General features: G+C 73.0%; 52 protein-coding genes and 1 pseudogene (2 of these 53 running past the window's edge). 22 read left to right on the top strand and 31 right to left on the bottom strand.

Annotation, left to right across the window (positions count from 1 at the left end; genetic code table 11):
- A protein-coding gene (locus ACIBG7_RS15705) for a bifunctional phosphatase PAP2/diacylglycerol kinase family protein (protein WP_397336638.1) crosses the window boundary here: on the top strand, nt 1-65 show its final stretch. The gene continues 1,333 nt to the left of window position 1, outside the view; the window shows 65 of its 1,398 coding nt (coding positions 1,334-1,398); its start codon lies beyond the left edge, outside the window; its stop codon occupies nt 63-65.
- Between the two features lie 120 nt (nt 66-185).
- Here ACIBG7_RS15705 and ACIBG7_RS15700 read toward each other — a convergent pair whose 3' ends face one another.
- Nucleotides 186-1,955, bottom strand: coding sequence for an AMP-dependent synthetase/ligase (locus ACIBG7_RS15700; protein WP_397336637.1), 1,770 nt, complete (start codon nt 1,953-1,955; stop codon nt 186-188).
- A 275-nt stretch (nt 1,956-2,230) separates the two neighbouring features.
- Between ACIBG7_RS15700 and ACIBG7_RS15695 the strand changes: the two genes are divergently transcribed.
- Together ACIBG7_RS15695 and ACIBG7_RS15690 are read left to right on the top strand one after the other, a co-directional pair.
- Nucleotides 2,231-3,934 carry an ABC-F family ATP-binding cassette domain-containing protein gene (locus ACIBG7_RS15695; protein WP_397336636.1) on the top strand — a complete coding sequence of 568 codons (1,704 nt, stop codon included), beginning with the start codon at nt 2,231-2,233 and terminating at the stop codon, nt 3,932-3,934.
- Between the two features lie 116 nt (nt 3,935-4,050).
- Entirely contained in the window at nt 4,051-4,965 is a 915-nt protein-coding gene (locus ACIBG7_RS15690) for a hypothetical protein (RefSeq protein ID WP_357933088.1), read from the top strand.
- A 73-nt stretch (nt 4,966-5,038) separates the two neighbouring features.
- On the opposite strand, the gene ACIBG7_RS15685 is transcribed toward ACIBG7_RS15690, so the two are convergent.
- From ACIBG7_RS15685 to ACIBG7_RS15675, 3 genes and pseudogenes are all read right to left on the bottom strand, one after another.
- Nucleotides 5,039-5,179: a hypothetical protein gene (locus ACIBG7_RS15685; RefSeq protein ID WP_397336705.1), complete on the bottom strand. Its 141-nt coding sequence runs from the start codon at nt 5,177-5,179 to the stop codon at nt 5,039-5,041.
- Between the two features lie 15 nt (nt 5,180-5,194).
- Nucleotides 5,195-5,302 (bottom strand): annotated as a pseudogene (locus ACIBG7_RS15680) (zf-TFIIB domain-containing protein); the annotation flags it as partial.
- Nucleotides 5,303-5,345: 43 nt separating this feature from the next.
- A complete protein-coding gene (locus ACIBG7_RS15675) occupies nt 5,346-6,206 on the bottom strand; it encodes a phosphotransferase family protein (protein ID WP_397336635.1) in 861 nt (286 codons plus the stop codon).
- Between the two features lie 62 nt (nt 6,207-6,268).
- On the opposite strand from ACIBG7_RS15675, the gene ACIBG7_RS15670 reads away from it, so the two are divergent.
- Nucleotides 6,269-7,171 (top strand): TIGR03619 family F420-dependent LLM class oxidoreductase, encoded by a 903-nt coding sequence (locus ACIBG7_RS15670; protein ID WP_397336634.1) that lies wholly within the window; start codon nt 6,269-6,271, stop codon nt 7,169-7,171.
- A 105-nt stretch (nt 7,172-7,276) separates the two neighbouring features.
- On the opposite strand, the gene ACIBG7_RS15665 is transcribed toward ACIBG7_RS15670, so the two are convergent.
- Nucleotides 7,277-8,347 (bottom strand): serine hydrolase domain-containing protein, encoded by a 1,071-nt coding sequence (locus tag ACIBG7_RS15665; RefSeq protein WP_397336633.1) that lies wholly within the window; start codon nt 8,345-8,347, stop codon nt 7,277-7,279.
- 221 nt (nt 8,348-8,568) lie between these two features.
- Nucleotides 8,569-9,480, bottom strand: a complete 912-nt coding sequence (gene murQ, locus ACIBG7_RS15660; RefSeq protein ID WP_397336632.1) for an N-acetylmuramic acid 6-phosphate etherase — start codon at nt 9,478-9,480, stop codon at nt 8,569-8,571.
- 58 nt (nt 9,481-9,538) lie between these two features.
- On the opposite strand from murQ, the gene ACIBG7_RS15655 reads away from it, so the two are divergent.
- Nucleotides 9,539-10,630, top strand: a complete 1,092-nt coding sequence (locus ACIBG7_RS15655; RefSeq protein WP_397336631.1) for an exo-beta-N-acetylmuramidase NamZ domain-containing protein — start codon at nt 9,539-9,541, stop codon at nt 10,628-10,630.
- On the opposite strand, the gene ACIBG7_RS15650 is transcribed toward ACIBG7_RS15655, so the two are convergent.
- The 8 genes from ACIBG7_RS15650 to ACIBG7_RS15615 all read right to left on the bottom strand — a co-directional run bounded on the left by ACIBG7_RS15650 (nt 10,609) and on the right by ACIBG7_RS15615 (nt 19,312).
- Nucleotides 10,609-11,442 carry a GNAT family N-acetyltransferase gene (locus tag ACIBG7_RS15650; protein WP_397336630.1) on the bottom strand — a complete coding sequence of 278 codons (834 nt, stop codon included), beginning with the start codon at nt 11,440-11,442 and terminating at the stop codon, nt 10,609-10,611. The genes ACIBG7_RS15655 and ACIBG7_RS15650 overlap by 22 nt on opposite strands.
- Nucleotides 11,442-12,443 (bottom strand): ABC transporter ATP-binding protein, encoded by a 1,002-nt coding sequence (locus tag ACIBG7_RS15645; protein WP_357933064.1) that lies wholly within the window; start codon nt 12,441-12,443, stop codon nt 11,442-11,444. Before ACIBG7_RS15645 ends, ACIBG7_RS15650 begins: the two co-directional genes overlap by 1 nt.
- The gene (locus tag ACIBG7_RS15640) at nt 12,440-13,414 is read right to left on the bottom strand and encodes an ABC transporter ATP-binding protein (RefSeq protein WP_357933062.1); all 975 of its coding nucleotides are present in this window, start codon (nt 13,412-13,414) and stop codon (nt 12,440-12,442) included. Before ACIBG7_RS15640 ends, ACIBG7_RS15645 begins: the two co-directional genes overlap by 4 nt.
- A gap of 6 nt (nt 13,415-13,420) precedes the next feature.
- Nucleotides 13,421-14,317 (bottom strand): ABC transporter permease, encoded by an 897-nt coding sequence (locus tag ACIBG7_RS15635; RefSeq protein WP_357933060.1) that lies wholly within the window; start codon nt 14,315-14,317, stop codon nt 13,421-13,423.
- On the bottom strand, nt 14,314-15,321 hold the full coding sequence (locus ACIBG7_RS15630) for an ABC transporter permease (protein WP_357933058.1): 1,008 nt from the start codon (nt 15,319-15,321) through the stop codon (nt 14,314-14,316). The genes ACIBG7_RS15635 and ACIBG7_RS15630 overlap by 4 nt, the downstream gene beginning before the upstream one ends.
- The gene (locus ACIBG7_RS15625; protein ID WP_357933055.1) at nt 15,318-17,144 is read right to left on the bottom strand and encodes an ABC transporter substrate-binding protein; all 1,827 of its coding nucleotides are present in this window, start codon (nt 17,142-17,144) and stop codon (nt 15,318-15,320) included. The genes ACIBG7_RS15630 and ACIBG7_RS15625 overlap by 4 nt, the downstream gene beginning before the upstream one ends.
- 136 nt (nt 17,145-17,280) lie before the next feature.
- Nucleotides 17,281-18,021, bottom strand: coding sequence for an aminotransferase class IV (locus tag ACIBG7_RS15620; protein WP_397336629.1), 741 nt, complete (start codon nt 18,019-18,021; stop codon nt 17,281-17,283).
- 82 nt (nt 18,022-18,103) lie between these two features.
- Nucleotides 18,104-19,312, bottom strand: coding sequence for a M20 family metallopeptidase (locus ACIBG7_RS15615; protein WP_357933050.1), 1,209 nt, complete (start codon nt 19,310-19,312; stop codon nt 18,104-18,106).
- A gap of 292 nt (nt 19,313-19,604) precedes the next feature.
- Here ACIBG7_RS15615 and ACIBG7_RS15610 point away from each other — a divergent pair, with 292 nt between their 5' ends.
- Nucleotides 19,605-20,384 carry an HAD-IIA family hydrolase gene (locus ACIBG7_RS15610; protein ID WP_397336628.1) on the top strand — a complete coding sequence of 260 codons (780 nt, stop codon included), beginning with the start codon at nt 19,605-19,607 and terminating at the stop codon, nt 20,382-20,384.
- A gap of 18 nt (nt 20,385-20,402) precedes the next feature.
- Here ACIBG7_RS15610 and ACIBG7_RS15605 read toward each other — a convergent pair whose 3' ends face one another.
- Nucleotides 20,403-20,687, bottom strand: coding sequence for a hypothetical protein (locus ACIBG7_RS15605; protein WP_357933048.1), 285 nt, complete (start codon nt 20,685-20,687; stop codon nt 20,403-20,405).
- A 90-nt stretch (nt 20,688-20,777) separates the two neighbouring features.
- Here ACIBG7_RS15605 and ACIBG7_RS15600 point away from each other — a divergent pair, with 90 nt between their 5' ends.
- Nucleotides 20,778-21,404, top strand: coding sequence for a hypothetical protein (locus ACIBG7_RS15600; RefSeq protein WP_357933046.1), 627 nt, complete (start codon nt 20,778-20,780; stop codon nt 21,402-21,404).
- Here ACIBG7_RS15600 and ACIBG7_RS15595 read toward each other — a convergent pair.
- Nucleotides 21,352-21,834 (bottom strand): NUDIX domain-containing protein, encoded by a 483-nt coding sequence (locus tag ACIBG7_RS15595; RefSeq protein ID WP_397336627.1) that lies wholly within the window; start codon nt 21,832-21,834, stop codon nt 21,352-21,354. The genes ACIBG7_RS15600 and ACIBG7_RS15595 overlap by 53 nt on opposite strands.
- 22 nt (nt 21,835-21,856) lie before the next feature.
- Between ACIBG7_RS15595 and ACIBG7_RS15590 the strand changes: the two genes are divergently transcribed.
- Nucleotides 21,857-23,806: an ABC1 kinase family protein gene (locus ACIBG7_RS15590; RefSeq protein WP_397336626.1), complete on the top strand. Its 1,950-nt coding sequence runs from the start codon at nt 21,857-21,859 to the stop codon at nt 23,804-23,806.
- 59 nt (nt 23,807-23,865) lie between these two features.
- Here ACIBG7_RS15590 and ACIBG7_RS15585 read toward each other — a convergent pair whose 3' ends face one another.
- The 3 genes from ACIBG7_RS15585 to ACIBG7_RS15575 all read right to left on the bottom strand — a co-directional run bounded on the left by ACIBG7_RS15585 (nt 23,866) and on the right by ACIBG7_RS15575 (nt 27,823).
- Nucleotides 23,866-25,683 (bottom strand): M14 family zinc carboxypeptidase, encoded by a 1,818-nt coding sequence (locus tag ACIBG7_RS15585; protein ID WP_357933038.1) that lies wholly within the window; start codon nt 25,681-25,683, stop codon nt 23,866-23,868.
- A gap of 84 nt (nt 25,684-25,767) precedes the next feature.
- Nucleotides 25,768-27,438 (bottom strand): multicopper oxidase family protein, encoded by a 1,671-nt coding sequence (locus ACIBG7_RS15580; protein WP_397336624.1) that lies wholly within the window; start codon nt 27,436-27,438, stop codon nt 25,768-25,770.
- Complete coding sequence (locus ACIBG7_RS15575; protein ID WP_397336623.1) at nt 27,431-27,823, bottom strand: hypothetical protein; 393 nt, start codon at nt 27,821-27,823, stop codon at nt 27,431-27,433. Before ACIBG7_RS15575 ends, ACIBG7_RS15580 begins: the two co-directional genes overlap by 8 nt.
- A 115-nt stretch (nt 27,824-27,938) precedes the next feature.
- Here ACIBG7_RS15575 and ACIBG7_RS15570 point away from each other — a divergent pair, with 115 nt between their 5' ends.
- Together ACIBG7_RS15570 and ACIBG7_RS15565 are read left to right on the top strand one after the other, a co-directional pair.
- On the top strand, nt 27,939-28,607 hold the full coding sequence (locus tag ACIBG7_RS15570) for a TetR/AcrR family transcriptional regulator (RefSeq protein ID WP_397336622.1): 669 nt from the start codon (nt 27,939-27,941) through the stop codon (nt 28,605-28,607).
- A gap of 2 nt (nt 28,608-28,609) precedes the next feature.
- Nucleotides 28,610-29,428, top strand: a complete 819-nt coding sequence (locus ACIBG7_RS15565) for an oxidoreductase (protein WP_357933026.1) — start codon at nt 28,610-28,612, stop codon at nt 29,426-29,428.
- A gap of 32 nt (nt 29,429-29,460) precedes the next feature.
- Here ACIBG7_RS15565 and ACIBG7_RS15560 read toward each other — a convergent pair whose 3' ends face one another.
- Entirely contained in the window at nt 29,461-29,889 is a 429-nt protein-coding gene (locus tag ACIBG7_RS15560; protein WP_397336621.1) for a YybH family protein, read from the bottom strand.
- Nucleotides 29,890-29,978: 89 nt separating this feature from the next.
- Complete coding sequence (locus ACIBG7_RS15555; RefSeq protein WP_357933020.1) at nt 29,979-30,812, bottom strand: NAD(P)H-binding protein; 834 nt, start codon at nt 30,810-30,812, stop codon at nt 29,979-29,981.
- Nucleotides 30,813-30,994: 182 nt separating this feature from the next.
- Between ACIBG7_RS15555 and ACIBG7_RS15550 the strand changes: the two genes are divergently transcribed.
- Nucleotides 30,995-31,360 carry a hypothetical protein gene (locus tag ACIBG7_RS15550; protein ID WP_357933017.1) on the top strand — a complete coding sequence of 122 codons (366 nt, stop codon included), beginning with the start codon at nt 30,995-30,997 and terminating at the stop codon, nt 31,358-31,360.
- Nucleotides 31,361-31,449: 89 nt separating this feature from the next.
- Nucleotides 31,450-31,863 (top strand): hypothetical protein, encoded by a 414-nt coding sequence (locus tag ACIBG7_RS15545; protein WP_357933014.1) that lies wholly within the window; start codon nt 31,450-31,452, stop codon nt 31,861-31,863.
- Between the two features lie 14 nt (nt 31,864-31,877).
- Here the strand turns inward: ACIBG7_RS15545 and ACIBG7_RS15540 are convergent, their stop codons facing one another.
- Genes ACIBG7_RS15540 through ACIBG7_RS15530 form a run of 3 tightly spaced genes read right to left on the bottom strand, consistent with a single transcriptional unit; the run spans nt 31,878 to nt 36,447 of the window.
- Entirely contained in the window at nt 31,878-32,846 is a 969-nt protein-coding gene (locus ACIBG7_RS15540; RefSeq protein ID WP_397336620.1) for a DUF2804 domain-containing protein, read from the bottom strand.
- A 26-nt stretch (nt 32,847-32,872) separates the two neighbouring features.
- Nucleotides 32,873-34,849, bottom strand: a complete 1,977-nt coding sequence (locus tag ACIBG7_RS15535) for an alpha-galactosidase (protein ID WP_397336619.1) — start codon at nt 34,847-34,849, stop codon at nt 32,873-32,875.
- Nucleotides 34,846-36,447 (bottom strand): glycoside hydrolase family 13 protein, encoded by a 1,602-nt coding sequence (locus ACIBG7_RS15530; RefSeq protein WP_397336618.1) that lies wholly within the window; start codon nt 36,445-36,447, stop codon nt 34,846-34,848. The genes ACIBG7_RS15535 and ACIBG7_RS15530 overlap by 4 nt, the downstream gene beginning before the upstream one ends.
- A gap of 74 nt (nt 36,448-36,521) precedes the next feature.
- On the opposite strand from ACIBG7_RS15530, the gene ACIBG7_RS15525 reads away from it, so the two are divergent.
- Nucleotides 36,522-37,148 (top strand): TetR/AcrR family transcriptional regulator, encoded by a 627-nt coding sequence (locus ACIBG7_RS15525; RefSeq protein WP_357933005.1) that lies wholly within the window; start codon nt 36,522-36,524, stop codon nt 37,146-37,148.
- Between the two features lie 4 nt (nt 37,149-37,152).
- On the opposite strand, the gene ACIBG7_RS15520 is transcribed toward ACIBG7_RS15525, so the two are convergent.
- Both ACIBG7_RS15520 and arfB read right to left on the bottom strand, forming a co-directional pair.
- A complete protein-coding gene (locus ACIBG7_RS15520; protein WP_397336617.1) occupies nt 37,153-37,986 on the bottom strand; it encodes a PHP domain-containing protein in 834 nt (277 codons plus the stop codon).
- A 10-nt stretch (nt 37,987-37,996) separates the two neighbouring features.
- Nucleotides 37,997-38,404, bottom strand: coding sequence for an alternative ribosome rescue aminoacyl-tRNA hydrolase ArfB (gene arfB / locus ACIBG7_RS15515; protein ID WP_357933000.1), 408 nt, complete (start codon nt 38,402-38,404; stop codon nt 37,997-37,999).
- Between the two features lie 141 nt (nt 38,405-38,545).
- Between arfB and ACIBG7_RS15510 the strand changes: the two genes are divergently transcribed.
- The 5 genes from ACIBG7_RS15510 to ACIBG7_RS15490 all read left to right on the top strand — a co-directional run bounded on the left by ACIBG7_RS15510 (nt 38,546) and on the right by ACIBG7_RS15490 (nt 46,192).
- On the top strand, nt 38,546-39,376 hold the full coding sequence (locus tag ACIBG7_RS15510; protein WP_397336616.1) for a hypothetical protein: 831 nt from the start codon (nt 38,546-38,548) through the stop codon (nt 39,374-39,376).
- On the top strand, nt 39,373-39,951 hold the full coding sequence (locus tag ACIBG7_RS15505) for an HAD family phosphatase (RefSeq protein WP_357932994.1): 579 nt from the start codon (nt 39,373-39,375) through the stop codon (nt 39,949-39,951). Before ACIBG7_RS15510 ends, ACIBG7_RS15505 begins: the two co-directional genes overlap by 4 nt.
- Before the next feature lie 15 nt (nt 39,952-39,966).
- Nucleotides 39,967-41,712 carry an HSP90 family protein gene (locus ACIBG7_RS15500; RefSeq protein WP_397336615.1) on the top strand — a complete coding sequence of 582 codons (1,746 nt, stop codon included), beginning with the start codon at nt 39,967-39,969 and terminating at the stop codon, nt 41,710-41,712.
- A gap of 2 nt (nt 41,713-41,714) precedes the next feature.
- On the top strand, nt 41,715-44,174 hold the full coding sequence (locus ACIBG7_RS15495) for a hypothetical protein (protein ID WP_397336614.1): 2,460 nt from the start codon (nt 41,715-41,717) through the stop codon (nt 44,172-44,174).
- Between the two features lie 584 nt (nt 44,175-44,758).
- Nucleotides 44,759-46,192: an alkaline phosphatase D family protein gene (locus ACIBG7_RS15490; protein ID WP_397336613.1), complete on the top strand. Its 1,434-nt coding sequence runs from the start codon at nt 44,759-44,761 to the stop codon at nt 46,190-46,192.
- On the opposite strand, the gene ACIBG7_RS15485 is transcribed toward ACIBG7_RS15490, so the two are convergent.
- Both ACIBG7_RS15485 and ACIBG7_RS15480 read right to left on the bottom strand, forming a co-directional pair.
- Complete coding sequence (locus ACIBG7_RS15485) at nt 46,161-46,964, bottom strand: aldo/keto reductase (RefSeq protein WP_397336612.1); 804 nt, start codon at nt 46,962-46,964, stop codon at nt 46,161-46,163. The genes ACIBG7_RS15490 and ACIBG7_RS15485 overlap by 32 nt on opposite strands.
- 44 nt (nt 46,965-47,008) lie before the next feature.
- Nucleotides 47,009-47,836 (bottom strand): NAD-dependent epimerase/dehydratase family protein, encoded by an 828-nt coding sequence (locus ACIBG7_RS15480; protein WP_397336611.1) that lies wholly within the window; start codon nt 47,834-47,836, stop codon nt 47,009-47,011.
- 101 nt (nt 47,837-47,937) lie between these two features.
- Here ACIBG7_RS15480 and ACIBG7_RS15475 point away from each other — a divergent pair, with 101 nt between their 5' ends.
- Nucleotides 47,938-48,393 (top strand): Lrp/AsnC family transcriptional regulator, encoded by a 456-nt coding sequence (locus tag ACIBG7_RS15475; RefSeq protein WP_357936758.1) that lies wholly within the window; start codon nt 47,938-47,940, stop codon nt 48,391-48,393.
- A 3-nt stretch (nt 48,394-48,396) separates the two neighbouring features.
- On the opposite strand, the gene ACIBG7_RS15470 is transcribed toward ACIBG7_RS15475, so the two are convergent.
- The 3 genes from ACIBG7_RS15470 to ACIBG7_RS15460 are packed head-to-tail and all read right to left on the bottom strand — an operon-like array spanning nt 48,397 to nt 51,550.
- Nucleotides 48,397-49,389 carry a HEAT repeat domain-containing protein gene (locus ACIBG7_RS15470; protein WP_397336610.1) on the bottom strand — a complete coding sequence of 331 codons (993 nt, stop codon included), beginning with the start codon at nt 49,387-49,389 and terminating at the stop codon, nt 48,397-48,399.
- A gap of 7 nt (nt 49,390-49,396) precedes the next feature.
- Nucleotides 49,397-50,050, bottom strand: coding sequence for a HEAT repeat domain-containing protein (locus ACIBG7_RS15465; RefSeq protein ID WP_397336609.1), 654 nt, complete (start codon nt 50,048-50,050; stop codon nt 49,397-49,399).
- Nucleotides 50,051-50,104: 54 nt separating this feature from the next.
- Complete coding sequence (locus tag ACIBG7_RS15460; RefSeq protein ID WP_397336607.1) at nt 50,105-51,550, bottom strand: hypothetical protein; 1,446 nt, start codon at nt 51,548-51,550, stop codon at nt 50,105-50,107.
- Between the two features lie 66 nt (nt 51,551-51,616).
- On the opposite strand from ACIBG7_RS15460, the gene ACIBG7_RS15455 reads away from it, so the two are divergent.
- The 3 genes from ACIBG7_RS15455 to ACIBG7_RS15445 all read left to right on the top strand — a co-directional run.
- A complete protein-coding gene (locus ACIBG7_RS15455; RefSeq protein WP_357931253.1) occupies nt 51,617-52,846 on the top strand; it encodes a cytochrome P450 in 1,230 nt (409 codons plus the stop codon).
- Nucleotides 52,847-52,956: 110 nt separating this feature from the next.
- On the top strand, nt 52,957-54,651 hold the full coding sequence (locus ACIBG7_RS15450; RefSeq protein WP_397336606.1) for an ABC transporter substrate-binding protein: 1,695 nt from the start codon (nt 52,957-52,959) through the stop codon (nt 54,649-54,651).
- A 2-nt stretch (nt 54,652-54,653) separates the two neighbouring features.
- Nucleotides 54,654-55,221, top strand: partial view of an ABC transporter permease gene (locus ACIBG7_RS15445; protein WP_357931247.1) — the 5' portion only. Its footprint extends 335 nt past the window's final position; the window shows 568 of its 903 coding nt (coding positions 1-568); its start codon is at nt 54,654-54,656; the stop codon falls past the right edge of the window.

The raw sequence follows: 55,221 nt of genomic DNA, 5'->3' as shown, positions 1-55,221 counted from the left end.
AGTGGCGGGGGGAGGGGCCGTTGGTGGTGGGGAAGCGGGCTCGGGCGTTGCAGGTGTTGCGGTGAGGGTTTGGCCATCGCCGACGTCGGCTGGTCGGTCGGCGGGGGCATGGGCCGTCTTACGAGGGCTCGCCGCATAGATGCAGGAAAGCCCCGCGGGCTGGGGACCCGCGGGGGGTTAGCGCGTCAGCGGGGGTTGGCGTCGGTGTAGAAGTCGTCCAGGGTGTCGCCGTAGTGGGTCTCGACGACCTTGCGCTTGACCTTGAGGGAGGCGGTGAGCTCGCCGGTCTCGACCGAGAAGTCCGCGGGCAGGATGGCGAACTTCTTGATCGTCTCGTAGCTGGCCAGCCCGGCGTTGACCGAGTCGATCGCCTTCTGCACCTCGGCCCGCATCCGCTCGTGGTCGCGCAGCTTCTCCGGCTCCTCGGGCAGCCCCTCGGCCTGCGCCCAGGGCTTGACCACGTCGGGGTCGAGGGTGACCAGCGCGGTGCAGTAGTTGCGCCGGTCGCCGTGCACGAAGACGTGCGACAGGTACGGGCAGGCCGCCTTGATCTTGCCCTCGATGTGCGTTGGCGCGACGTACTTGCCGCCGGAGGTCTTGATGAGCTCCTTCTTGCGGTCGGTGATGCGCAGCCGGCCCTGGTCGTCGAGCTCGCCGATGTCGCCGGTGCGCAGCCAGCCGTCCTCGGTCAGCGCCTCGGCGGTGGCCTCGGGCAGGTTGTGGTAGCCGCGCATGATGCCGGGCCCGCCGATGAGCACCTCGCCGTCCTCGGCGATCTTCACCTCGACGCCGGGCAGCGGCGGCCCGACGGTGCCGAAGGCGTTGGACTCGGGGCGGTTCATGAAGCTGCCCGCCGACGACTCGGTCAGGCCGTAGCCCTCCAGGATGGGCAGCCCGGCGGCGTCGAAGAACTCGGCCATCTCGATGGACAGCGGCGCCGAGCCGGAGATGAAGAAGCGGATCCGGCCGCCGAAGCGCGCCTGGAGCTTGCTGAAGACCAGCTTGGTGGCGATCGCGTGCTCGACCCTGGTGGTCAGCGGAACCGACTGGCCGCGCTGGCGGGCCCGGCTGACCCGCAGGCCGGTCTTCTTGGCCCAGTCGAAGATCTTGGCCTTGGCGCCGCCCTCGCGCGCGGTGGTCGCGGCGACGGTGTTGTGCACCTTCTCGAAGATGCGCGGCGCGGCGGCCATGAAGGTGGGCTTGAGCACGCCGAGGTTCTCGACGATCTTGTCCAGCCGGCCGTCGACCGCGGTCGGGACGCCGCAGGAGATCATCGTGACCTGCAGCAGCTTGCCGAAGGAGTGCGACAGCGGCAGCCACAGGAAGTGCAGGTCGGCGGGGCCGAGCAGGTCGAGCTTGGCCACGCTGTCGCCGGTCGCCAGCCAGTTGGCGTGGGTCAGCTCCACGCCCTTGGGCCGGCCGGTGGTGCCGGAGGTGTAGATCAGCGTGGCGAGGTCCTCGGGGGCGATGGCCTCGACCAGGGCGTCGTAGTCGCCCTCGCCGCTCACCTCGTCGAGCCGCAGCACCCAGCCGTCGTCGCTGGCCGAGCCGTCGATGACCAGGACGTGTGCGACGTCGGGCAGGTCCTTCCGCACCGAGAGCAGCTTGGCCACCTGCTCGTCGTTCTCCGCGATGACCAGCCGGGTGCCCGAGTCGTTGATCACGTACGCGCACTCGTCGGCGGTGTTCGACGGGTAGATCGTGGTGGTCGCCGCCCCGGTCGCCAGGACCGCGAGGTCGGCGATGATCCACTCCACCCGGGTGGAGCACAGCAGCGAGACGCGGTGGTCGCGGTTCGCGCCCAGGGCGGCCAGACCCAGCGCGAGCGGCCGGACCCGGCGGTCCACCTCGCTCCAGGTCAGCGAGGTCCAGCCGGACTCGCCCGGATAACGGTACGCCTCGGCGTCCGGGGTCGACGTGACCCGGTCGCGCAGCAGGGCGGGAATGCTTGACATGGGGGGCCTCCCTCTGGGTGACGCTGTGCCGACTCTAGGCTGCCTACCCGCCGTGAGTCGATCCTGTTGCCTGCCGGATCTTCTTCGCCTATCATGACCAGGTCTTATCGCCTAGCCCTGGAGGGCACGAGTGAGGATCTGAGGTCGCGGGAACCGCGCCTGTCTTCGGCGCACCTGTCACCTCACGTCCGGTCTCGGCCGTTCGGCCTGTTCAGGCGCGCCTGCGGTGTTCCCGCCAAGCATCACTGACCATTCGTGATCTTGGGAGCCGCCTCATGTCATATTCCATCGTCGTGGACCGCGTGTCCTTCGGCTGGCCCGACGGCACCACGGTGCTGCGCAGCCTCGACGCCGCCTTCCCCGCCGGCCGTACCGGCCTAATCGGCCGCAACGGCACCGGGAAGTCCACCCTGCTGAAGATCATCGCCGGTGAGCTGCGCCCCCGGTCGGGCACGGTCGCCGTCGCCGGGGAGATCGGCTATCTCCCGCAACACCTGCCCGCCGCCGGCCGGGACGTCTCCGGACTGCTCGGCCTCACCGAGGTACGGCGGGCGCTGCACGCCATCGAGTCCGGCGACGTCGCCGAGGAGCACTTCGCCGCGGTCGGCGAGAACTGGGACGTCGAGGAGCGCGCCCGCGCCGAACTCGACCGCCTGGGCCTCGCCCACGTCGGCCTCGACCGGCCGGTCGAGACGCTCTCCGGCGGCGAGGCCGTCATGGTCGCGCTGGCCGCGCGGTTCCTGCGCCGGCCGGACGTGCTGCTGCTCGACGAGCCGACCAACAACCTCGACCTCGCGGCCCGCGAGCGGCTGTACGCCGCCGTGGAGTCGTGGCCTGGGGTGCTGGTCGTGATCAGCCACGACCGGCTCCTGCTGGAGCTGGTCGACCAGATCGCTGACCTGCACGAGGGCGGGGTCCGTCTCTACGGCGGCACCCTGTCCGACTACGAGGAGATGCTGGCCGCCGAACGCGAGGCCGCCGAGCGCACCGTGCGCAGCGCGGAGGCCGACGTGCGCCGCGAGCGGCGCGAACTGGTCGAGAACGCGACCAAGCTCGACCGCCGCAAGCGCTTCGGCGACAAGATGCAGGCGCAGAAGCGGGTGCCGAAGATCGTCGCCGGCAGCCGCAAGAGGGCCGCGCAGGTCTCGGCGGGCCGGCTGCGCACGACGCACCGGGAGAAGCTCGAGCAGGCGCGCGAGCGGCTGACCGAGGCCGAGGCGGCGGTCAGGGAGGACGCGGAGATCCGGGTCGACCTGCCCGAGACCGAGGTCCCGGCCGGCCGCACGGTCCTGACCCTCCCGCTCGACCCGGCGCAAGCCGTACCGGCCGGGGAGACCGGGCAGTCCGGGCTGGCAGGGGAGACCAAGCAGACCAAGCAGGCCGGGCAGGCCGGGCAGGCCGGGCAGGCCGGGCAGGCCGTCGGCGAGCCGGGCGAGGAGCCGGCCGAGGCCGTGCGGGTCCTGACCGAGCTGCTCGTGCGCGGTCCCGAGCGGATCGCGGTGCTGGGCGCCAACGGCTCGGGCAAGACGACGCTGCTGCGCCGCATCCTGGAGCACGGCGCGCACGTGCCCGTGCGCTACCTGCCGCAGCGGCTCGACCTGCTCGACGACGAGCTGAGCGTGCTCGACAACGTGCGCGCCCTGGCTCCGACGGCCCCGGTGACCGAGGTGCGCGCCCGCCTGGCGCGCTTCCTGTTCCGCGGGCAGACCGTCATGCGCCGGGCCGGCCTGCTGTCGGGCGGGGAGCGCTTCCGCGCCACCCTGGCCGCGCTGCTGGCCGCCGAGCCGCCGCCGCAACTGCTCCTGCTGGACGAGCCGACCAACAACCTCGACCTGGCCAGCGTGCGGCAGCTCTCGCAGGCGCTCAACGCCTACCGGGGCGCGTTGATCGTGGTCAGCCACGATCTGCCGTTCCTGGAAGGGCTCGGGATCACCCGCTGGCTGGAGCAGGACCGGGAGAGGGGGCTGACCGAGTCCTGAATTGACGGCCAGGGATCAATCGGGCGATAGTGTGGCAGATGGCTGGCCCCCGGTTGAAAACCTCAGCGCTCGTTCTCGCGGCGCTGACCCTGAGCGCATGTACCAGTCCGGTCTTCGTGACCGGCTCCCCGGAGATCAGCGGCGTCGCCGGTCAGGGAGGTGCGCAGGGCGCCCAGCCCTCCTCCTCCCCGGCCGGGCCGCAGTCCTCGGCCCCGCCCAGCGCGGCGGCCCTGGCCCCGGAGGACTACAAGGGCAAGCTGCGCGGCGTGGGCGGCCCGGTCCGCGAGTCGCTGGACGGCATCGCCTCGGCCCGGACCGTCAAGACCCTCGACCAGCGGGTGGAACGTGCAGAGCGCGAGCTGCGCGAGGCCGCCGACGGCCTGGCCGCGCTGGTGCCGCCGGCGGAGGTCGCCGCCCAGCACCAGTCCTACGTGAGCGCGATGCGGGACTTCTCCGCCGCGCTCGGCTCCACGCTGGGCAAGGTCGGCAGCCGCGCGGTGTGCACGCCGTCGGCGGTCTTCACCGACCTCGGCGGCAAGCTGAAGGCCCTCGACAGCGCCGGGCAGGCCCTGCAGAAGGCCGGCGGCTACCCGGCCGACGTCGTCTCGGTGAAGGCGGCCGGCAAGCTCAGCCGCCGCCTGGGCAACGGCTCCTTCGTCCGCTCCGGCACCCTCAACGGCCGCAGCTCCCTGCAGATCCACAACGGCGCGAGCCGGGACGCGGTGGTCACGCTGATGCGCGGCGACAGCCGGGCCTTCAGCATCTACGTGCGCCGCAAGGCCAAGTTCAAGGTCCGCGGTGTGCGGGACGGCACGTACCGCATCTTCTTCACCCACGGCGTCGACTGGGACTCCAAGGCCCGCGCCTTCACCCGCGACTGCAGTTTCGAGCGCTTCCAGGACAAGGTGCGGTTCAAGACGACCTACACCTCCACCCGCATCCTGTGGCACGACTGGCGGATCACCCTGCACGCCATCTCCGGCGGCACCGCCAAGACCTCCACGGTCGACCCCGGCGACTTCCCCGGCTGACCTCGCGCCACCTTCGGGCCCGGACGTGGAGAGGGGCCGCACGGAGTGCTCCGTGCGGCCCCTTTCCGTCAGGTCAGGACGAGAACAGCATGTTCACCCAGCTGCGCTGCCTGTGGTGGCCGTAGTGGCCGCCGCCGTGGTGCGGGGCGCCCCAGCCGGGCGCGCCGTGCGCGGGCGGGGGAGGCGGCGGGGCGGCGTTGTAGCTCGCCTCCATCCGGGTCAGGGTCTCGAGCTCGCCATAGTCGAGGAAGATGCCCCGACAGTTGTCGCACTGCTCGATGTGAACCCCGTTACGCTCATATGTCCGCATATTGCCGCGGCACTTGGGGCACTGCATCTTGCTCTCCTTGCCCGAATAGGGGAACCAACTGCGTGCGCCACTATCTCAGGCTTTCCTGAAGCCCGACAATCCTGCCGCACGCCTCGATCAACGATTGCTCCACCTCGTCGAGTTCCCGGCGCTCGCGCAGAGCCTTGTCCACCGCCACCGCGGCCACTTGCGCGGTCAGCGCCCGCGCCGGGACGTCCAGCCGGGCCCAGGGGTCGCCCGTCCCCAGCGCCGGGCCGCCCGCGGCCAGGTAGGCGCCCAGGAACCGCTCCCAGATCGCCGGCTCCAGCAGGCCCGCCGCGTACCACGCGGCCGGCCGCGCCAGGTCCCAGGCGGGGTCGCCCGCGCCCAGGTCGTCCACGTCGATCAGCAGCCAGCGCTCGCGCAGCACGAGCTGGCCCAGGTGCCAGTCGCCGTGCGTCAGCCGGGCCGGGGCCGGCCCGGACGCCTGATCGGGGTCGGGCAGGCCGGCCAGCGCCTGCCGTACCAGCTTCTCGGCGGGGGAGTCGCCGGTCAGCCGGGCCACCGCGCGGGCCGCTCGCGCGGGCCCGCCCGCCGGCGGCAGCGGCGGCAGCGAGGTGAGGGGTACGGCATGCAGCCGCGCCAGCAGCCGCGCGCCCTCCTCCCACGGCGCGTCGGCCGGATCGTCGTCGGCGGAGATCGGCCGGCCCGCCGGCCACACCGTCACGTTGCGGCCCTGCCGTACCAGCACCTCCTCGCTCAGCGGCGCCAGCATCACCTCGCCCAGCCGGGCCGCCGCGCGCAGCCGCAGCGGCAGCTCGCCGGGGTCCTCGCGCACCGAGTGCGCCTTGGCCACCACCTCGCCGCGCCGGACGACCAGCACGTCGGTGCGGGTGGGGAAGGCGATCGGCTCGCCGGTGCCGCCGTACTCGCCGGCCACCTCGGCCAGCATCCGCCCCACGCTGAGTGTTTCCTGACCCTGTGCTTCCTGACCCACTGGGCAAGACTATGGCCATGAGCAGAACTGGCTTCGCCGTCCCGGTGTCCGGTCCTTGGGCCACGCCGGAGAACCTGCGCCGGGTGGCCCAGCGGGCCGAGGAACTCGGCTACGCGTCGTTGTGGACCTTCCAGCGCCTCCTCTACCCGGTCGGGCACCCGATGGGCCCCACCTACCGCAGCGTCCAGGACCCGGTGGTCACCCTGGCCCACCTGTCGGGGCTGACCTCGCGGGCCGAGCTCGGGGTCGCGGTGGTCAACGCCTTCGTCCAGCCGGTCGTCCTGGCCAAGCAACTGGCCACGTTGCAGACCCTGTCCGGCGGGCGGCTCCTGGCGGGTATCGGGCTCGGCTGGCTGCCCGAGGAGTTCGCCGCGGCCGGCGTCGGCTTCGACGGGCGGGGGCGGCGCGGGGAGGAGTTCGTGCAGGTGCTGCGGGCCTGCTGGGAGCAGGAGGTGGTCGCGCACCAGGGGGAGTTCTACACCGTGCCCGAGTCCTACCTCGATCCCAAGCCGCTGCCCGGGCCGCCGCCCGTGCTGCTCGGCGGCGCGGCCGACCGGGCGCTGCGCCGGGCCGGGCGGATCGCCGACGGCTGGATCAGCTCCAGCCGGGAGGACCTGTCGGGGATCGGGGAAAAAATCTACATTGTAAAGGCGGCGGCCGAGAAGGCCGGGCGTGATCCCGAGGCGCTCCGCATCGTCGTCCGCGGGGTCACCAAGCTCGGCGGGCGCGAGCGCGCGCCTCTCGTGGGTACGGCGGAGCAGATCCGGCAGGACGTGGCCGATCTGTTCGGCCAGGGCGTGACCGACGTCTTCCACGACCTCAACTTCGACGCCGACGTGGTCACCGCCGCGCCGCAGGAGGCCCTGCGCCGCGCCGAGGAGACCCTGGACGCCCTCGCCCCCTCAGGACCCGGATCGTAGCGACCGGAGGCCGGGGGAGGATCGGACGTCGGCGGAGGACCCGACGCCGGGGGCGGGCCGGAGGCCGGGGGTGGGCGGCTTCCACGCCCGCCCCCGGCGCGGCCGTCAGCGGGCCGCCTCCTGCGTCGCGACTGCCGCGACGGCGGCCACGGTGGCGACGGCGTGGCGGAGCTCGCGGATGCCGGGCCGGCCCCGCAACGGGTGCACGGCGTTGGTCAGCACCACCACGGTCAGCCGCAGCGACGGCTCGACCACGAGCGAGGTCCCGGTGAATCCGGAGTGCCCGAACCCCCCGGCCAGCGGCCCCACGATGGCCGGATCGCCGAGCCGCACGCCCAGTCCCTGCCGGAAGGCCGCCCCGGTCGCCCCCTGGTCGCGCACCATCTCGGCCACCGTCTCCGGCTTGAGCACCGGCCCTCCGCCCAGCCGCAGCATCTCGCCGAAGCGGAGCACGTCGTCCGCGGTCGAGAAGAGCCCCGCGTGCCCGGCGACGCCGCCGATCGAGGCGGCGGTCTCGTCGTGCACCACGCCCCGCGTGCAGCCGTGCGGGCGGCACTCGGTGGCCGCCACGCGCGGCAGCAGCTCGAGTCCGGGCCGGTAGCAGGTGTCGGCCAGCCCGAGCGGGCCGGTGACCCGCTCGCTCACCAGCCGGTCGAGCGGCGCCCGCCCGGCCAGTTCGGCGATCCGGCCGGCGGTCACCATGCCCACGTCGGTGTAGAGGTACGGCCCGCCCACCGGCTGGGTGATCGGGGTGGACAGCACCAGCTCCAGCCGCTCGTCGTGACCGCCCTGGGGCAGTTCGAGGTCGGGGCGACGGGTGGGCTGCAGGCCGGCGGTGTGCGACAGCAGGTGGCGAAGGGTGATGTGGCGGCGCTCGGCGTAGTGCTCGGGCAGCCACCGCACGACCGGCTCGTCGAGGTCGAGCCGGCCTTCCTCGGCCAGGGAGAGCAGGGCGGCGGTGGTGAACAGCTTGCTGATGGAGGCCAGGTCGAACAGGGAGTCCCGCTGGGCGGGCGGGCGCTGGGTGGCCAGGGTGCCGTCCTCGTCGGTGTAGCGGACGAGCTCGCCGGCCGCGGCGGCGGCCACGACCGTGCCGTCCACCGCGATCAGCGCCACCGCCGCCGGGCAGACCGCCGGCACGGCCTCCGCCAGCACGTCCTCCAACCGGCCCTGCACCCCGTCCCCGGAGCCCTCGCCGCCCGGCGGGGTGCCCGCCGGGGGGGTTGCGGTCTCCGATGGGAGGCGCGGGAGGCCCGGAGCGGGGCCCTCGCCGTCCGAGGTGCGGGGCGTGGCGTCCGTCGGGTCCGTGGAGGCGGCTTCGGTCAGGCCTGCCCTCGTAAGACCCGCGCCGCCCGCTCCCGCCCCAGGTGCACCGGCCCCGGGAAGGTGGCCGGCCGTCAAGTGCCGTTCACCTTCTCCAGGGCGTCGCCCAGGCGCTCGCCGTGCTCCTCCAGGCGGGCGCGGGCGCCGCCGGCGTCCAGGCCGTGCTGGATCATCACCACGGCCACCTTGGCCTGCCCGCCCGCCTCGTCGAGGGCCTTGCGGGCGGTGTCGAGGTCGGCGCCGGTGATGTCGCCCACCATGCGCGCGGCCCGGTCGGCGAGCTTGGAGTTCATGGCCGACACCTCGATCATCCGGTTGCCGTAGGTGCGGCCGAGCCGGACCATCGAGATGGTCGAGATCATGTTGAGCACGAGCTTCTGCGCCGTGCCGGCCTTGAGCCGGGTGGAGCCGGTGACCACCTCGGCGCCGACGACCACCTCGATCGCGTGCGCGGCGGCCGCCGACAGTGGCGAGTCGCTGTTGCACGACAGGCCGACGGTCAGCGCGCCGCGCCGGCCGGCCTCGGTGACCGCGCCGAGCACGAAGGGGGCCCGGCCGCTGGCCGAGATGCCGACGACGGAGTCGAGCGGGCCGACCTCCAGCTCGGCCATGGTGGCCGCGCCGGCGTCGGCGTCGTCCTCGGCGCCTTCGACCGAGCGGGTCAGGGCGTCGGGACCGCCGGCGATGATCCCCTGCACGAGGGAGGGGTCGGTGCCGAAGGTGGGCGGGCATTCGGAGGCGTCCAGGACGGCCAGCCGCCCTGAGGTGCCCGCGCCTACGTAGAGCAGCCGTCCTCCGGCGGCCATCTGGTTCGCGATCGCGTCGATGGCGGCCGAGATCGCCGGGATCGCCACCGCGACGGCGACGGGCACGGCGGCGTCGGCCGCGTTCATGAGCCTGGCGATCTGCTCGGTCGGCAGCCGATCGATCTGGCTGAAGCGCGGATCGCTCTGCTCCGTGGACATCTCGGGAAGCGGATCAACCATGACGCTAATTTCCACCCTCTGGGTTTGTTTTGGCAATAAGTTTCAGAGAATATTAACCATGCGAATCGGAGCAGAGCGGCTGGCCGCGGATCCCACCCTGGTGCAGGGGGAACGCATCGGCCTCATCACCAACCCCACCGGCGTGTTGCCGGACCTCACCCCGACCGCGCAGGCGCTGACGGCCGCCGGGCTGCCGCTGGCGGTCCTGCTCGGCCCCGAGCACGGCCTGCGCGGCACCGCCCAGGCGGGCTTCACCGAGCAGGACTCCACCGACCCGGTGACCGGCCTGCCGGTGCTGGAGACCTACGAGGCCGACCCGGTGGAGGTGCTGGAGCGCTCCGGGGCCGACACCCTGATCTTCGACATCGCCGACATCGGCACCCGCTTCTACACCTTCATCTGGACCATGTACGACTACCTCGCCGCGGCCCGCAAGCTCGGCGTGCGCTTCGTCGTGCTCGACCGCCCCAACCCACTCGGCGGCGAGATCGCCGAAGGCCCCCTGCTCGACCCGGCCTACGCCAGCCCGGTCGGCAAGGCGCCGATCCCGATCCGGCACGGCCTGACCGCCGGCGAGCTCGCGCTGAGCTTCGACCCGTCGGTCCAGGTGATCGAGATGGACGGCTGGCGCCGCGACATGGACTTCGCCGCGACCGGCCTGCCGTGGATCATGCCCTCGGTGAACATGCCCACTCCCGACACCGCCCTGGTCTATCCGGGCACCGGCCTGCTGGAGGGCACGAACCTGTCGGAGGGCCGCGGCACGACCCGCCCGTTCGAGCTGATCGGCGCGCCGTACCTCGACGAGCGGTTCCTGCCCGCGCTCAGGGAGCTCGAGCTGCCCGGCGTGCGCTTCCGCGAGGCGTGGTTCACCCCGACCTTCCACAAGCACGCCGGGGTGCCGGTGCGCGGCGTCCAGCTCCACGTCACCGACGCCGCCGCCTTCCGCCCCGTGCTCACCGGCGTCTGGGTGCTCCACCTGGCCAGGACCCTGTACCCGGACGACTTCGCCTGGTGGGGTCCCGACCGGTTCGAGGAACACCTGTGGGGCTCGGGCACGCTCACCGGCGCTCCGCGCGACCCGCGAGAGCTGTGCCCCGACCCCTCCCACCCCGTCGGTCACCTGCTCTACCCCAGCTCGCGGCGGTAGAGCCAGAAGACCCGCTCGGCACGGGCGCCGACCGCTCTGGAGTAGAACCGGAGCGGTCCCACCCAGCCGATCTGCGCCTGCGCCTGGCCGCTCGCCCGCTGCTCGGCCAGGCACCGGCGCAGCAGCACGCGGCCCAGGCCGAGGCCCTCGGCGTGCGGCGCGGTGCCCATGGGCCCGAACCAGGACGGCCGGGCGCCCCAGGCGGCGAAGGCGACGACCTCGCCGTCGCGCTCGGCGTAGTGCAGCCCGGCCGCCGAGGCGGCCTCCCACGCCCAGCGCTCGTTCCACTCGCGTTCGACGAAGGCCACGACCGCGTCGGTGACGCCGGAGCGCACCCGCACGCCGGCCCGCGCCAGGCGCTCGACGTCCGCCTCGGTGTCCAGGTCGGCGCGTTCCAGGTCGGCGGTCATGTTCCAGGCGACGTGGAAGCGCTCGTAGCCGAGCCGCTCGGCCAGGCAGGCGGCGGCGGTGTAGCGCACGTCGATGCCGGGCCAGGCGTAGCAGGGCGGGTTGCCGGCGAAGCGCGCCTCGGCGGCGCCCTGGCCGCGCAGCCAGGTCTCCGCCTGCCGTACCAGCTCCTTGCCCAGGCCGCGGCCCCGCTCGTCCGGATGGACGGCGAGCAGGTCGAGATGCCCGATGGACGGGTCCTTGCCGGAGACGGAGGCGAAGACGACACCGCCGTCCAGTTCGACGGAGGTCCAGACCCGCTCCTTGGGCGGGCTGGACAGCCGCCGGACCAGCGCCGCGCCCTCACCGGGGTCGAGCGTCAGCGCCGCCTCGGCGATCTCCTCGGCGTTCTGGCCGGCCGCCATCACACCTCCCGGGCGACGACGCTTCGCCGGCGCGGGTGGATGCAGGCGTGCCGCTGCGGGACGCCCTCGGTGAGCTGCAGCGGCGGCGGCGCGGCGGTGCACGCCTCGGTCGCGAACGGGCAGCGGCGGGCGAACAGGCAGCCGGTGTCCTCCTTCGACTCGTCGAGGCCCGAGGTGGGCACGACCGGCTCCTCGCCGGGCACCTCCAGCCCGTGCAGGACCGGGATGGCCGACAGCAGCGCCTGCGTGTAGGGGTGCACCGGATCGGCGATCACGGTGTCCACCTTGCCCTGCTCGACGACCTGGCCGCGGTAGATCACGTACAGGTCGCCGTCGTCGCCGATGTAGCGGGCGGTGGCCACGTCGTGCGTGATGAACAGCACCGACACGTTCAGCCGCTCGCGCAGGTCCTTCAGCAGGGCGAGGATGCCCAGCCGCAGCGAGACGTCGATCATCGAGGTGGCCTCGTCGGCGACCAGCATCTCCGGGTCGACGGTGAGCGCGCGGGCGATGACCACGCGCTGGCGCATGCCGCCGGACAGCTGGTGCGGGTAGCGGCCGAGCACGGTGCCCGGGTCGAGCCCGACCAGGCTCAGCACCTCGGCGGCGCGCTCCTCGATCCACTTGGCGTCGCGCCCGGTCTGCTTGGCCCGCAGTTGCAGCGGCGCGAAGAGCGTCTGCTGGATGGTGCGGGTGGGGTTGAGCGCCGAGTAGGGGTCCTGGTGGATCATCTGGATCCGGCGGAAGTACGGCTGGCGCGCCTTCGGCTTGAGCCCCGACATCGGCACGCCGTCGATGGTGATCTCGCCGCCGTCGTAGCTCTCCAGCCCGGCCAGGATGCGGCCGAGCGTCGTCTTGCCGCAGCCGGACTCGCCGATGAAGGAGGCCGCGCCGCCGCGGGGGATGCTGAAGTCGACCCCGCGCAGCGCGCGCACCTCGCGCTTGTCCAGCACGTTGCCGCGCTGCTTGAAGGTCTTCGTGATGTTCTCGCCCGTGATCACGCGTGCTCCTTGACCTTGACGGCGTGGCAGGCGACCAGGCGGCCGCCGATCGACTGGGTCTCGGGGTCGACGGTGTCGCAGACCTCCATCCGCAGCGGGCAGCGCTCGCGGAAGACGCAGCCCTCGGCCGGCACGGTGGCCAGCGTGGGCGGGCGGCCGGGCAGCGCGCGGGCCTCGTCGATGTCGCCGGTCAGGCGGGGGATGGCGCGGATCAGGCCGCGCGTGTACGGGTGCTGGGGCGAGGCGAGCACCTCGCGGGTGGGGCCCTGCTCGACCAGGCGCCCGCCGTACATGACGGCCAGCCGGTCGGCGACCTCGGCGACCACGCCGATGTCGTGCGTGATGACCATCGTGGTGAGGCCGCGCTCCTCGTGCACCTCGCGGATGATCTTCAGGATGTTGGCCTGGGTGATCATGTCGAGGGCGGTCGTGGGCTCGTCCAGGACGACCAGGTGGGCGTTGAGCACCAGCGCCAGCATGATGCCGACGCGCTGGCGCATGCCGCCCGACAGCTCGTGCTGGTGCGAGTCGAGCACCCGGTTGCCGTCCAGGCCCATCCGGCCCAGCAACTCCTTGGCGTCGCGCACCAGGCCGCGCAGGTCGTCCACGCCGTGCGAGCGGCCCAGGTCGAGCAACTGCTTGCCGACGGTCTTGAGCGGGTTCAGCGAGTTCTGAGCCGCCTGGAAGACGTACCCGATCTTCGCGCCCCGCGCCTTGCGCAGGTCCTCGCCCCGCAGGGCCACGACGTCGCCCAGGCCGTCGATCTCGACGCTGCCGCCGGCGATCCTGCCCGGCGGCTGGACCGCGTTGAGCAGGCTCAGCGCCAGCGTCGACTTGCCCGATCCGGACTCGCCGACGATGCCGGTGATCGTCCCGGCCGCCAGCTCCAGGCTGACCTGGCGGACGGCGGGCAGGTTGTTGTAGGTGACGGTCAGCCCGTCGATGCGCACTCCCGGCGCTTGCTTCGACACGGCTTGTTACTCCTCGCGCAGCCGGGGGTTGAAGATCTCGTCCATGGCGTCCACCACGAGCACGATGCCCAGGGTGAGCAGCAGGATGGCCAGCAGCGGAGCCAGCAGGTACGGCAGAGCCGACGGGGTGGTCATCGCGCCGCCGCCGAACACGGCGAGGTTGAGCATGACGCCCCAGTTGTCCGCCTCGTACGGCAGGACGCCCAGGAAGAAGAGCCCGACCTGCGCGTAGACCGCGCCGGTGACCGCGATGAGCATGTTCATCGCGATGTAGGGCGCCATCGACGGCAGCAGCTCCTTGCCCACGATGTGCGTCGTGGACAGGCCGAGCCCGCGCGCCGCCTCGATGAAGCCGCGCTCGCGCAGGGACAGGGTCTGCGCCCGCACCGCGCGCGCCACCGAGCCCCAGCCGAGCAGGCCGAGCACCAGGCCCATCTCCACCGCGCTGCCGAACTGCCAGACGGTGGTGAGCACCAGCAGCAGGGGCAGGCCGGGGATGGTGAGCTTCATGTCGGTGAGCCGCATGAGCACGGTGTCCCAGCGCCCGCGCTTGAAGCCGGAGAACAGGCCGATGGCCGCGCCGAGCACGACGGTGATCACCGCGGTGACCAGCGCGCTCAGCAGCACGTACCGCGAGCCGGTGACCACCTGGGCGAAGACGTCCTTGCCCTGGCCGTCGGTGCCGAACGGGTGCGCCCAGGTCATCGGACCGTAGGTGTTGCTCACGTCGCGCGGCAGGTGCTCGGGGTAGAACAGCGGCCCGAAGATGCCCATGAAGGCGAAGGCCAGCAGGATGACCACGCCCACCATGCGGCTCGGCTTGCGCTTCATCACGCGCCACACGCCACGCCAGAAGTCGCGGCGGATCGACGCGCTGGAGGTCTCCAGGACGATGGTGCTCATGCGCCCTCCTTCCCGGCCCGCACCCGGGGGTCGATGACGGTGTAGAGCAGGTCGGCGAAGATGTTGGCCACCACGATCGCGACGGTGATCAGCAGGAAGGCCCCGCCCATCAGCGAGTAGTCGCGGTTGGTGACGGCGTCGATCAGCTTCAGGCCGAGCCCGGGGTAGTTGAAGATCTTCTCGATGAAGACCGCGCCGGCGAACAGCAGGCCCAGCGAGAGCGCCAGGATGGTGAACAGCGGCAGGATCGCGTTGCGCGCGATGTAGCGGAAGACGATCGACCGCTTCATGCCGCGCAGCTCGGCGGCGAGGATGAAGTCGTCGCCCAGCACGGTGACCACGCTCGACTTCATCGCCAGCGTCCAGCCGCCGTAGCTGGCCAGGCAGTAGGTCAGCACCGGAAGGGTGGCGTGCTGCGCCAGCGAGGCGATGTAGGGCCCGTTGAAGCCGGGCTCCACCAGGATGTCGGCCACGCCGTCCAGCGGGAGGACCTGCAGGGTGGTGGCGAAGATCGCGGCCAGCAGCAGGGCCATCACGTACTGCGGCACGCCGTGCAGCAGCGAGCCGGAGATGTTGAGGATGTCGCCGAGCTTGCCCGAGCGCTTGATGGCCGCGTAGACGCCCATCGTGACGCCGACCAGGAAGCTGAGCAGGGTGCCGGTGAGGACCGGGATGACGGTCCACTTGGCCGCCTCGAACAGGTCCGTCGTGACCGCGACACCGGGGTTGAGCACCGTCTGGCCCAGGTCGAGGGTGGCCAGGCCGGCCAGGTAGTCGAGGTACTGCGACCAGACCGAGCCCTCCGGCTGGAAGCCGTAGATCACCTTGACCTGCTGGGTGGCGGCCGCCGGGTCCATGCCGGAGGCCACGAACTTCTCGTAGGCGGCCAGCATCGGGTCGCCCGGGATGTTGCGGATGATGAAGAAGCTGATCGAGGCGACGACGAAGATCATGACGAGCCCGCGGGCCAGGTGGCCCGCGAGCTTTCTGACGACTACCGTCATGCCTTCTTCTTCACCATTCCGAGCTGGATCCAGACGCCGGGCGGCTGGCGCAGCAGGTCGTGGTCGTCACCGGGGAAGCCGGTGAAGCGGCTGTGGTTCTGGAACTGCGTGTTGACGTAGTCCCACATCTGGATGACCGGCAGGTCCTGGTTGGCGACCTTGGCGAGCTGGGCCATCAGCGGCTTCTGCTCCTCGGCGGTGACCGAGTTGAGCTTGGCGGTGAGCTCACCGGGGTTGACCTTGCCCAGGCCCTCGACCTCGATCTGCTCGGGCGAGCCCATCCAGTTGCCGTTCTTGCCGGGCGCGTTGTGCGTGACCTTGCCGGCCACGTTGACCCAGCCGTTGGCCGAGCCGTACAGGCGCTGGAAGATGTTGTACGGCGCCGGGCCCAGGGCGATGAGCCAGAAGCCGGTGTCGTACTTGCCCTCGGCCATCTCGGTCTGGTAGAGCGGGAAGTCGGCCGCGGTCACGATCTCGGCGTCGATGCCGGCGTCGATGAGCTGGCTCTTGATGTTCTCCTGGGCGGCGAGCCAGTCGGAGAATCCGGCCGGGGCGTGCATGGAGAGCTTCCACGGCTTGCCGTCGGCCAGGTGCCACTTGCCGTCCTTCTTGGTCAGGCCGGCGGCCTTGAACTCCTCCTCGGCCTTGGCCAGGTCCGTGTTGTACTTCTCCAGGGTGTCGAGCTCGGCGCCCAGCCACTCCTTGGCCGCGGTCTGGTGGATGCCGGTCGTGGTGAGCGCCGGCATGCCGCCCTCGGGCGAGGCGATCTTCTGGACCTCTTCGCGGTTGATCAGGTAGGCCAGGCCCTTACGCACGTGCACGTTGTCGTACGGCTTCTTGGACTGGTTGAACGCCAGGCCCACCGCGACGGGGGAGTAGCCCTTGACGACCACGTTGCCGGGGGCGCCCTTGATCTTGGCCATCGTGTCCGCCGGGACGGCGACGAAGCCGGAGCTGTCCAGCTTGCCGGTGATCAGGTAGTTCCACACCTGCTCGTTGCCGGTGTAGTTGAGCAGCTGCACCGCGTCGGGTCCGACGTTGGCGGCGTTGTAGAAGGTGGGGTTCTTCTTCAGCAGCGCCGCGCCCGGGTTGACCCGCTCCAGCACGTACGGCCCGGCGGAGACGTCCTTGCCGGGGTTGAAGGCGATGACCTTCTTGCCCAGCTCGGTGATCTCGGTGCGGACCGCCTCGGCCTCGGGGCCGGTGCCGCGGGCGGCCTTGATCTTGTCCCAGATGTCGGCGGGCAGCACGCCCTGCCACATGTGCGCCGGGATGACCGCCCAGTCGAGCACGCCGCGGGCGAAGGTGGCGCTCGGGTTGGACATGTCCTGCGAGACCTTGATGGTCTTCTCGTCCACCACCGTGACCTCGGCGGCGGCGCCGGCCGCGCCGGGCTGCAGGGCGAAGGCGGTGCTGCCCTGGGTGTAGGCGATGGCGAGGGAGAGCTTGACGTCCTCGGCGGTCACCGGCTTGCCGTCGGACCACTTGTTGTTGGGCTGCAGCTTGATGGTGATGGAGGAGCCGTCCGGCGCGATCTCCCAGCTCTCCGCGATGCCGGGGTAGAACGCGTTCGCGTCGGTGAGGTGGTTCTTCGTCCACGCCAGCTTCATCGAGTTGAACCCGACGAAGGAGTTGCCCTTGGGCGCCCAGGGGTTGGCGGGGCCGTTCACGTCGATGCCGGGCTTGTTGACGTCGATCGTGGTGTAGACGGCCGGGCTGCCGCCGCCGGCCGAGGCCGCGGGCTTGCTCGAGCTATCAGTGCTACTGCACGCCGAGACGGCGGCGATACCGAGCAGCGCCACAACGGCTGCTAGTCGCTTCATGCTCTGCTCCGAGTGGGGGACCTTGAGATTTGACCCCGACCGTATGGCCGGGTGGAGGCCGCGTCAATAATCTCCAGGAGTTGTGAAGTTAATGTAACTTTCCTTCACGACCGCCTCCGGTGGCGCTGAGCGTCACTCAGCCGAGCGGGTCCCAGGGCAGGGCGTCGAACCGGGCCCGGACCTGGGCGAAGGCCTCCTGGGGCAGCTCCAGGCCGTCGACGGCGCCGACCGGGGAGACACCCCAGGAGTTGCAGACGAAGACGGCGTCGAAGTGCTGGAGGTCGGGCACGCGTAAGGCGCGGCGCTCGTGCGGGCAGGCGCGCGAGAGCAGGAGCATGGTGATGCCGGGCAGCATCGGCGCGTCGGGCCAGACCAGCCGCTCGCCGTCGAGGCAGCCCAGGTTGGTCACCGCGCCCTCGCTGATCCGGCCTCCGGCGTCGGTCAGCAGCACCTCGTCGAAGCCGTCGCGGGCCGCCTGGCGGGCCAGGTGCGCCTGGGGGAAGCCGCCGCCGTGCTTGACGTGCGGCAGGAAGCGGGCGAACGGCACCGTCTTCAGCCGGCGTGGCGCGGCCGGGGCCTCGACCGGGGCGTCGGCGACGGCCAGCACGTGCAGGGCGCCGGTGCGGACCACGTGCACCCGCACCGAGGCGTCGTGCGGGGCCAGGGCCCGCAGCGAGGCGAGCACGACGTCGTGGTCGAGGGGCTCGCCGTACAGCTCCTCGGTGGCGCGCGCCAGGCGCTGCAGGTGGAGGTCGAGGCCGCGCACGCGCCCGCCTCTGACCTGCATGGCGGTGAAGTGGCCCGCCCTGGCGGCGAGGGCCAGGCCGAGATCGGCACCGGTCGCGGGCCTGCCGTCGACGACCGCACGCTCTGTCACCGGGCCAGCTTACGTGCCCGCCCCGGCGAAACCGCCCCGGACGAGCGGCCCCGCCGGGACCGCTCGCCGGGCGGGCAGGGAATCAGTTCTGGGCGGCGGCGAGCTGGGCCAGGCGGGTGTGGGCCAGGTCGGCGTAGAGCGCGGCCCCGTCCGGCAGCACCGCGTCGTCGAACTCCGCCTCCGGCGAGTGGTTGTACGGCGCGCTGCCCGGGTCGCGGTCGGCCGGGCAGGCGCCCAGGAAGACGAAGGCCCCCGGCACCTGCTCCAGCACGTAGGAGAAGTCCTCGGCCCCCATGATCGGCTGCGGCGTGATCATGTACCGGCCCTCGCCGAACAACTCGGTCACCCGCTCCCCGGCGAAGTCCGCCTCGGCCGGGGCGTTGACGGTGACCGGGTAGCCCATGCCGAAGCCCGCCTCGACCGGCAGGCCGTAGGCCGCGCCGATGCCGGTGACCAGCTCCACCAGCCGCCGCTTGACCTTGGTGCGGTTGGCCGCGCTGAAGGTGCGCACGGTGGCCTGGAACATCGCGTCGTCGGGGATGACGTTGTCGGTGGTCCCGGAGTGGAAGTTGCAGACGCTCACCACGACCGGCTCGAAGGTGTCGAACTCCCGCGTCACCAGCGCCTGGATCGCGCCGACCATCTCGCAGGCCGCCGGGATCGGGTCGAGCGCGCGGTGCGGCGCGGAGCCGTGGCCGCCGCGGCCCTTGACCACCACGTTGAAGGTGTCGGCCGCGGCCATGAGCGGCCCGCCGCGGGTGTTGAAGCGCCCGCGCGGGAACAGCGAGGAGGTCACGTGCATGCCGTACGCCGCCACCACCCGCTCGCCGGCCGCGTCCAGGACGCCCTCGTCGATCATGTACTTGGCGCCCTCGTGGCCCTCCTCGCCGGGCTGGAACATGAAGACCACGTCACCGGCCAGCTCCTCCCGCCGCCCCGCCAGCAGGTGCGCCGCCCCGGCCAGCATCGCGGTGTGCAGGTCGTGCCCGCAGGCGTGCATCGCGCCCTCGTACTGCGAGATGTACGGCAGCGCGTTGCGCTCGGTGACCGGCAGGGCGTCCATGTCGCCGCGCAGGAGCACGGCGGGTCCGGGACGCCCGCCGCGCAGCACCGCGGTGACCGAGCTGAGCGCCCGGCCGGTGGTGATCTCCAGCGGAAGACCGTCGAGGGCGGCCAGCACCTTCTCCTGGGTGACCGGCAGGTGGAGCCCGATCTCCGGGGTCTGGTGCAGCGAGTGACGCAGGCGGGTGAGCTCTTCGCGCAGGTCCTGGGCAGCTTCGGTGAACGACATGAGGACATGAAATCACCATGGATGTCACGATTGCGAGGAGGAGGGGGGTCAGCTCGGCGGGGCGCGCGGCAGGTCGGCTAAGCTCGCCTGCCATCCGTCGCTGACCTGTGCGTACGCTCGGGAGCAGGGTCGATCGAGGAGCGAGAGATGAAGAAGAAGATCAGCGTGACCCAGGTCGTCGTGCTGCTCGGGCTGCTGGGCTTCGCCGCCTGGTGCGTCGTCGCCACCGCCAACGGCACCCTGCCGGGGTTCCTGTCGTAGGAGGCCGTGCACGGATCTGTACCATTGATCCGTGACGGAGCGTGAACGCATCGACAGCTGGCTTTCGGACATGGACGGCGTGCTGGTCCACGAGGGCCGGCCGGTCCCGGGGGCCGACGAGTTCATCAAACGGCTGCGCGACTCCGGCAAGGCCTTCCGGGTGCTGACCAACAACTCGATCTACACCCCGCGCGACCTGGCCGTACGGCTGCGCGCGGCCGGGCTGGATGTGCCGCCCGAGTCGATCTGGACCTCCGCCCTGGCCACCGCCCAGTTCCTGGACGACCAGCGCCCCGGCGGCTCGGCCTACGTGGTCGGCGAGGCCGGGCTCACCACCGCGCTGCACGAGGTCGGCTACGTGCTGACCGACCTCGACCCCGACTACGTGGTGCTCGGCGAGACCCGCACCTACAGCTTCACCCAGGTGACCAAGGCGATCCGGCTGATCGACAACGGCGCGCGCTTCATCGCCACCAACCCCGACCCGGTCGGCCCGTCCATCGACGGCGCGCTGCCGGCCACCGGCGCGGTCGCCGCGCTCATCACCAAGGCCACCGGCGTCGAGCCCTACTTCGTCGGCAAGCCCAACCCGATCATGATGCGCACCGCGCTGAACCTGCTCGGCGGGCACAGCGGCACCACCGCGATGATCGGCGACCGGATGGACACCGACATCGTCTGCGGCATGGAGGCCGGGCTCTACACCATCCTGGTGCTCACCGGCGTGGTGCAGCGCGACCAGATCGACCGCTACCCCTACCGGCCCTCGCTGGTGGTCAACTCGGTCGCCGACCTGATCGACCACATCTAGCCCGCCTCCAGCCCGCGTCTAGCCCGACGCGCGGCCCAGCCGCAGCACCACCCCGTCCCCGGCCCGCTCCCACGAACGCACCGGCCACCCCCGGGCCGGCAGCCGGGTGCCGGCGGCGCTGGTGTAGCCGGCCACCTCGACCAGCGCGCCGTGCGGGCCGGTCAGCAGCTCGGCCTCGACCTCGGTCCCGTCGGACAGGCGCAGGTGCAGCGCGGCCGGTTCGGGCTCGGTCAGCCCGTCCACCCGCACCTGCGCGCCGGGGAACAGGTGCGTGTGCTCGGCCCACGCCGGATGCGGTTCCATGATCCCACCGTACGGCGAGGCCGCCCGCGGGCCGGGGACGCGACGCCGTACCTGACGGGATCTGGCAGGTATGCGTGGCACGCTGGAGGCATGCACCGCATCTACCTCGAACTCGGCAGCAAGAGGGTGTTCGCCTGCTCGCTGGACTGGCCCGGCTGGTGCCGGGTGGACAAGTCCGAGGAGCTCGCCGTCGAGCGGCTGCTCGACTACGCCCCGCGCTACGCCGTGGTGGCCGAGCGCGCCGGCCTGGCGTTCCGCCCGGGGAAGGTCAGCGTGACCGAGCGGGTCAAGGGCGGCGCCACCACCGACTTCGGCGCCCCCGAGGCCCAGCCCGACGCCGACGCCGAGCCGTACCCGGTGAAAGTCGCCACCCGGGACGTGAAGCTGATGCGCGCCGCCTGGGAGCTGTTCGACGAGGTCACGGCCGCCAGCCCGGAGGAACTGCGCAAGGGTCCGCGCGGCGGCGGGCGCGACCGGGACAAGATGGTCGCCCACGTCGAGGACGCCGAGCGCAACTACGCCCGCCAGGTCGGCGTCCGGCACCCGCCCTACCGCGAGCCCGGCGACCGCGACGCGTTGCGCGCGGAGCTGGCCGAGGTGCTGGGCCGGGCCTGGGACGGCACGCCGCTGGGCAAGTGGGCGCCGCGCTACGCGGTGCGGCGCGTCACCTGGCACGTCCTGGATCATCTGTGGGAGATGCAGGACCGGAGCCGATGAGCGCGGGCAGCAGCTCGATGCGCGCGGCGAGGTAGCCGGCCAGCGCGGGCGGCACGATCGGGCGCGAGATGATCTCCGCCGGGTCGGCCGCCAGCCGCACCACCTCGTAGTCGCCGCGCGCCGGGTCGTCCACCTCGGGACCGTGCCGCAGCGCCGGATCCATCGTGCGCAGGCGGCAGCCGTACACGTGCTGGACCTTGATCCGGCCGCGCCAGGGGTAGGCCAGCGTGGTGAGCGGCGTGACGCGCTCGACGGTCGCGCCGAGTTCCTCCAGCAGCTCGCGGCGGAGCGTGCCCTCGAGGCCGGCGTCGCCGTCCTCGACGTGCCCGCCTGGCACGCTGAAATAAACGGCACGGCCCGGAACTGTGCGGCGGAACAGGATCAGCCGGTCGGCGGAGTCGAACAGCAGGCCACGGACACTGGGGCGCATTCCGACAGCCTAGGGTAGCGATGTGATCGAATCCCCTTTGCTGATCATCTCCGGCACGCTGAGCTTCGCGGCCGTGGTGGCGGTGCTGGCCATCGCCGCGCAACGGCTGCTGGGCGTGCGGTTCGGCCTGGTCCGGATCCTGGTGGCGACGGTGGTCACGCTGGGGCTGGCCGGCCCGGTGCTGATCCCGGTGCTCAGCGTGTTCCGGTCCACCGATCCGGAGCGCGATCCGGGGACCGGGCCGCTGTGGGTCGTGTTCCTGCTCATGATGGTCGTCGCGCTGATCATGATGGTGGTCCTGGTGATCGCCGAGGCGCTGGTGCCGCCGGGCTCGGTGCCGGGACCGGTGGAGTTCTTCCGCTCGCTGCGCGGGCGGCTGTCGCGTGGCCGGCGCTACTCGCAGATCACCCGCATCGCCGTCCGCCACGGCCTGGGCCCCTACCTGCGCGGGCGCGGCGACCGGGTGGACGACCGCGGCGGCCGCGTCCGGCTGGCCCGCTCGCTGCGCGAGGCCCTCGACGAGGGCGGGGTGACCTTCGTCAAGCTCGGCCAGGTGCTGTCCACCCGGCGCGACCTGCTGCCCGCCGAGTTCGTCGAGGAACTGGGCAGCCTGCAGGACAAGGTCACCCCGGCGCCCTGGTCGGAGATCGAGCCCGTGCTGCTGGCCGAGCTCGGCGCCCCGGTGGACGAGGTGTTCGCCGCCTTCGACCGGGTGCCGCTGGCCGCCGCCTCGATCGCCCAGGCCTACACCGCGCGCCTGCCGGGCGGCGAGGACGTGGTGGTCAAGGTGCAGCGGCCCGGCATCCGCTCGGTGGTGGCCAAGGACCTCGACATCGTCGCCCGGCTGGCCGCCACCCTGGAGACCCGCACCCGCTGGGGCCGCTCGCTGGGCCTGCGCGACCTGGCCGAGGGCTTCGCTGTGGCGCTGCGCGAGGAGCTCGACTTCCGCATCGAGGCGGCCAACATGGCCGCGGTCGCCGCCGCGCCGCCCGGCCCCATCGTCTACCCGGTGCCCTACCCGCGCCACTGCACCGAGCGGGTCCTGGTGATGCAGCGCCTGGAGGGCAAGCCGCTCGCGCAGGCGCCGGCCGACCCCGCGCTCGCCCGCGACCTGCTCGACTGCCTGCTGCGGCAGATCCTCGTCGACGGCGTCTTCCACGCCGACCCGCACCCGGGCAACATCATGGTGCTCACCGGCGGCGGCCTGGGCCTGCTCGACTTCGGCTCGGTCGGCCGACTCGACGGCGCGATGCGCTCGGCGCTGCAGCGCTTCCTGCTGGCCATGAACCGCCAGGACCCGCTCGCCGTCACCGACGCGCTGCTGGAGGTCGTGCCGCGCCCCGAGGAGATCGACGAGGCCGGCCTGCAGCGCGCGCTCGGCCAGTTCATGGCCCGCCACCTGGGCCCCGGCCTGAACAGCGTCGCGATGTTCACCGACCTGTTCCGCATCATCTCCACCTACGGGCTGTCCGTCCCGCCCGAGGTGGCCGCGGTCTTCCGCGCGCTGGCCACCCTGGAGGGCACGCTGGTACGGCTGGCGCCGGGCTTCAACCTGGTCGACGAGGCCCGCGCCTTCGCCGGCGCGCACCTGGCCTCGGCGCTGCAGAGCGGCACGCTCAAGGAGAGCCTGCTGCAGGAGGCGGCGGCGCTGCTGCCGATGGTGCGCCGGCTGCCGCGCCGCCTGGAGCGCATCGCCAGCGCCGCCGAGCACGGGCGGCTGTCGGTCAACGTGCGGCTGCTGGCCGACGAGCGCGACCGCCGCTTCGTCACCGGCCTGCTGCACCAGGTGGTGCTGACCGTGCTGGGCGCCACGTCCGGGCTGATGGGCGTGCTGCTCATCGGCACGCCCGGCGGCCCGGTGGTGCTGCCCCAGGTGATGCGGCTGTACGAGCTGATCGGCTACAACCTGCTGGTGATCAGCGTGATCCTGGTGCTGCGCGTGCTCATCCTGGTCTTCCGCCCGCGCGAATGACCCGGAGCCCGCCGGGCCGCTCTTGACGGCGGCCCGGCGGTGGGTTCACCCGACCGGGGTCAGGGGTTGTGCACGATCTTGACGTCGTCCACGCCCGCCTCCAGCAGGGAGGCGGTCGAGGCGTCGGCCGCCTCGAAGGTGATCGTCACGTTCTGCCCCGCGTAGGCCGACAGGTTCACGCTGGCCACCGCCCAGGCCCCGTTGCGGTTGCTGGCCGCGCCGAGCTGCTGGAAGACCTGCGTGCCGTTGACCTTGACCCGGAAGTAGTCGGCGGTGGAGGAGTTCGAGCCGTGCGCCAGGTACCAGGAGAAGCTCAGCGTGGACGTCCCGGTCGCCGGGATCGCGATGGCGGGTGACTGGATCGATGTCAGCCCGCCGTCCACGTCGTAGTCGCCCGCCGCGGTCCCGGCCAGCCGGCCGGTCACCAGGTCGTTGACGCCGCTGACCGTGGTGCCGAGCTGCTTGGTCCCGGAGGAGGTGGTCGCCGCCGGGTCGCCGCGCTCCCACAGGCCGGTGGTGGCGGTGCCGGGCACGACCGTCCAGCCGGTGGCGGTCTCGAAGGTGTCGGAGTAGATCGTGGTGCCGGGCGTGCCGCCGCAGTACTGGGCCTCCTTGCCGATGATGCGGTAGACGCAGTCGGAGTACTCCAGGAAGCGCAGCACGGCCTCCCGGTTGCGGGTGGTCTGCGGGACGATCTGCTCGTCCGGCGGGTAGAAGCCGCCGCCTCCGCTGGCCGGGTACATCTCGAAGGTGTAGGTGAAGATCTTGAACTGGCCCCACATCCAGTCGTCGATGGTGCCGTCGGTGATGTACAGGTCGCTGGCCTGCTCGGGGGTGTAGTTGTTGGTGGAGGCCATGTTCTGGCCGAGGGTGGCGTGCGCGTCGCGGTCGTCCTGCGTCAGGCCGGGCGCGGTGTCGTTGTAGGTGAAGCCGTAGGGCCACAGAATGAGCTCGCTGTAGGTGTGCCAGTCGATGTGCGACTTGATCTGCTGCACGCCGCCGACGACGCGGCTGCGCACCCAGTCGGCCACCGCCTTGACCTCGACCGCAGACTCGGGGGCCGAGCCGCGGTAGGTGTCGCTGGAGGTGGAGCCGGACGAGCCGCCGCAGCAGCCCCAGTTGTAGGCCCAGTTGCGGTTCATGTCGGTGCCGACGCTGGCCGAGCCGGGGTTGGGCTGGCGGTTCTTGCGCCAGGAGCGGTAGGAACCCGTGGCGATGTCGTACTCGCCGCCGTCGGGGTTCAGGTCGGGCATGATCCAGATCTCGCGGCTGTTGACCAGGTTGGTGATCCGGCTGTCGGTGCCGTAGTTGTCGGCCAGCAGGTGCATGATGTACAGCGCCATCTCGACGGTGAGGTGCTCGCGCGCGTGCTGGTGCGCGGTGAACAGCACCTCGGTCTCGTTCTCGTCGGTGCCGACGTTGTCGCTGATCTTGATGCCGACCAGGTCGCGGCCCTCGTAGGACTTGCCGTAGACGAACTTGCTGGCGATGGCCGGCTTGGCGGCGACCAGCGCGTTGATGTCGGCGTTCATCTCCGCGTAGTTGTGGTAGCCGGAGTCGGCCGGTGGGAAGTCGAAGGCCCGCACGTCCGGCGCCGATAAGCGGGGCAGCTCACGTACCCGGAAGCCGAGCTTGCGGATGGCGGCGATCTCCTCGGCGCTGGCGGTGACCACCACCGCGCCCGCGCTCACCTCGTCGATGGCCGCGCCGGTGGCGGCGACGGCACTGCGCTGGCGGTTGTCGGCCGGGCCCTCCACCCGGTACTGCTTGTTCGGCGGCGGCTCGGCGGTCGCCGAGGTGGCCGAGGTGGGCGGGATCCCGCCCAGCAGGGCCAGCCCCAGCAGGGCGGTCAGCACGACGATCAGTCGGCGTCTCATGGGCGTCTCTTTCGTGGGGGGTGTGAATGAGGCCTGACTCGACGGTGAGGCCAAGCAGTCAAGCCGAGAAGGCCCAATTCCGCGCTAGACGATCTCCAGGTTGGCCATCATGCCCATGTCCTCGTGCTCGGCGTTGTGGCAGTGGAACAGGTACCGGCCGCGATAGCCGTCGAAACGGGTGATGATCTCGGCCGACTCGCCCGGCCGCAGCGCCACGGTGTCCTTCAGTCCCGCGTCGTGCGGCAGCGGCGCCCCGCCGCCGCGCGAGAGCACCCGGAAGGCGGCCAGGTGCAGGTGGATCGGGTGGTGGACGTCGGCGACCAGCCGCCACACCTCGACCGCGCCGAGCCGGGCGGTGACGTCGGTGCGGGCCGGGTCGAACGGCCGGCCGCCGATCACCCAGCCGCGGCCGTGCTCCAGGTGCCCGGCGCGGAAGGAGAAGTCCCGCACGACGCTCGCCTCGTCGCGCCGCCACTCCGGCAGGTCCCCGGCGAGCCGCGCGGGGAGGCGGGAGGTGTCGCGGGCCGTCCGGGCGACGCGGAAGGCCATGACATCGCGGGTGCGCCCGGCGCCGAGCCGGTTCAGCACCCGGACCAGGCTGCCGACCGGCAGGCCGGCGAAGTCGACCAGCACGTCGTAACGCTCGGCCGGCGCGATCGGCAGCCGGGCGTGCGTCACCGGAGCGGCGAGCAGACCCTGGTCGCCCCCGATCTGCACGAGGTCGAGACGGCGGCCGTCGGCGGCGACGGCCTCGAGCTCGTAGTGGCGGGCGTTGGAGGCGTTGAGCAGCCGCAGCCGGTAGCGGGCGGCGTCCACCTCGTGCACCGGCCACGGGGCGCCGTTGACCAGGATGACGTCGCCGAGCACCCCGGCCGAGAAGGGCTCGCTCACCCCGGGCCGGCCGCGCAGCAGCGGGTCGAGCGACGGGTAGGGCATCGAGCCGTCGGCGGCGAAGGCCCGATCGGTGATCATCAGTGGCAGCTCGCGGTCGCCGCGCGGCAGGTCGAGGGCGTCCTCGACGTCGTCGCGCACGACGTGCAGGCCGGCCAGGCCGCGCCAGATCGCCGGTGCGGTGAAGTCCATCCGGTGGTCGTGGTACCACAGCAGCGCGGCCCGCTGGTCGAGCGGGAAGGTGTACTCGCGGGTGAGGCGGCTGGTCACCGCGCGCGGGTCGTGCATCGCCGGGTGCCGGCCGCCGTGCCCCTGCCCGTGCGCTTGCCCCTGCCCGTGCTCCTGCTCCTGCCCGGTGTCCGGCCAACCGTGCGGCAGCACCAGGTCGGTGGGGTAGCCGTCGGAGGCGGCCGGGGTGCGGCCGCCGTGCAGGTGCACCACGGTCGGCACCGGTAGCTCGTTGCGATGCAGCACGGTGACCGGGCGGCCGCGCCTGGACTCGATCGTCGGACCGGGGAAGGTGCCGTCGTAGGTCCACAGCGGAGTCGGCACGCCCGGCACGATCTCCGCCGTCACCGCCCGCTGGGTGATCTCGTAACGGTCGGCGCCGCCGGCGGTGGCGACCGGGCTGAGGACGCGGGGGACCGGCAGGGGCAGGGTGTACGGCTCGGGCAGCGGAACGGCACTGCGCAGCTCGCGGCCGGTGCTCGCGGGCCGGTGCGCCAGCCCGCCGGAGAGCGTGAGCCCACCGGCCGCGACCAGCCCGAGGCTGCCGCCGATCTCGAACACGCGACGGCGCGACACCTCGGCCCCCGCCCACCTGCCCGCCCACCTGCCCGCCCACCTGCCCGCCCGCTCAGCCATCGACGCCCACCAGGGCACGGGCCGGCGGGCGGACCCAGACGACGGTGAACAGGACGGCGAGCGCGGCGACGATGGTGACGCCCAGCGGGAGGTGCGCCCACAGCAGGCCGTTCATCCCCACCACGTACTGCCCGAACTCGGCCACCACGATCAGCGCCGACGCCGCGACCGGCCACCGCCGCCGCGTCCGCGCCGACACCACCACGGCCAGCACCACCTGGGCGAGGCCGGCGTAGGACACCACGTCGGCGATGCGGGCGTGCCAGGTCAGCCCGTCGATGTTCCCGCTCAGGTAGACCCCGGCGAGCGCCGGCTGTGCGAAGGCCGCGACGGTGTGCACGGACACGACCGCGCGGAAGAGCCCGATCGGTGGAGTTCTCGTCATGCGATCCACCTTCGGGCCGCACCCTTCATGACGTCCAAGACGAATATCGCTATGTCCTCATGCCTCCAGCGTTATGGGTTTTGACAAATTGACCAAATATGTCAATCTGGAGAACGTGAGCACCAGCGACCCGGACCGCACGCGAGCGATCCTCGACGCGACAGAGCACCTGCTGCTGCGCCTCGGCTACGACAAGCTGACGATGGCCGACGTCGCCGAGGCGGTCGCCCTGCACCGCGGGCTGGTCTACCTGGTCTTCAAGAGCAAGGACGAGCTCGTCGAGGCGGTGGTCCGCGACGCGCTGCGCCGCTACGCCGACGCCTGGCGCGAGCACCTGGAGGCCGACCCGCGGGCCGGCAGCGTGGCCGCCGTCTACCGGGGCATGATCGGCACGCTGGAGCACCTGCCGCTGGCGGCGGCCGTCGTCGCCCGGGCCGAGGACGTCTTCGGCAAGTACCTGCGCAAGCGCGGCAGCGTCTTCGAGCGCCTGCCGGAGATCAGCGGCAGCCACGACTTCCTGCGCGTGATGCAGGCGGCGGGAGCCGTCGGCCCCGACGTCGACGTGCGGGCCGTGGCCTACGTCCTCGACGCGCTCACCCCGGCCGTCCGGCGCACCTTCGGCGCCGCGCCCGGCGGGCAGGTTCCCTCGCCCGCCGCGGTGCTGACCGTGCTGGAGCGGATGATCGACCGCGCGCTGCCCCCCGGGGACGAGGACCAGCTCGCCGCGGGCAAGGCGGTCCTGCTCGGCCTGCTCACCGACGCGAGAACCACGATGGAGGTCTGATCATGAAGGTTGTGCTCGTCACCGGCGCGTCGTCCGGGATCGGCAAGGCCACGGCGCTCGAACTGCTGCGCGCCGGGCACATCGTCTACGGCGCCGCCCGCCGTCTCGGGCACATGGCCCCGATCAGCGAGGCGGGCGGCCGGATCCTGCCCCTCGACCTGCGCGAGCCGGACGACCCGGCCCGTGTGATCGACACCGTCGTGGCTGAGCAGGGCCGGATCGACGTCCTGGTCAACAACGCCGGCGCCGTCCTGCACGGCGCCGCCGAGGACGTCCCCCTGGACCGGGCCCGCGACCTGTTCGAGGTCAACCTGTACGGCCCGGCCCGGCTGGTCCAGCTCGCCCTGCCGTACATGCGGGAGCGGGGGAGCGGCACGATCGTCAACGTCTCCTCCGTCGGCGGCGAGATCGCGCTCCCGCTCGGCTGCTGGTACTACGCCTCCAAGCACGCGCTGGAGGCCTACTCCGACACGCTGCGGCTGGAGGTCGCGCCGTTCGGCATCGACGTGGTCGTCGTCCAGCCCGGCATCATCAAGACCGAGTTCGAGGACCACACCGCCGGCGACCTGCGGGAGATCTCCGGCGGCACCGCCTACGGCGCCATGGCCGAGGCGATGGCGCGCAGGAGCGAGACGCAGCTCGGCGAGGGGTCGCCGGCCTCCGACCCCGGCGAGGTCGCCGCGGTCATCCGCGAGGCGGCCGAAGCCGCCCGGCCGCAGACCCGCTACGCCGTCGGCTACCTGGCCGACCGGCTGCTGGAGCTCAACCGGACCCTGCCCGACCGCGAATGGGACGCCCTGGCTTCGAGCGCCCTCGGCTAGGAGCCGTCGGGCAGGGACACCGGCGACCGGCCTCAGTCCACCGGCGCGAACCAGGCCTGCAGCGTCTCCATGTCGATCGGCAGCGAGATGTGCTCGTGCGTGATCAGCCACGTGCCGTTCACCCGCCGGCAGCCGACGGTCGAGCGGACCCAGATCGAGGACTCGACCCCGTTCGCGCGCTTGCCCGAGTCGAGGTGCAGCATGTGCGCGAACGCGACGTCGCCGCCGACCGCGACGGTCAGCTCGTGCGTCTCCAGGCCGATCGGGCCGTCGTAGCCGTCGAACCAGCGCAGGAAGTTGCGGCGGACCTCCTCGGTGCCCGCGAACCGCAGCGGGGGAACCGCGTCGTAGTAGACGACCTCGGGGGCATAGTGGGCCATCAGGCGATCGATGTCCTTCACCCGGGCGGCCTCGGCCCGGCTCGCCAGCAGCGCCCGCACCGCGGCATCGGTCGAACTCATCACGTTCTCCTTCTCGTCAGCGGCCGCCGGGCAGGTCCCCGGCGGCCCCGATGATCCGACGAGGCGGCCCGGACAAGTGTGAGCCGGGGTCAGCCGCGGAAGGCCGCCGCGTGCTCGGCGGCCCAGGCGGCGAAGGTGAGCGCGGGCCGGCCCAGGAGCCGCTCCACGGTGTCCGTGGTCGGGCCGGGCTGCCGGGCGTGGTCGGCCAGCGAGCCGAGCAGCCGCTCGGGGATCTCCTCGGCCAGGCCCTGGGCGAGCATCGCCTGCCGTACCCGCTCGGGCGGCAGTTCCTCGAAGGGCAGCTCGCGGCCGAGCGCCTGCCCGAGGATCCGGGCCTTGTCCCGCTGGGTGAGCGACTGCGGGCCGGTGAGCAGGTAGGCCTGGCCCGCGTGCCCGGGAGCCAGCAGCGCCCGCACGGCCACCTCGGCGAGGTCGCGCTCGTGGATCGGCGAGGTCGCCGCGCCGCCGTACGCGCCGCGGACCACGCCGGTCGAGCGGACCTGCGGGGCCCAGGCCAGGGCGTTGGCCGCGAAGTCGGCGCAGCGCAGCAGGGTCCAGTCCGCCCCGGAGGCCCGCACCGCCTCCTCGGCGGCCCGGAAGGCGGCGGCGAACTCGGGCCGGCCCGCCGGGTGCACGACGGTCGCCGCCGACAGCAGCACCACCCGCGCCACCCCGTGCTCGGCGGCCAGCGCCAGCAGCTCCGGCAGGTCGCGCCCCACCGCCCGCGGGCTGACCAGGATCCCGCTCACCCCGGCCAGGTCCGCCTTCAGCCCGGCCACCTCGCCCGCCACTGGACGCACCCCCTCCGGGAAGCCGGCCCGTCCCGGGTCGCGGGTGCCGGCGAGCACCTCCTGCCCGGCCTCCAGCAGCAGGTCCACGGCGCTGCGCCCGACGGTCCCGGTCGCTCCGGTCACCAAGATCATGTCGTTCCCCTTCCGGCGGCTGCATCGAACACCACCTGAGAGCGCTCCCGGCCGCCGGACGTGACGGGATCCCCGCGAATGTGGCGCACCTCTCACACGGTCGTTCACCCGCCGGACCCGGACAGTGGGCGGAGCACGACGAGTGCGAGGAGAGACGAGTGCGAGGAGAGAGGAGCACACCCATGGCCGGAAAGGCCGTCATCAGCCTCACCACCGGGCTGGAAGATCCCGAGAAGGTCACCGTGGCCTTCCTGGTCGCCGTCGGCGCGGCCGAGCAGGGCCGCCCGACGCTGATGTTCCTGACCAAGGAGGCCGCCCGGCTCGCGCTGCCCGGCGTCGCGACCGGCGTGGCCTGCGACGGCTGCCCGCCGCTGGCCGATCTGCTGGCCCGCTACGCCAAGGCGGGCGGCGCCTACCTGGTCTGCCCGCTCTGCTTCGACGCGCGCCGGCTCGACCGCACCACCCTGATCGAGGGGGCCGAGCTGGGCGGGACGGTGCCGATGTGGGAGTGGATCGGCGACGAGGGGGCCACCACCTTCAGCTACTGACCTGCCGCGCAGTCATCTCCAAGCGGGCCGCAAGCGAGCGGGCGTATTCCTGGACGGGTCCCGTTCCCGTCCCATCCTGGAGTCCCCTCATGCGCGCCCGCTCGCTCGGCGTCCTGACCGCCGCCGCCCTGCTCACCCTCGGCCTGTCCGCCCCCGCCGCCTCGGCGGACCCGACCGTGTGGCGCTGGGGCAAGATCCAGTCCACCGACGGCTGGGCCACGGCCTGGGGCAAGGTCTCGGTCGGCCAGTCCGGCTTCGTCGTCACCGGCAACCTCGACGACTCCTACGGCAAGACCTGCTCCTGGCTGCTGCTCAAGTACATGAGCTCGCAGAACGGCCGCTGGCGCACGCACGGCGTCTACAACTGCCAGACCGGCTCGGGCACCTTCCGCAAGAGCGTCGGCGGGGTGCTGCAGATCAAGGCCATGGCCTGCCGCGGCACCTCCAAGCGCCCGGTGAACAAGTGCTCGCGCTGGAAGACCATCTACACCCAGGGCGGCTGACCCCGGAGGCGGGTTCACCAGCGGTTGCGGGCCTCCTCGGCCCAGCCGGTGAGCCCGTCGAGCTCCACCCAGCCCCCCTCGGCACGGAACCGCCCGGAGAAGGTGCCGAAACACTGGTGCGTCTCGCTGGCGACGATCCCTAGGTCGGTCCTGGCCACCTTCTCGTGGAAGGGCGTGAAGTCCACCTCCACGCCCTCGCCGTGGATGCGCCACGGCCGCAGCCAGTCCCGCCGCGAGTACTCCCACGTCAGCTCGGCGCCGATCTTGTGCAGCCGGCCGCCGACGAACACCGCGTTCTCCGTCGAGCCGGTGCCGTCGGTCCACTTGCCGCCGAGCTGCACCGCCACGCCGTCCCCGGCGCCGGCCGCCCAGTTCCAGGTGACCGAGTACGGCCAGCGTCCCCGCCCGTGGTCGAGCACCGCGAACCCGTCCAGGGCGTGCTCGACGCCGTCCAGCCGCAACACGCCGTGCACGGGCCGCCCGACGTCCTTGACCGTGTACTGGAAGCGAGTGGCGCTCCACGGCACGACCACCCCGAGCGACTCGTGCCCGGCGGGCAGCGGCACCTCGGCCGACAGCTCGATGCCCGGCGCCTTGGCCCGGATCGCCGTGCCGTTCGCGTCCTGCCGGATGCCGATCGCCAGCCCGCCGCCCCGCACCGCCACCTCGCCCGCGCCGCTGCGGTCGGGGAAGCGCGTGCCCGCGGCCAGCGGCACGACCGCGTCGGCCGAACGCTCCTGCCCGCTCGCCCGGTCGAGCACGTACAGGCCGTGCACGCCGGCGTAGTCGAGGGAGGAGGCGACCAGCCCGACGATGTGCGTGGGCGTGACCAGACCCCAGTACTCCCAGCGCTTGCCCCGCCCCCAGCCGCGCAGGTTCGCCCGGTGCAGCGGCCGGCGCGTCCAGCCCACCGCCTCGGGGTTGAGCCGGCCGCCGGGCAGGCACAGGTCGACGGGCTCGGTGATCTCGCGCTCGTGGGTCATGACGGCCTTCCTGGCTCGGCGGGTGGTCAGCGGAGGCGGCGCAGCCGGGTCAGCGTGCTGGTCGCGTCGAAGGGCAGGGGCTGGGGCAGGCCGTGGCTCAGCAGCACGGCCCCGTGGTGCACGGCGCCGGTGTCCTCGTCCCGGTAGGCCGCGCCCGGATCCAGGCCGCGCGGCCGTACCGGCGCGGTGGCGGGCAGCAGCGTGCTCGGCCGGCAGATCAGGACCACGACCCGGTCCTCGTGGCTGTACTGCACGGCGTGCTCGCCGAGCCGGTCGAGCCGGCCCCGATGGACCACCGGGCGGATCTCCTTGTAGCGGGCGACCAGGCCGGCCGCCTCCGCCAGCTCCTGCTCGCTCCAGCGCAGCAGGTCGCCGCCCAGGCCGAGCGCGCCGGCCATGGCCACGTGGAAGCGGAAGGCCAGCGGGGTGATCCTGGCCGTCTGCGCGTTCGGGCTGTCGGTCACCCAGGCGCCCATGGTGGCCGCCGGGTACAGGTGGCCGTAGCCGTGCTGGATGGCCAGGCGCTGGGCGGCGTCGGTGTTGTCGGAGGTCCAGATCTGGTCGGTGCGGGCCAGCATGCCCGGGTCGGCCCGGCCGCCGCCGCTGGCGCAGCCCTCGACCAGCAGACCCGGGTGGGCGGCGCGCAGCCGGTCGAGGACGGCGTACACGTTGCGGATGTAGGGGATCCAGACGTCGTCGCCCGCCTCGGTGACCGGGCGGTTCATGTCCCACTTCAGGAACGCCACGCCGTACCGGCCGACCAGGTGGTCCAGCCGGCCCAGCGCCCACTCGGCCACCTCGTCGCGGGAGAAGTCCAGCAGGAGCTGGTTGCGCACCTGGGTGGCGCGGCGGTGCGGCTGGCCCAGGATCCACTCGGGGCGGGTGCGGGCCAGCTCGCTGTCCGGGTTGACCGACTCGGGCTCCACCCACAGGCCGAAGCCCATGCCGAGCGCCCGCACCGCGTCGGCCAGCGGCTCCAGGCCGTCGGGGAAGCGTCCGGGGTCGGCGTGCCAGTCGCCCAGCCCGGCGCGGTCGCTCGAGCGGCCGGCGAACCAGCCGTCGTCCACCACGAAGACCTCGGCGCCGAGCGCGGCGGCCCGCTCGGCCAGCGCGAGCTGCTGGCCGGGGGAGATGGCGAACCCGGTCGCCTCCCAGGAGTTGTAGACCACCGGCCGCAGCCGGTCGTCGCGCAGGTAGTCGTGCCAGCGGTGGCTCGCGCCGCCGAAGCCGTCGGGGGAGTAGACGCCGGCGAACACCGGCGTCTCGGCCCGCCCGCCCGGCTCCAGCCGCCAGGTCAGGCCGTCGTGGCCGTGGCCGCCGCTCCACGTCAGGCCGCCGCCGTGCTCGCGGCGCACCGTCATCCGCCAGCTTCCGCTCCAGGCCAGCGCGGTGCTCCAGACCTCGCCGTGCGCCTCGGTGGCCTCGCCCGCGTCCAGCATCAGCCACGGGTTGACCTCGTGGCCGCTGTGCCCGCGGCGGCTGGTCAGCACCGTCTCGGCCACCGGCAGCGGGGTACGGCGCAGCCGGAACTCCCCGCCCCACTCGCCGCTCACGTGCGTCAGCCGCCACGCCTCCCGCCCCGGCGGGCTCCACGCGGCCGAGTCGCAGCGCAGCAGCGTGATCGGGGTGTCGCCGTGGTTGACCAGCGTGGTGTGCCGTTCCAGCACCTCGCCGCGCAGCCGGTAGTGCAGGCCGATCTCCAGCGGGTAGTGCCGGTCGGCCAGCCGCAGGACCAGGCGCTCGCCGTCGAGCTCCTCACCCAGGAAGCGCCACTCGGCCCCGCGGACGCCGTCGGCGTACCGGAGCTGCAGCGCCGGCACGCCGAAGCGCTCGCCGCCCTCCACCGGCAGCTCCTCCGCGCCCGGCGGCAGGTCGCGGGCCTGGTCGAGGGTGAGGGGCGGGCCCCAGTGGGCGCAGCGCGGCGTGTCGTCCGCGTCGAGGCGGACGACATAGCCGCTGCTCGCGGTGGTGAGCAGCCACAGCCGCCCGGCCGAGACGATCATCGCAGCCACACGGTGGTGTCGGCGGGCAGGAGCGAGCCGTCGAGCGGGCCGCTGGCCAGCAGGACCGCCTCGTGCGAGGGCAGCTCGGCCGCGCCGGGGCCGAAGTTGGTGACCAGGGTGAAGCCGGGCTCGCGGCGGAAGGCCAGCAGGTCCGGGCCCAGGTCCAGCCACTCCAGGTCGCCGTCGCCCAGCGCCGGGTGGGCGCGGCGCTCGGCCAGCGCGCGCCGGTAGAGGGCGAGCGTGGAGCCGGGATCGGCCTCCTGCGCGGCCACGGTCAGCGGCCCCCAGCCCGGCGGCTGCGGCAACCAGGTGCCGAGCTCGGGGGAGTCGCCGGCCGGGAAGCCGTACGGCGGGGCCTCGCCCGACCACGGGAGCGGGACGCGGCAGCCGTCGCGGCCGATGAAGGCCCGCCCGGTGCGCTCGAACATCGGGTCCTGCCGCCGCTCCGCCGGGATCGCCAGATGCTCGGGCAGGCCCAGCTCGTCGCCCTGGTAGAGGTAGGCCGACCCGGGCAGGGCGAGTTGCAGCAGCGCCGCCGCCCGCGCCCGCCGCGTGCCCAGCGCCACGTCCACCTCGACCTGCCCCAGCAGCACCTCGGCGGTCGGCTGCCGGACCAGGTCCTGGTCGATCCCGAAGCGGGTGACCATGCGCGGCACGTCGTGGTTGCCCAGCACCCACGGGATCGACCCGCCGCTGCGCCGGGCCAGCCGGTGCGAGTCGTCGATCACCGCGCGGAAGGCCGCCGCCTCCCACGGGCACGGCATCAGCCGGAAGTCGAACAACTGCGCCAGGCCGTCGCCGCCGAGGTAGGGCTCGGCGTGCTCCGCCGCGTCGAACCAGATCTCCGCCACCGTCGTCCGGTCGCCCGGGTAGCCGTCGAGGATCTTCCGCCACGACCGGTACAGCTCCAGCAGCTCCGGCTGGTTCTCGTACGGCGTCGCCCCCGCCTCCGGCCGCAACGGGGTCAGCCCCGGCGCGGCCACGTCCGGGAGGCCCTCCTGCTTGAACAGCATGTTCGCCACGTCGATGCGGAAGCCCGCCACCCCGCGATCCAGCCAGAAGCGCAGCGTGCGCTCGAAGAGCGCGACGACGTCCGGGTGCCGCCAGTTCCAGTCCGGCTGGGCGGCGTCGAACAGGTGCAGGTACCACTGCCCGTCGGGAGCCTGGCTCCAGGCCGGGCCGCCGAACTTGGAGATCCAGTTGTTGGGCCGGTCGCGGAAGACGAACCGCTCGCGCTCCGGGCTGCCCGGCGGCGCGGCCAGGGCCTGGCGGAACCACGGGTGCTCGGCCGAGCAGTGATTCGGCACGATGTCGACGATCACCCGGATGCCCAGCGCCCCGGCCTCGGCCACCAGCGCGCCGAAGTCGTCCAGGGTGCCGTAGCGCGGGTCCACGCCGCAGTGGTCGGCCACGTCGTAGCCGCCGTCGGCCAGCGGCGAGGGGTAGAACGGGGTGAGCCACACCGCGTCCACGCCCAGCCCGGCCAGGTGGCCCAGCCGCGCCCGCAGGCCGGCGAGCGTGCCCTCCCGGCCGCCGCCCGCGAAGCTGCGCGGGTAGACCTGGTACACGACCGCGCTGCGCCACCACTCACGCGACACCGGAACTCCATTCCTCGGGGAGCACCACGGTAGAACATGACAAGGTGTTATGTTAACGGTGTTATGTTAACCGGGTGGAGATTCCCGGCGTACGGCGGACACCGGTCCAGCAGCGCAGCATCGAACGCGTCGAGCGCATCCTCGACGCCTGCGCCGAACTGCTCGACGAGGTCGGCTTCGACGCCCTGGCCACCGCCGAGGTCGCCCGCCGCGCCGGCGTGCCGGGCGCGACCGTCTACCAGTTCTTCGACGGCAAGGCCGGCATGCTGCGCGCCCTGGCCCTGCGCAACCTCGACCTGCTCCTGGAGCGGCTGCGCCGCCGCGCCGCCGCCGAGCCCGGCCTCACCTGGCCGCGCGCCGCCGAGATCGTCGTCGAGGAGACCGCCGCGATGCGCCGCACCGTGCCCGGCTTCACCGTCGTCGACTTCGCCGACACCCGGCCCGGCGGCGCCTCCTTCCTGCCGCCCGGGCAGGGCGAGGGCGGCGGCGACATCCTGGCCGAGCGGCTGTACGGCTTCGCCGTCGAGGAGGCCGGGCTGCCGCCGCTGCCCGACCCGCTCCGGGTGGTACGGCTGGCCATCGAGGTCACCGGCGTCGCGCTCCGCCTGGCCTTCCAGGGCAGCCGCGAGGGGGACCCGGCGATGCTCGGGCACGCCCGCCTGCTCCTGCGCTCCTTCTTCACCGGCGTCACCGCCCCCTGACCGGTCAGCGGGTCCACAGGTCGTGCGGATGCCGCCCCGGCCGGAACCCGTGCGCCTCGACCAGATCGGCCGCCTCGCCGAAGCGCCGCGCCAGCCCCGAGGGCTCGTGGGCGTCGCTGCCGAAGGACACCTCCCGCCCGCCCTCCTCCCGCCACCACCGCACCAGCTCCGGCCGCAACGGCCGGGAGGTGTTGACCTCCATCGCCCGCCCGGCCCGCGCGGTGGCCCGCAGGGCGTGCCGGAACTCCTCCTCGAACGCCCCCGCCTCCACCGGCTCCCCGGGCCAGTACCGCAGGGGGTAGTCGACGTGCGCCAGCACGGCGAAGACGTCGCTCCCGCCCACCAGCCGCGGAATCTCCGCCAGGTACGCCCGGACCACCTCCTGCGGATCCCGGTGACCGTACAGACCGGGCGGTTCGGCGAACCCGTCCCCGTCCGGCAGGCAGTGCAGCGAGCCCAGCACCCGATCGAACCGCCCCGCCGCCAGGACGGGCGCGATGGCGGCGGCATGCCAGTGCGGCTCGCCCAGCTCCAGCCCGCTCAGGATGCGCAGTCCCGGAAACCGCTCACGGCACTCGGCCACCGCCGCCAGATACCCCTCGGCGTCGAACGCCGGCGGGGTCAGCCGCCCGTCGGGACCGCTCAGCCGGAGCAGGTGGTCGGTGCCGTGCAGGGCGCCGAGGTCGACCGTCCAGACGGTGTGGTCGACGTGCTCGGTGAAGGCGAGCGCCGGCAGGCCCAGCTCCACCGCGCGAGCACAGGCGCCGATCATGGACGCCAGGGGGGCGTCCCACGACCACTCGCTGTGCACGTGGTTGTCGGCGGGGAGCGGGGTCACCTTGCGGTCGTCACGGTGCGCCGCGGAGGCGCTTGAGGTCGGCGCGGTGCTTCTTGGCGGTCAGCCGGCGCTCGACGGAGCCCTTGCTGGGCTTGGTGGCGCGGCGGCGCTTGGGCGGCGGGGCGATCGCCTCGCGCAGCCGCTGGGCCAGGCGCATGGCGGCGGCCTCCCGGTTGCGCAACTGCGAGCGGTGCTCGGAGGCGACGACGGTGAGCACCGGCGTGCCGAGCCGGGCCAGCGCCCGGGCCTTGAGCGGCTCGGGGAAGGCGGTGCTGGCCGCGAGGTCGAAGATGAGCTCGACGCGGGAGTCGGTGGTGTTGACGCCCTGTCCGCCGGGACCCGACGAACGGGAGAAACGCCAGGCGAGCTCGGCGTCGGGGATGACGACCGAGTCGGTGACGTGCAGCGGGCCGGACATGGCGTGGTTCCTCCTCCTGAATGCGAGTGTCACCGTATCCGGGCGACCTATGCCTCGCGCAACGAAATTTCGTGTTAAGCCGGCTGCAATCGGCTGATGCCATGATCACGGGCACACCAGAACAGGGCGAGGGGAGTGGCCGTGGGGGCCATCGTCGGCGTACACGGGATCGGCAAGTACAAGTACTACAAGGCGGCCGGTTGTTCCGCCACCGGCGCGGCCGACGCCATGCGGCTGAAATGGGACCGCTACCTGCACGCCGCCCTGGGCAAGGCCGGCAGCCGCGAGGCCGCCTACATCACCGAGGTCGCCTACTTCGCGCACCTGCTGCGCGACGGCCGCGACGACGGCGACGACGAGACCCCGGTGCCGCCGGAGCGCATGGACGCCGGCACCCAGCGCTTCTTCGTGAGCTGGGCCAAGGAGGCCGGCCTCGGCGAGCAGCTCACCGGGGCGCTGTCGGCCTTCACCGGCTGGCTCCTGCGCCGCCCGGCCGCCGCCGCCTTCGCCCTGCGCTTCGTGCCGGAGGTGGCCACCTACCTGACCGACGAGGCCCGCCGGGCCGACTGCCAGGCCACCGTCGCCGAGGTCATCCGCCGGAACCGGCCCAAGGTCGTGATCGCCCACTCGCTCGGCAGCGTCGTCACCTACGAGACCCTGTGGGCCAACCCCGACCTCGACGTCGACCTGCTGATCACCCTGGGCTCGCCGCTCGGCATGCGCAACGTCGTCTTCGAGCACCTGCTGCCGGCCCCGATCAACGGCCGGGGCGAGCGGCCCAAGGGGGTGCGGCGCTGGGTGAACATCGCCGACCGGCACGACATCGCCGCGATCCCGCCGCAGCTCGCCGGCTGCTTCACCGGCGTCGACCTGGAGCAGCTCGTCAACCTCGACTGGCTCGACTTCCACACGGTGGAGAAGTACCTGGGGTGCGGCGCGCTCAACGACCACCTGCGACCATATCTGGCATGAAGTGGATCGTGTTCGACTACGGCAACGTCATCTCCCTGCACCAGTCGCGAGCCGACAACCACGCCATCGCCGAGCTCGCCGGCGCCGACCCCGAGAGCTTCGAGCAGGCCTACTGGGAGCACCGCCTCGACTTCGACCGGGGTGACCTGACGGCTCCGCAGTACTGGAAGCTGGTGCTGGGCCGCCCGGTGGACGAGGAGGAGAACGCCCGGCTGGTGGAACTCGACGCCGAGAGCTGGTCGAGGCCGAACGAGGGCACCCTGGCGATCATGCGGGAGCTCCAGGACCGGGGCGTCCCGCTCGGGCTGCTGTCGAACGCACCCGCCGAGCTGGCCGAGGCGTGGGACCGGCTGCCGTGGATCTCCGCGCTGGACCGCCGCTTCTACAGCGCCCACCTGGGCCTGGTGAAGCCGGACCGGGCCATCTACGACCACCTGGCGGACGAGCTCGGGACCAGGGAGATCGTCTTCATCGACGACCGGCTGGAGAACGTCGAGGGCGCGGAGAAGGCCGGCCTGACCGGGGTGCACTTCCTCGGGGCGGCCGAATTGCGCGAGAGCTTGTCCCTTATGTGAACTATGGTGACCCGGGTGGAGAATGCGTTCCAAGTCGACCTGCGTGGAGTCGTCGACCTGCTGAGCCGGCACCTGTACTCCAGCCCCCGCGTCTACCTGCGAGAGCTCCTGCAGAACGGAGCCGACGCGATCACCGCCCGGCGCGCGCTCGACCCGGCCGCGCCGGCGCGGGTGCGCATCGAGGTGAGCCCCGGGACGATCCGGGTGCACGACAGCGGCATCGGGCTCACCGAGGACGAGGTGCACACCCTGCTGGCCACCATCGGCCGCTCCTCCAAGCGCGACGAGCTGGGCTTCGCCCGCCACGAGTTCCTCGGCCAGTTCGGGATCGGCCTGCTGTCCGGCTTCCTGGTCGCCGACGAGATCCAGGTCGAGACCCGCTCGGCGCGCGGCGGCCACGCGGTCGGCTGGACCGGACGCGACGACGGCACCTACCGCGTCGAGCCCGCCGCCCGCGAGGAGACGGGCACCACGGTCACCCTGCGGGTGCGGCCCGGCGCGGACGAATGGGTCAGCGAGGCCACCGTGACCGACCTGGCCCGGCTGTACGGCTCGCTGCTGCCGATCGAGGTGACGGTCAACGGCCGCCGCACCACGGAGCCCGCCCTGCCCTGGGCCAAGGCCGACGAGTCGCCCGCCGAGCGCCGCCACCGCCTCCTGGAGTACGGCCGGCAGACCTTCGGCTTCACCCCCTTCGACGTGCTCGACCTGGACGTGCCCGGTGCGGGCCTGACCGGCGTCGCCTTCATCCTGCCCGCCGGAGCCGGCCCCGGCGTGCGCGCCGCGCACCGCGTCTACCTCAAGCGCATGCTCCTCACCGAGCGCGCCGAGGGCCTGCTGCCCGAATGGGCCTTCTTCGCCCGCTGCGTCGTGGACGCCGGCGAGCTGCGCCCGACCGCCAGCCGCGAGGCCCTCTACGAGGACGACCTGCTGGAGCACGTGCGCGAGCAGCTCGGCCGGCAGGTGCGCGACTGGCTGGTGCGCCTGGCCGAGACCGACCCCGCCGCGCTGCGCGGCTTCCTGCGCCTGCACGCGCTCGGCGTCAAGGCCCTGGCGCTGCACGACGACGACCTGCTGCGCCTGGTGGACGGCTGGCTGGAGTACGAGACCAGCGACGGGCCGATGACCCTCGCCCAGTTCCGCACCCGGCACCCGCGCGGCCGCTTCACCACCAGCGTCGAGGAGTTCCGCCAGCTCTCGGCGGTCTCCCAGGCCCAGGGCGTGGCCCTGGTCAACGGCGGCTACGTCTACGACGGCGACATCCTGCGCGGCCTGGCCAGGCTCGACGCCCGCATCGAACCGCTCGACCCGGCCGAGCTGACCACGCGCCTGGCCCCGGTGGACCCCGCCGCCGAGCTCGCCGCCCGCCCGTTCCTGGCCGCCGCGGCCCGCGCCCTGGAGCCGCTCGGCTGCGAGGCGGTGCTGCGCGACTACGACCCGGCCTCGCTGCCCGCCCTCTACGTCACCAGCCGCGCCGCCGACCAGGCCGCCGAACTGCGCCAGGCGCGCGAGGAGGCCGACGAGCTGTGGGCCGACGTGCTCGGCGCGCTGGAGCGCACCGCCGAGCGGCCCCGCCTGGTCCTCAACCACCGCAACCCGCTGGTGCGCCGGCTGGCCGGGCTCGACCCCGAGCTCGCCGCCACCGCGGTGGAGGCCCTGTACGGCATGGCGCTGCTGCACGGCCACCACCCCCTGCGCCCGGCCGACACCGCGGCGCTCAACCGTTCGTTCCTCGGCCTCCTCGACTGGGCGGTGAAGTGAGCATGACCTCGGAAGAGCTCCTCTTCGAGGCCTACGGCCTGCCGTACGGCGAGGCCAGGACCATCCTGCTGGAGCGCGCGGTCAAGGAGGCGGAGGCCGAAGGCGACCCCGAGCGGCTCTTCGACGCCCGCCTGGCCCTCACCGGCGCCTACCAGCACGGCGGCGAGCCCGGCAAGTCGTTCGCGGTCTTCTCCCGCAACGTCGCCGCCCTGGACGCCGAGCCCGGCCGCTACGGCCGCGAGGCGGCCGACACGCTGCTGTGGCACTTCAAGTGGATCGCCGGCGACACCCGCAGCTTCCCCGAGGTGCCGCTGCGCCGCGCCCTGGACGTGCTGGACGACATGGAACGCCGCTACGTCCTGGCCGGGCACGGCCCGCACGCGGTGCACGCGCAACGCTCGGCGCTGGCCCGGCACCTGGGCGACCGGGAGCAGGCCGAGCACCACTACCGGCTGTGGTGCACGACGCCCCGCGACGAGCTGTCGGACTGTGTGGGCTGCGACCCCAGCGGCAAGGTCGCCCACTTGGTGTGGCTCGGCCGCGACGAGGAGGCGGTCGAGCTGGCCGCCCCGGTGCTGGCCGGCGAGCTGACCTGCACCGAGCAGCCGCAGGACATCCTGACCGAGCTGCTGCTGCCCTACCTGCGCACCGGGCGGCACGCCGAGGCCGCCGCGGCCCACCAGCGCGCCTACCGGATCATCGCCGGCAAGGTGCACAACCTCGCCGAGATCGGGCGGCACCTGGAGTTCTGCGCGCTGTCCGGCAACGAGTCGCGCGGGCTGGAGATCCTGGAGCGCGAGCTGCCGCTGCTGGACCGCGCGCCCTCGCCCAGGGCGGCGCTGGAGTTCACCGGCTGCGCCGCGCTGCTGCTGCGCCGGCTGGCGGAGCTCGGCCACCCCGACCCGCGGGCCGCCGGGCTGGAGGCGCGCGCCCGCGAGCTGGCCGCCCGTTTCGACACCCGCAACGGCACCGGCGAGCAGGGCGCGCTGCTGGAGGCGCGGCTGGCCGCCGAGCCGATCGCCGAGTACGTGCCGCTGGTGCCGCACGCGCGCCGGCCCACGCCGCAGCCGCCCGCGCCGGTCGTGCGCGGCGAGTCGCCGCAGGAGCTCATGGACGCCGCGCACCAGGCCTGGGAGCGCGGCGACGTGGAGGGCGCGCTGGCCGCGTGGGAGCGCTACGACGCCGTGGGCGGGCCGCTGACCGCCCGCCGCCTCGACGGGCTCGGGCTGGCGGCAGCCGTACAGGGCGACCGTGAGGCGGCCGAGCGGCACTGGCGCGCGGCGGCCGAGCAGCACGAGGACCCCGCCGAAGGGCAGGCGTCGCTCGGCCGGGTCGCCCAGCTCACCGGCGACCGCGAGCTGGCCGAGCGGGTGCACGCGTATCTGAGCGAGTACGGCACGCCCCGCCAGCGCGGCGGCTCGCTGCGCCGGATGGCCCGGATGCTGGCCCAGGACGGGTCGGTGCGGGAGGCCGCGGCACTGCTGGAAGGCCAGGACGACGGCGGCGCCCTGCTGCTGCTCGCCCAGGTCCAGGGCGAGTACGCGCCCGCGCAGGCGCTGGAGACCGCCCGCCGGGCCTGCCGGGCGCTCAAGGCCGAGGGGGCGGCGGTGCCGCTCGCCGAGGCGGCCATGCTCCTCGCGTACCTGATCGGCAAGGGGTACGGCGGCGACCTGGACGAGCTGCTGGCGGCCTACGGCGACGCCCTCGCCGTCCGCGGCGAGCCGCGGCTGCGGGCGCTGGCGCACGCGGCCCGGGGCGAGGTGCTGCTCGGGATCGGGCGGGGCGAGGAGGCGGCCGAGGACCTCATCGAGGCCGTCGCGCTCTTCACCGCCGTCGGCGAGCGTGAGCGGGCCGCTTTCACCCGTGCCGACCTGGCCTCGGCCTACCTCGACAGCGGCCGTCCGGCCGAGGCCGCCGTCGCCGCCGAGGAGGCGCTGGCGATGATCGACCCCGAGGAGACCGAGGCGCTCAACCAGGCCCGCTGGGCGCGCTCCCACGCCCTGCACCAGCTTGGGGACGTCGATGTGGCTTTGGAGGGGTTCCAGGAGCTCGTGTCCCTGTACCCCACCGCCCTCCAGTCGGCGCGGGCCGCTGACATGGCGGCGCGCCTCCTCGACCAGGTCGACCGGGACGAGGAGGCGGCGCGGTACTTCGCGCTGGCCGCCGAGCGGTATCGCGAGGACGACCCCGAGACCGCGGGGGTCATGGCGCGGCGGGCGGCGTTGTCGTCCTTCTGGGGCGGGGACCCTGAGCGGGCGCTGGCCATTTCGGTGAACGTCGTGGTCGAGGATCCCTTCGAGCAGGCCGTCGTCCTTTATGACCGGGCGCGGTATCTGGCCGCGCTCGGGCGGGAGGGGGAGGCACTGCGGGTTTGCGGGGAGGCTGTGGAGCGGTTCGAGGCCTTGGGGGCCGAGGACGCTGTGGCGACCGCTCGTGACCTTCTGCGGCAGTTGGAGTCCTGAGGCTCGCCGACCCCCCTTCCCGCCGCACTGGAGCATCCCCCACCGACGCCGGCCCTCGCCGCATTGGTTGGACGGGTGGTTGAGGGGCGGCCTGACACCGCCCCTCAACCCGCCACATCCCCGACCACCCGGCCCCCCACCCCAGCCCCCCACCCCAGCCCCCCACCAGCCCCCCACCAGCCCCCCACCAGCCCCCCCACCCCAGCCCCGGCCTCCCCCAGCCCTCCCTGGCTCTCGGCTCCCGGCCTCCAGCCTCCCGACCCGCCGTCCCTGGATCCGTCGGCCACCCACTTCGGGCCTCGGCCACCGCACCTGCTCCGGCCACCCAGCCCCCTCCGCTCCCTGCCTTCCGCCGCCTGCCTCCACGGACAGCCCACCTTCCTCCCGGCCCGCCACGGTCCTCCCATGGGAGCGGAGCCCCCGGAAAGCCGAGATGACCGGGGTTGTTCATAAGGGGTTGTGGCGGGTGTCATAGGGGTGTCAGGGCGGGTGGAGATATCTGGTGCGTGGATCGCAGAGCGTTTCTCGCCGGTGTGGGCCTGGCGCCCCTGATGTCCGACCGTGCCACAGCCAGGAGCCGGAGCGTGGGGGATCCGTTCACGTTGGGGGTGGCGTCGGGTGACCCGTCCAAGGACGGGTTCGTGCTGTGGACCAGGCTGGCCACCGACCCCCTGGGCCTGAACGGGCGCGGGGGGATGGCGGCCAGAGATGTGGACGTGGAGTGGCAGGTCGCCGCCGACGAGCGGTTCGCCTCCGTCGTCAGGTCCGGTACGGCTACCGCCGCCTGGAAGGACGCGCACAGCGTGCACGTGGAGCTGGCCGGCCTCCAACCGGGCCGGGAGTACTTCTACCGCTTCCGAGCCCAAGGCCACCTGTCCCCGACGGGCCGCACCAGAACCACCCCGACCGGGGAGAGCTCGCCCCTGCGGTTCGCGGTCGCCGCCTGCGCCCACTACGAGCACGGCTACTACACCGCCTACCGCCGCCTGGCCGAGGAGGAGCCGGACCTGGTGGTGCACCTGGGCGACTACCTGTACGAGTACGGGCCGAGCGGCTACACCGCCCTGGCCGGCCGCGTCCGCACGCACACGCCTGGCAAGTGCGCCACGCTGGCCGACTACCGGCTGCGGCACGCGCAGTACAAGAGCGACCCCGACCTCCAGCGGGCCCACGCCGCCGCGCCCTGGCTGGTCGCCTTCGACGACCACGAGCTGGAGAACAACTGGGCCGGCCCGGTCTCCAGCACCGGCGCGCCGGCCTTCGCCCGCCGCCGGGCCAGCGCCTTCCGCGCCTACTACGAGAACATGCCGCTACGCCGGGCCTCGCTCCAGGGCGCGGTGCTGCGCGTCAACCGGCGCGTCTCGTGGGGCACCCTGGCCCGCTTCCACCTGCTGGACACCCGGCAGTTCCGCGACGACCAGGCCTGCCTCGACGGGGTGCGGGCCGGGTGCGACGAGCGGCTGTCCGGCGGGCGCACGCTGCTGGGCCGCGCGCAGTGGGACTGGCTGGCCGGCGGGCTGGGCGCGCCGGACGTGCGCTGGAACCTGCTCGGCCAGCAGATCCTGATGATGCAGCGCGACTACCGGCGCGGCCCCGGCCGCGAGGTGAACCTCGACTCCTGGGACGGCTACGCCGCCGAGCGCACCCGCCTGCTGGGCCTGATGACGCGGGCCTCGAACCCGGTCGTGCTGACCGGCGACGCGCACATGCACCACGACGCCGAGCTCAAGCTCGACTTCGACGACCCCGGCTCGCCGGTGGTCGCCCGCGAGCTGGTGACCTCCTCCATCGCCAGCGACGGCGACGGCTACCGCGACCGGGCGTGGATCGCCGAGTCGCTGGCCGAGAACCCGCACCTCAGCTATCTCGACCAGCGCCGCGGCTACCTGGTCTGCCGGGTGGACGGCGAGGGGCTGGCGGCCGACTTCCGCACCTTGGAGTACATCTCCAAGCGCGGCGCCGCCGCCAGGACCACGCACCGCCGGCTCATCCCAGCTGAGCCAGCTCCGCGGCGGTGAGCTCCAGCTCCGCGGCCCGCGCCGAGTCGCGGGCCGACTCGGGCCGGCTCGCGCCCGGGATCGGGATCAGCACCGGCGAGGAGGCCAGCAGCCAGGCCAGGCAGACCTGCTGCGGGCTCACCCCGCGCCCGGCGGCGACCCGGTGGAAGGGGCCGGGCTCGAACGCGGGCGCGCCCGGGTCGAGGGAGCTGCGCGAGATGCCGCCGAGCGGGCTCCACGGCAGGAAGGCCACGCCCAGCTCCTCGCAGGCGCGCAGCACCGGCTCGCTGTCGCGCACCAGCGGCGAGTACTCGTTCTGCACCGACACCAGGTCCTGGCCGAGCACCTCGCGCGCCTGCAGAAGCTGAGCCACGCTGACGTTGGAGAGCCCCGCCGCGCGGATCTTGCCCTCGTCGAGCAGTTCGCGCAGCGTGCCCACGCTCTCGGCCCACGGCACTCGCGGATCCGGCTTGTGTAGCTGGTAGAGGCCGATCGCCTCGACGCCCAGCCGCCGCAACGACGCCTCGCACGCCCGGCGCAGGTGCACCGGCCGCCCGTCCACGCCCCACGACCCGTCGCCGGGCCGGGTGCGGCCGCCCTTGGTGGCGACGAGCACCTGCTCCGTGCGCCCGGCCAGCGCCCTGGCGACCAGCTCCTCGTTGTGGCCCTCCTCACCGGCGTGCCAGTGGTAGGAGTCGGCCGTGTCGATCAGCGTCACGCCGGCCTCGATCGCCGCGTGGATCGTCGCCAGCGCGCGTGCCTCGTCCGGGCGGTTCTCGATCGACAGGGGCATCGCGCCCAGGCCGACCGGCCACACCTTCGTCGCGCCGAGCCGTCTCAGCGGGCCTCCTCGATCGCGCTGTCCAGCCAGTCCCGGGTGTGGGAGAAGGCGAAGCCGAGGCTTTCGGCCCGGGCGTTGGACATGGCGTAGCCCCGGTCGAACGAGAACGGCGAAGCCGGCTCGCCGACGCTGAACCGGGCCGGTCCGATGCGCTCGCACAGGTCGAAGACGTCCAGCTCGCCGTGCGAGCAGGCGTTCACCGGGCCGGTGAAGTCCTCACCGGCCGCCCAGGCCAGCAGGCGGGCGATCTCGGCGTGGTGGATGAACACCGAGCGGCGCGGCTCGGCGTGCACGAGCACCTCGCGGCCGTCGCGGATGTGCTCGACGTAGTGCCGCAGCCGGCCCGTCCACTCCTCGCCGCCCAGCACGTGCGCGGACCGTACGGTCACCACCGGGAAGACCGGGTCGGCCGCCAGCGTCGCCTCGGCCAGCCGCTTGGCCGCGCCGTACTCGAGCTCGCCGGCCGGCACCGGCTCGGTGAGCCAGCGCAGCGGGTCGGTCTCGGCCAGCGGCTCGGCCGTGTCCTGGTCGGCGTAGACCTCGATGGTGGAGGTCATCACGTACCGGCCGACCCGCCCGCCGAACGCCTGCCGGGCCGCGACGGCGTCGGCCGGGGTGTAGCAGACCTGGTCGATCACCACGTCGAACTCCTGCGCGCGCAGCGCCGCCACGTCGCCCCGGTCGGCGACCAGATGCCGCACGCCGGGCGGCGGCTCGGTGGAGCCGCGGTTGACCAGCGTGACCGCCCAGCCCTCGTCCCGCAGCAGCTCGACGACCTGGCGGCCGAAGTACCGGTTCCCGCCGATGACACAAACCCTCTTCATGAGAACATGAGTCTTCCAGGGCTCCGGATCATGTTGAAGGCAGAAAAATGGGTATTGAGGCGATTCCACGAAAAGAACCACGGCAGATCCGCCCCGCCGCCGTGGAATCCCTGGACGGCATCGACGCCCAGCTCCTCGACCTGGTGCAACGGCAGGGCCGCATCACCCTGAGCGAGCTCGGCCGCCGCGTCCGGCTCAGCCCCGCCGCGGTCACCGAACGGATCCGCCGCCTGGAGGAGACCGGCGTGATCACCGGGTACGGCGCGGCCGTCTCCCTGCCCCACCTCGGCTACGGGCTGCAGGCCTTCGTCCGGGTCAACCCGCACGGCGGCTACGGCCTGCGCCACCCGCGCACCCAGCGGCTCACCGAGCGGCCCGAGGTGCTGGAGGCCCACCACGTGGTGGGCGAGGACTGCTGGATCCTCAAGGTCGCCGTCGCCGACACCGTCCACCTGGAGGAGCTGCTGGAGGAGATCTCCCAGCTCGGCCGGACGACGACCTCGATCGTCATGTCCTCCCCGGTGGAGCGGAAGGTCGTCACCCCGCTGGCCCGCTGACCGTCACCGGTCCTCGCGCAGGCGCAGGACGTAGGTTGCGGTGAGCGCGACCGCCCGGTCCTCGTCGCCCGTCAGCTCGGCGAGCGCCCGCGCCGCCGTGGGACCGGGGATGTCGGCGAGCGCCTGGGTCAGCCGCCGGCGCTGCTCCGACCCAGCCCCGGCGGCGAGCCGTTCGGTGAGCCCGGCCGCGATCCGCTCGGCCAGCTCCGGTCGCTCGGCCAGCGCGCTCAGCGCGTCGGCCGCGTCCACGTCGTTGGTGCCCTCCACCACGGTCTCGACCAGCGCCGGAATCGCCTCGGCCACGCCACGGGCCCCGAGCGCCAGCGCCGCCCGCCTGCGCACCACCACGTCGGGGTGGGTGAGCGCCTCGCGCAACACCGCGGTCGCCTCCTCGCCCGGCAGCTCGGCCACGGCCTGGACGGCCCGCTCACGCACCTCGGCCGCCGGGTCGGCGAGGCCGTCGGCCAGCAGCCCGAGTCCGTCCCCCGAGCGGGCCAGCGCCCAGCGCAGCGCCCCGGCGACGTTCGGGTCGGACTCGCTCAGCGCCGCCTCGACCAGCGCCGCCACCGGCACCTCCGCCGCCGGTGACAACACCGCGCTCTGCCGCCGCCCGGCGCTGGCCGACCCCAGTTCCTGCAGGAGCGAGACCACCTGGAGCACGTCCTCCCACCCGGCCGGTCCCGCGGCGTCGATCCGGCTCAGCCGGGTGAGCAGCTCGGTCTCGGCGGCGATCCGCTCCCGCGTCCGGCGGATGAGGTCGTCGACCAGGCCGGCCGGCGTGAACCCTGGATCGTCGAGCGCCCGCCCGACCTCCCGCAGCGACAACCCCAGTGAGCGCAGGCTCTCGATGTGGAAGATCCGGCGGATGTCGTCGGTGGAGTACTCCCGGTAGCCCGCGCCGCTGCGGCCGGTCGGCCGCACCAGGCCGAGCGTCTCGTAGTGCCGGAGCATCCGCGCGCTGACCCCCGAGCGCCGCGCCACCTCGCCGATCAGCACGTCCCCGTCACTCCTCCCGGCCGGCGCCGCCCAGGGCGACCACCCGCTTGGCCTCCTCGATCGCGAACGCGAACCCGGCCTCCGGGTCGCGCAGCAGCCGCTCGGTGGCGATCGCGTGCGCGCGCACCCCCGGCTCGGCCGCCTCCTTCGCCGCGCGCAGCGCGGGCTGGATCACCTCGCCGAGCGCGACCAGCGCCCGGCTCAGGCTGAGCTGCGTCTCCCGCCCGCCCCGGCCGAGCTGTCCGGCCAGCACCGCGGCCAGGCCGCTCTCCTCGCCCTCGGGCACCAGCGCGACCGCCGTGCGCCAGGCGGCTCGCGCCACCTCGTCGTCGGCGTCGGTCAGCAGCTCGCGGGTGATGGACGGCCACGCCCGCGGGTCGCCGATCTTGGACAGCGTGTGCAGGGCCTGGCTCCGGGCCTGCGCTCGCTCCGACCGGAGCTGGACGAGCAGCCGGGGGACGGTCAGGTCCGCCGGCTGGCGGATGAGCGCCCAGGTCAGCATATCGCGCACGAAGAACTCGGGCTCGATCGCGCACCGCTCGACGAGCGGCTCGACCAGCCCGGGGTCGGGGGTCGTCCCGGCCGCCATCGCCGCGCGGAGCCGTACCGACGCGTCGCCGTGGGCCAGGGCCTGGAGAAGGGAGTTGGTGTCTTGCGTCATGGGCCCAGTGAAGGGCTTGTCATCGTGTCAAGGTCAAGCGCCTGACCGGGGGATTCAGCCGAAGGTGTACCCGAACAGGCCGGGTCCGCCGGCCAGCTTGCGCGGAGCGCCGGGGCGCAGACCGGCGTAGGGGCCGGGCCGCCGGGTCCCGGGCAGGACCGAGACCGTGCCCCGGGCCGGCGCGGCGACGACCAGCGAGGCGAGCGGGCGGGCCAGGCCGAGTGCGCGGTAGCCGCGCCCCGACAGGCGGGTGACGGTGAGCGCGGAGCCGAAGTCGGCTCCAGGGCCCTTGAGCAGCAGGTTGCCCCGGCGGGTGAGGCCGCCCGAGCGGGTCCCGGCCAGCACCTGGACGGCGCTCTCGCCGGGGACGCCCACGGCGAGCTCGTCGTCGCCGTCGCCGTTCAGGTCCCCGGCGGCCAGCGAGGTGCCGAACCGGTCGAAGTAGCGCGGCTTGCCGTCCAGGGCGTTCTGGGTCCAGGCCTCCCGGCGGCCGGCGGCCAGGCCGCTCCGCGTGCCGTACAGGACGTGGACCATGCCGTCGCCGTAGTCGAGGGCGCGCTGGTTGGCGGTCAGGCCCTCGCCGGGGGAGCCGACGGCGAGGTCGGCGCGGCCGTCGGCGTCGAAGTCGCCGGTGGTCAGGGCGGCGCCGAAGGCGTCCCACTTCTCGGCGGAGCCCTTGAGCGCGCGGCTGTCCTGGGTCAGCAGCAGGGCGCGGCGGCCGGAGACGATGGTCACCGAGCCCTGGCCGTCGTGGGTGAGGCTGTCGGCGGGCGCGCCGACCGCGAGCTCGGCACGGCCGTCGCCGTCGAAGTCGCCGGTGGCCAGGGCCGCGCCCCACTGGTCGGTGACCCGGCCCTGCTGCCCGATCCAGCCGGTGGCCTGGGTCAGGCGGGTCAGGCCGCGCATGCCGTACAGGAAGACCGCGCCGCCCGAGCCGTGCGTGGGAGCGCCGATGGCCAGCTCGTCGGCGCGGTCGCGGTCGAGGTTCCCGGCGGCCAGGGCCGCGCCGTAGCGGTCGGAGGCGGCTTTGGGCGCGCGCAGCGCAGGGCCGGGCCGCAGGCCGGTGGGCGAGCCGGTGAAGAGCTGGACCACGCCGTGGCCGTCGGCGCCGGCGACGGGCCGGCCGTGGAACTCCTCGGACGCGCCGACGGCCAGGTCGGCACAGCCGTCGCCGTCGAAGTCGCCGGTGGCCAGCGCCGAGCCGAAGGAGTCGCCGGGCTCGGCCTCGCCGGGGACGCCGGGGGAGTCCTGCGACAGCTCGGCGCGCCGGCCCGAGCCGTACAGCAGGGTGACGGCGCCGGCGCGGGCGTGCCCGCCGACGGTGGCGTACGGCGCGGCCACCGCCAGGTCGGCGCGGCCGTCGCCGTCGAAGTCCCCGGCCGCCCCCGAGCAGGCGGCCTCGGCGGCCGGGGAGGAGGTGACGGCGGGGGAGGGGGCCGTGGGGGTGGCGGGCCAGGTGGTGAGGCTGGTGAGCAGCAGGGCGGCGAGAGTCGCACTCATGCTCGGAGGATCCCCGCCCCGTCCCAACCTGGCGTTAACCATCCGGGAACGTGCCAGGATAGACGGGTGGACATCGACCTTGCGGACCTTGCATTCTGGCGCAAACCCCTCAAGGAGCGGCACGAGGCTTTCGCCCGGTTGCGCCAGCTCGACCAGCCGGTGTTCTTCCCCGAGAAGAAGGTGCCGTTCCTGCGCTCGGGCTCGGGCTTCTACGCCCTGGTCCGGCACGCGGACGTGGTCGAGGCCAGCCGGAACGCCAAGGTCTTCTCCAGCGAGCCGGCGGTCACCAACCCCGAGCCGCCGGGCTGGGTGAAGTACGTCTTCGGCGAGTCGATGGTCAACATGGACGACCCGCGCCACGCCCGCCTGCGCCGCATCGTCTCGCGTGCCTTCAGCCCGCGCATGCTCCAGAACCTGCAGAGCGACATCGAGGCGGCCTGCGCCCGGATCGTCGACGACGTGCAGCGCCAGGGCCCGCGCGACTTCGTGACCCAGGTCGCGGCCCGGCTGCCGATCCACGTCATCTGCGACATGATGGGCATCCCGGAGGCCGAGCGCGAGCGCGTGCACAAGCACGTCGACATCTCCACCGCCTACAGCGGCGTACGGCCCAGCCTGTTCCAGAGCGCGAGGATGGCCGGCCAGAACGTGCTGGCCCTGCTGGCGCTGCAGCGCCTGGTGATCCGCCTGGGCCACGAGCGGGTCGGCGACCCGGGCAAGGACCTGGTGTCGGCGCTGGTCACCGCCAACCCCGACGGGGAGAGGCTGAGCGACCGCGAGCTCGGCTCGTTCTTCTCGCTGCTGCTGGTGGCGGGCAACGAGACCGCGCGCAACACCATGGCGCACGGCATCAAGCTGCTCACCGACAACCCGGCCCAGCGCGAGCTGCTGATGAGCGACTTCGACGCGCACATCGGCAACACCATCGAGGAGATGGTCCGCTACGTCTCGCCGATCATGCAGTTCCGCCGTACGGTCACCGAGCCGTACGAGCTGCGCGGGCTGGAGCTGAAGCCGGGCGACAAGGTCGTGCTGTTCTACGGCTCGGCCAACCGCGACGAGGAGGTCTTCGCCGACCCCGACAGCTTCGACATCACCCGTGACACCAAGCCGCACGTGGGCTTCGGCGGTCCGGGTCCGCACTTCTGCCTCGGCGCCAACCTGGCCCGGCAGGAGCTGCGCACGATGTTCCGCGAGCTGCTCACCCGGCTGCCCGAGATCCGCTCGGTGGGGGAGCCCGAACTCCTGGTCTCCAACTTCGACAACAGCGTGCGCCGCCAGCCCTTCGCCATCTAGATCCCTCGGATCGCGCGTTTCCGGACACGGATCGGTAACGCAGGCTTGTCAGTACTATTTCACATTATTATGTTACGCGTCACACTGTTTCTCACAACGGAGTGACGATCATGGCGAAGAAGCTCGGCCTGCTTGCCCTCGCGGTCCTGTTAGGCGCGACCGCCTGCGGAGGGGCCTCCGGTCCCGAGAAGCCCGCGGCCGGCATGGGCACCCAGCCTCCGGTGACCGAGGCGGGCAAGGGCGGCACCCTGACGATCCTGTCCAACCAGGACTTCGAGCACCTCGACCCGGCCCGCAACTGGACGATGCCGCAGATGGACTTCGGCCTGCGCTACCTGTACCGCTCGCTGGTCACCTTCAAGTCGGAGCCGGGCGCGGCCAGCCTGGAGGTCGTCCCCGACCTCGCCACCACCACCGGCGAGATGGCCGACGGCGGCAAGACCTGGACCTTCACCCTCAAGGACGGCCTGAAGTACGAGGACGGCAGCCCGATCAAGGCCGCCGACGTCAAGTACAACCTCGAACGCTCCTTCGCCCCCGAACTGCCCGGCGGCCCGAACTACCACAAGCTCGTCCTGAAGGACGCCGACGCCTACAAGGGCCCGTACAAGAGCGGCGAGCTCGCCTCCATCGAGACACCCGACGACAAGACGATCGTCTTCCGCCTCAAGCGCGCCGTCGCCGAGTTCCCCTACTACGCCACCCTGCCCAGCTTCAGCCCGGTGCCCAAGGCCAAGGACACCAAGGAGCAGTACGACAACCGCGTCTTCTCCTCCGGCCCCTACAAGATCGAGAGCTACACCCGCGGCAAGGAGATGATCCTGGTCCGCAACGAGAACTGGGACCCCGCCTCCGACCCGGCCCGCAAGGCGCTGCCCGACCGCATCGTGGTCAAGCAGGGCCTGAGGCAGAGCGTCATCGACGACCGCCTCATCGCCGACCAGGGCGAGGACCAGACCGCGATCACCTACGCCGACGTCAACGGCGAGAGCTTCGCCAAGATCCTCAACAACCCGAAGGTCAAGGCCCGCTTCCACAACGAGATCCGCGGCTGCACCGACGTGCTGGCCATGAACACCCAGAAGGCGCCCTTCGACAACGCCAAGTTCCGCTTCGCGCTGCAGTACGCCATCGACAAGGAGGCCTACCAGACCGTCAAGGGCGGCCCGGCGGCCGGCGAGATCGCCACCGCCTTCCTGCCGCCGTCGCTGTCCGGCGGCGTCGCCCAGGACACGCTCAAGGTCCCGGCCACCGGCGACGTCGAGAAGGCCAAGCAGCTCATCGCCGAGTCCGGGGTGAGCACCCCGGTCAAGGTCAAGCTGCACACCAGCACCGGCGCCAAGAACGAGGCCACCGCGCTGCAGGAGTCCCTCAAGCGCGTGGGCGTCGAGGTGGAGATCAACACCTACGACCCGGCCGTCTACTACGACACCATCGGCGACACCGCCAAGTTCGACGGCATGGCCTCCTACGGCTGGTGCCAGGACTACCCCTCCGGCTCCTCCTTCATCCCGATGATGTTCGACGGCCGGACCATCACCGAGAAGGGCAACAATGGCAACGTCTCGCTCTTCAAGGACCAGGAGACCATGGACAAGATCGACGAGATCTACGCCATGACCGACCTGAAGGCCGCCGACCAGGCGTGGGTCCAGCTCGACGCGGCGCTCATGCAGAAGGCCCCGATGATCCCGCTGACCTGGGAGCGCAAGCCGCTGCTGGCCGGCTCCAAGGTCGCCGGCGCCTTCGGCCACCTCATCTGGTCCGGGCAGTTCGACTACGCCGCCCTCGGCGTCAAGCAGTGACGGTGGCGATCCGATCCGGCCGCTCGCCCGGCCGGATCGCCCTCGACCGCCTGCGCCGCGACCCGGCGGCGCTGTTCGGCGGCTCCATCGTGGCGCTCTTCGTCGCCGTCGCCCTGGCCGCCCCGCTGCTCACCGCGATCAGCGGGTGGGACACCCAGACCTTCGACAAGAGCGCCATCGACCGCTCGCTGGGCGGCGTGCCGTACGAGACCTTCAGCGCCGAGCACTGGCTCGGCGTGGAGCCCGGCACCGGGCGCGACGTCTTCGCCCGCGTGGTGTACGGCGCGCGGATCTCGCTGCTGATCTCGGTGGCCGCCACCGCGGTGACCGTCGTGGCCGGCACCGCCGCCGGGCTGCTGGCCGGCTACGCCGGCGGGCGGACCGACACGATCCTGTCGCGGCTCATGGACCTGGTCATGTCCTTCCCCAGCCTGATCTTCATGCTCGCGCTGCTGTCGGTCGCGCCGGACGCCAACCGGGTGCTGCTGCTCATCGCGATCATGTCGATGTTCAGCTGGCCGTACGTCGCGCGGATCGTGCGCGGCCAGGCGCTGTCGATCAAGCACCGGG

This window comes from Nonomuraea sp. NPDC050328, from assembly GCF_044459405.1.
Lineage (GTDB): Bacteria > Actinomycetota > Actinomycetes > Streptosporangiales > Streptosporangiaceae > Nonomuraea.
This window is presented reverse-complemented; position numbering and strand designations above follow the sequence as displayed.

Excerpts from the sequence above, each read along its gene's own strand:
- ACIBG7_RS15495 (WP_397336614.1), top strand. The coding sequence starts at position 41,715 with ATGACCTCGGAAGAGCTCCTCTTCGAGGCCTACGGCCTGCCGTACGGC.
- ACIBG7_RS15655 (WP_397336631.1), top strand. The coding sequence starts at position 9,539 with ATGCGAATCGGAGCAGAGCGGCTGGCCGCGGATCCCACCCTGGTGCAG.
- murQ (WP_397336632.1), bottom strand. The coding sequence starts at position 9,480 with ATGGTTGATCCGCTTCCCGAGATGTCCACGGAGCAGAGCGATCCGCGC.
- ACIBG7_RS15485 (WP_397336612.1), bottom strand. The coding sequence starts at position 46,964 with ATGCCCCTGTCGATCGAGAACCGCCCGGACGAGGCACGCGCGCTGGCG.
- ACIBG7_RS15575 (WP_397336623.1), bottom strand. The coding sequence starts at position 27,823 with ATGACGAGAACTCCACCGATCGGGCTCTTCCGCGCGGTCGTGTCCGTG.
- ACIBG7_RS15700 (WP_397336637.1), bottom strand. The coding sequence starts at position 1,955 with ATGTCAAGCATTCCCGCCCTGCTGCGCGACCGGGTCACGTCGACCCCG.
- ACIBG7_RS15560 (WP_397336621.1), bottom strand. The coding sequence starts at position 29,889 with ATGAGTTCGACCGATGCCGCGGTGCGGGCGCTGCTGGCGAGCCGGGCC.
- ACIBG7_RS15540 (WP_397336620.1), bottom strand. The coding sequence starts at position 32,846 with ATGACCCACGAGCGCGAGATCACCGAGCCCGTCGACCTGTGCCTGCCC.
- ACIBG7_RS15585 (WP_357933038.1), bottom strand. The coding sequence starts at position 25,683 with ATGAGACGCCGACTGATCGTCGTGCTGACCGCCCTGCTGGGGCTGGCC.
- ACIBG7_RS15685 (WP_397336705.1), bottom strand. The coding sequence starts at position 5,179 with ATGGAGGCGAGCTACAACGCCGCCCCGCCGCCTCCCCCGCCCGCGCAC.
- ACIBG7_RS15535 (WP_397336619.1), bottom strand. The coding sequence starts at position 34,849 with ATGATCGTCTCGGCCGGGCGGCTGTGGCTGCTCACCACCGCGAGCAGC.
- ACIBG7_RS15565 (WP_357933026.1), top strand. The coding sequence starts at position 28,610 with ATGAAGGTTGTGCTCGTCACCGGCGCGTCGTCCGGGATCGGCAAGGCC.
- ACIBG7_RS15600 (WP_357933046.1), top strand. The coding sequence starts at position 20,778 with ATGCACCGCATCTACCTCGAACTCGGCAGCAAGAGGGTGTTCGCCTGC.
- ACIBG7_RS15465 (WP_397336609.1), bottom strand. The coding sequence starts at position 50,050 with ATGACGCAAGACACCAACTCCCTTCTCCAGGCCCTGGCCCACGGCGAC.
- ACIBG7_RS15545 (WP_357933014.1), top strand. The coding sequence starts at position 31,450 with ATGCGCGCCCGCTCGCTCGGCGTCCTGACCGCCGCCGCCCTGCTCACC.
- ACIBG7_RS15650 (WP_397336630.1), bottom strand. The coding sequence starts at position 11,442 with ATGGCGGCCGGCCAGAACGCCGAGGAGATCGCCGAGGCGGCGCTGACG.
- arfB (WP_357933000.1), bottom strand. The coding sequence starts at position 38,404 with ATGTCCGGCCCGCTGCACGTCACCGACTCGGTCGTCATCCCCGACGCC.
- ACIBG7_RS15595 (WP_397336627.1), bottom strand. The coding sequence starts at position 21,834 with ATGCGCCCCAGTGTCCGTGGCCTGCTGTTCGACTCCGCCGACCGGCTG.
- ACIBG7_RS15695 (WP_397336636.1), top strand. The coding sequence starts at position 2,231 with ATGTCATATTCCATCGTCGTGGACCGCGTGTCCTTCGGCTGGCCCGAC.
- ACIBG7_RS15550 (WP_357933017.1), top strand. The coding sequence starts at position 30,995 with ATGGCCGGAAAGGCCGTCATCAGCCTCACCACCGGGCTGGAAGATCCC.
- ACIBG7_RS15480 (WP_397336611.1), bottom strand. The coding sequence starts at position 47,836 with ATGAAGAGGGTTTGTGTCATCGGCGGGAACCGGTACTTCGGCCGCCAG.
- ACIBG7_RS15460 (WP_397336607.1), bottom strand. The coding sequence starts at position 51,550 with ATGAGTGCGACTCTCGCCGCCCTGCTGCTCACCAGCCTCACCACCTGG.
- ACIBG7_RS15670 (WP_397336634.1), top strand. The coding sequence starts at position 6,269 with ATGAGCAGAACTGGCTTCGCCGTCCCGGTGTCCGGTCCTTGGGCCACG.
- ACIBG7_RS15605 (WP_357933048.1), bottom strand. The coding sequence starts at position 20,687 with ATGGAACCGCATCCGGCGTGGGCCGAGCACACGCACCTGTTCCCCGGC.
- ACIBG7_RS15630 (WP_357933058.1), bottom strand. The coding sequence starts at position 15,321 with ATGACGGTAGTCGTCAGAAAGCTCGCGGGCCACCTGGCCCGCGGGCTC.
- ACIBG7_RS15580 (WP_397336624.1), bottom strand. The coding sequence starts at position 27,438 with ATGGCTGAGCGGGCGGGCAGGTGGGCGGGCAGGTGGGCGGGCAGGTGG.
- ACIBG7_RS15635 (WP_357933060.1), bottom strand. The coding sequence starts at position 14,317 with ATGAGCACCATCGTCCTGGAGACCTCCAGCGCGTCGATCCGCCGCGAC.
- ACIBG7_RS15625 (WP_357933055.1), bottom strand. The coding sequence starts at position 17,144 with ATGAAGCGACTAGCAGCCGTTGTGGCGCTGCTCGGTATCGCCGCCGTC.
- ACIBG7_RS15675 (WP_397336635.1), bottom strand. The coding sequence starts at position 6,206 with ATGCTGGCCGAGGTGGCCGGCGAGTACGGCGGCACCGGCGAGCCGATC.
- ACIBG7_RS15450 (WP_397336606.1), top strand. The coding sequence starts at position 52,957 with ATGGCGAAGAAGCTCGGCCTGCTTGCCCTCGCGGTCCTGTTAGGCGCG.
- ACIBG7_RS15505 (WP_357932994.1), top strand. The coding sequence starts at position 39,373 with ATGAAGTGGATCGTGTTCGACTACGGCAACGTCATCTCCCTGCACCAG.
- ACIBG7_RS15555 (WP_357933020.1), bottom strand. The coding sequence starts at position 30,812 with ATGATCTTGGTGACCGGAGCGACCGGGACCGTCGGGCGCAGCGCCGTG.
- ACIBG7_RS15615 (WP_357933050.1), bottom strand. The coding sequence starts at position 19,312 with ATGTCGTTCACCGAAGCTGCCCAGGACCTGCGCGAAGAGCTCACCCGC.